Source organism: Pseudovibrio sp. FO-BEG1, assembly GCF_000236645.1.
In the GTDB taxonomy this organism is placed as follows: Bacteria; Pseudomonadota; Alphaproteobacteria; order Rhizobiales; family Stappiaceae; genus Pseudovibrio.
The window spans coordinates 5,362,072-5,418,460 of the sequence record NC_016642.1 but is presented as its reverse complement, the minus strand read 5'-3'; the positions used below and the strand labels follow the sequence as shown (position 1 = coordinate 5,418,460).

Annotated in this window: 55 protein-coding genes and 1 pseudogene (1 of these 56 cut by a window edge); 39 read left to right on the top strand and 17 right to left on the bottom strand. The window is 52.8% G+C overall.

Annotated features, from left to right (window positions below):
* Positions 1-485, top strand: partial view of an ATP-dependent RecD-like DNA helicase gene (locus PSE_RS24425; RefSeq protein ID WP_008552592.1) — the final stretch only. The gene continues 625 nt to the left of window position 1, outside the view; only the last 485 of its 1,110 coding nucleotides appear in the window; the start codon falls outside the window, past its left edge; it ends in the stop codon at positions 483-485.
* A gap of 68 nt (positions 486-553) precedes the next feature.
* On the opposite strand, the gene PSE_RS24420 is transcribed toward PSE_RS24425, so the two are convergent.
* Together PSE_RS24420 and PSE_RS24415 are read right to left on the bottom strand one after the other, a co-directional pair.
* Positions 554-976 (bottom strand): thioesterase family protein, encoded by a 423-nt coding sequence (locus PSE_RS24420; protein ID WP_014287231.1) that lies wholly within the window; start codon positions 974-976, stop codon positions 554-556.
* Between the two features lie 191 nt (positions 977-1,167).
* Positions 1,168-1,506, bottom strand: a complete 339-nt coding sequence (locus PSE_RS24415; protein WP_014287230.1) for a helix-turn-helix domain-containing protein — start codon at positions 1,504-1,506, stop codon at positions 1,168-1,170.
* A gap of 76 nt (positions 1,507-1,582) precedes the next feature.
* Between PSE_RS24415 and PSE_RS24410 the strand changes: the two genes are divergently transcribed.
* Positions 1,583-2,497, top strand: coding sequence for a DMT family transporter (locus PSE_RS24410; protein WP_041768810.1), 915 nt, complete (start codon positions 1,583-1,585; stop codon positions 2,495-2,497).
* Positions 2,494-2,604: pseudogene (locus PSE_RS27110) on the top strand (RpiB/LacA/LacB family sugar-phosphate isomerase); the annotation flags it as partial. The gene PSE_RS24410 and the pseudogene PSE_RS27110, both read left to right, overlap by 4 nt.
* A 57-nt stretch (positions 2,605-2,661) precedes the next feature.
* Here the strand turns inward: PSE_RS27110 and PSE_RS24405 are convergent.
* Positions 2,662-3,345, bottom strand: a complete 684-nt coding sequence (locus PSE_RS24405) for an alpha/beta fold hydrolase (RefSeq protein ID WP_014287227.1) — start codon at positions 3,343-3,345, stop codon at positions 2,662-2,664.
* Positions 3,346-3,370: 25 nt separating this feature from the next.
* On the bottom strand, positions 3,371-3,649 hold the full coding sequence (locus PSE_RS27105; RefSeq protein WP_208998045.1) for a hypothetical protein: 279 nt from the start codon (positions 3,647-3,649) through the stop codon (positions 3,371-3,373).
* A gap of 208 nt (positions 3,650-3,857) precedes the next feature.
* On the opposite strand from PSE_RS27105, the gene PSE_RS24400 reads away from it, so the two are divergent.
* The 6 genes from PSE_RS24400 to PSE_RS24375 all read left to right on the top strand — a co-directional run bounded on the left by PSE_RS24400 (position 3,858) and on the right by PSE_RS24375 (position 11,080).
* A complete protein-coding gene (locus PSE_RS24400; protein ID WP_014287225.1) occupies positions 3,858-6,314 on the top strand; it encodes a Tex family protein in 2,457 nt (818 codons plus the stop codon).
* Between the two features lie 297 nt (positions 6,315-6,611).
* Positions 6,612-7,493 (top strand): hypothetical protein, encoded by an 882-nt coding sequence (locus PSE_RS26810; protein ID WP_148266198.1) that lies wholly within the window; start codon positions 6,612-6,614, stop codon positions 7,491-7,493.
* Positions 7,483-7,860: a CesT family type III secretion system chaperone gene (locus PSE_RS24390; RefSeq protein WP_014287222.1), complete on the top strand. Its 378-nt coding sequence runs from the start codon at positions 7,483-7,485 to the stop codon at positions 7,858-7,860. The genes PSE_RS26810 and PSE_RS24390 overlap by 11 nt, the downstream gene beginning before the upstream one ends.
* Before the next feature lie 136 nt (positions 7,861-7,996).
* Positions 7,997-9,316: an amidase gene (locus PSE_RS24385; RefSeq protein WP_208998044.1), complete on the top strand. Its 1,320-nt coding sequence runs from the start codon at positions 7,997-7,999 to the stop codon at positions 9,314-9,316.
* Positions 9,317-9,387: 71 nt separating this feature from the next.
* The gene (locus PSE_RS24380) at positions 9,388-9,864 is read left to right on the top strand and encodes a YaiI/YqxD family protein (protein ID WP_008552584.1); all 477 of its coding nucleotides are present in this window, start codon (positions 9,388-9,390) and stop codon (positions 9,862-9,864) included.
* A 148-nt stretch (positions 9,865-10,012) separates the two neighbouring features.
* Positions 10,013-11,080: a hypothetical protein gene (locus PSE_RS24375; RefSeq protein ID WP_014287219.1), complete on the top strand. Its 1,068-nt coding sequence runs from the start codon at positions 10,013-10,015 to the stop codon at positions 11,078-11,080.
* An 815-nt stretch (positions 11,081-11,895) separates the two neighbouring features.
* On the opposite strand, the gene PSE_RS24370 is transcribed toward PSE_RS24375, so the two are convergent.
* Positions 11,896-13,719: a DEAD/DEAH box helicase gene (locus PSE_RS24370; protein WP_008552606.1), complete on the bottom strand. Its 1,824-nt coding sequence runs from the start codon at positions 13,717-13,719 to the stop codon at positions 11,896-11,898.
* A gap of 437 nt (positions 13,720-14,156) precedes the next feature.
* Between PSE_RS24370 and PSE_RS24365 the strand changes: the two genes are divergently transcribed.
* On the top strand, positions 14,157-14,372 hold the full coding sequence (locus PSE_RS24365; protein WP_014287218.1) for a hypothetical protein: 216 nt from the start codon (positions 14,157-14,159) through the stop codon (positions 14,370-14,372).
* Between the two features lie 96 nt (positions 14,373-14,468).
* Entirely contained in the window at positions 14,469-14,918 is a 450-nt protein-coding gene (locus tag PSE_RS24360) for a hypothetical protein (RefSeq protein WP_208609285.1), read from the top strand.
* A 55-nt stretch (positions 14,919-14,973) separates the two neighbouring features.
* Here PSE_RS24360 and nqrM read toward each other — a convergent pair whose 3' ends face one another.
* Positions 14,974-15,207 carry a (Na+)-NQR maturation NqrM gene (gene nqrM / locus PSE_RS24355; protein ID WP_008552621.1) on the bottom strand — a complete coding sequence of 78 codons (234 nt, stop codon included), beginning with the start codon at positions 15,205-15,207 and terminating at the stop codon, positions 14,974-14,976.
* 12 nt (positions 15,208-15,219) lie between these two features.
* Positions 15,220-16,248 (bottom strand): FAD:protein FMN transferase, encoded by a 1,029-nt coding sequence (locus PSE_RS24350; protein ID WP_014287216.1) that lies wholly within the window; start codon positions 16,246-16,248, stop codon positions 15,220-15,222.
* 533 nt (positions 16,249-16,781) lie between these two features.
* On the opposite strand from PSE_RS24350, the gene PSE_RS24345 reads away from it, so the two are divergent.
* The 9 genes from PSE_RS24345 (at position 16,782) to PSE_RS24305 (ending at position 24,931) form a co-directional block, all read left to right on the top strand.
* A complete protein-coding gene (locus PSE_RS24345) occupies positions 16,782-18,134 on the top strand; it encodes a Na(+)-translocating NADH-quinone reductase subunit A (RefSeq protein WP_014287215.1) in 1,353 nt (450 codons plus the stop codon).
* 3 nt (positions 18,135-18,137) lie between these two features.
* Positions 18,138-19,346: an NADH:ubiquinone reductase (Na(+)-transporting) subunit B gene (locus PSE_RS24340; protein ID WP_014287214.1), complete on the top strand. Its 1,209-nt coding sequence runs from the start codon at positions 18,138-18,140 to the stop codon at positions 19,344-19,346.
* A complete protein-coding gene (locus PSE_RS24335; protein WP_014287213.1) occupies positions 19,339-20,160 on the top strand; it encodes a Na(+)-translocating NADH-quinone reductase subunit C in 822 nt (273 codons plus the stop codon). The genes PSE_RS24340 and PSE_RS24335 overlap by 8 nt, the downstream gene beginning before the upstream one ends.
* The gene (locus PSE_RS24330) at positions 20,160-20,816 is read left to right on the top strand and encodes an NADH:ubiquinone reductase (Na(+)-transporting) subunit D (RefSeq protein WP_014287212.1); all 657 of its coding nucleotides are present in this window, start codon (positions 20,160-20,162) and stop codon (positions 20,814-20,816) included. Before PSE_RS24335 ends, PSE_RS24330 begins: the two co-directional genes overlap by 1 nt.
* 2 nt (positions 20,817-20,818) lie before the next feature.
* Complete coding sequence (gene nqrE / locus PSE_RS24325; protein WP_008552594.1) at positions 20,819-21,427, top strand: NADH:ubiquinone reductase (Na(+)-transporting) subunit E; 609 nt, start codon at positions 20,819-20,821, stop codon at positions 21,425-21,427.
* 13 nt (positions 21,428-21,440) lie between these two features.
* Positions 21,441-22,664 (top strand): NADH:ubiquinone reductase (Na(+)-transporting) subunit F, encoded by a 1,224-nt coding sequence (nqrF, locus tag PSE_RS24320; protein ID WP_014287211.1) that lies wholly within the window; start codon positions 21,441-21,443, stop codon positions 22,662-22,664.
* Positions 22,665-22,782: 118 nt separating this feature from the next.
* Entirely contained in the window at positions 22,783-23,622 is an 840-nt protein-coding gene (locus PSE_RS26805; protein WP_014287210.1) for a DUF4440 domain-containing protein, read from the top strand.
* Positions 23,623-23,684: 62 nt separating this feature from the next.
* Positions 23,685-24,179: a hypothetical protein gene (locus PSE_RS24310; protein WP_041768809.1), complete on the top strand. Its 495-nt coding sequence runs from the start codon at positions 23,685-23,687 to the stop codon at positions 24,177-24,179.
* 194 nt (positions 24,180-24,373) lie between these two features.
* Entirely contained in the window at positions 24,374-24,931 is a 558-nt protein-coding gene (locus PSE_RS24305) for a cysteine hydrolase family protein (RefSeq protein WP_014287207.1), read from the top strand.
* On the opposite strand, the gene PSE_RS24300 is transcribed toward PSE_RS24305, so the two are convergent.
* A complete protein-coding gene (locus PSE_RS24300; RefSeq protein WP_014287206.1) occupies positions 24,928-25,863 on the bottom strand; it encodes a GlxA family transcriptional regulator in 936 nt (311 codons plus the stop codon). The genes PSE_RS24305 and PSE_RS24300 overlap by 4 nt on opposite strands.
* 98 nt (positions 25,864-25,961) lie before the next feature.
* Here PSE_RS24300 and PSE_RS24295 point away from each other — a divergent pair, with 98 nt between their 5' ends.
* The 4 genes from PSE_RS24295 to PSE_RS24280 all read left to right on the top strand — a co-directional run bounded on the left by PSE_RS24295 (position 25,962) and on the right by PSE_RS24280 (position 28,526).
* On the top strand, positions 25,962-26,510 hold the full coding sequence (locus PSE_RS24295) for a cysteine hydrolase family protein (protein ID WP_041768808.1): 549 nt from the start codon (positions 25,962-25,964) through the stop codon (positions 26,508-26,510).
* 159 nt (positions 26,511-26,669) lie between these two features.
* Positions 26,670-27,230 (top strand): cysteine hydrolase family protein, encoded by a 561-nt coding sequence (locus PSE_RS24290; RefSeq protein WP_008552656.1) that lies wholly within the window; start codon positions 26,670-26,672, stop codon positions 27,228-27,230.
* A 34-nt stretch (positions 27,231-27,264) separates the two neighbouring features.
* Entirely contained in the window at positions 27,265-27,813 is a 549-nt protein-coding gene (locus tag PSE_RS24285) for a cysteine hydrolase family protein (RefSeq protein ID WP_008552628.1), read from the top strand.
* A 152-nt stretch (positions 27,814-27,965) separates the two neighbouring features.
* A complete protein-coding gene (locus tag PSE_RS24280) occupies positions 27,966-28,526 on the top strand; it encodes an isochorismatase family protein (protein ID WP_008552582.1) in 561 nt (186 codons plus the stop codon).
* Between the two features lie 4 nt (positions 28,527-28,530).
* On the opposite strand, the gene PSE_RS24275 is transcribed toward PSE_RS24280, so the two are convergent.
* The 7 genes from PSE_RS24275 to PSE_RS24245 all read right to left on the bottom strand — a co-directional run bounded on the left by PSE_RS24275 (position 28,531) and on the right by PSE_RS24245 (position 37,963).
* On the bottom strand, positions 28,531-29,811 hold the full coding sequence (locus PSE_RS24275) for a TCR/Tet family MFS transporter (protein WP_014287202.1): 1,281 nt from the start codon (positions 29,809-29,811) through the stop codon (positions 28,531-28,533).
* A gap of 108 nt (positions 29,812-29,919) precedes the next feature.
* Positions 29,920-30,705, bottom strand: a complete 786-nt coding sequence (locus tag PSE_RS24270) for a crotonase/enoyl-CoA hydratase family protein (protein ID WP_014287201.1) — start codon at positions 30,703-30,705, stop codon at positions 29,920-29,922.
* Entirely contained in the window at positions 30,702-31,565 is an 864-nt protein-coding gene (locus PSE_RS24265; protein ID WP_014287200.1) for a hydroxymethylglutaryl-CoA lyase, read from the bottom strand. The genes PSE_RS24270 and PSE_RS24265 overlap by 4 nt, the downstream gene beginning before the upstream one ends.
* Before the next feature lie 6 nt (positions 31,566-31,571).
* Positions 31,572-33,203, bottom strand: coding sequence for an acyl-CoA synthetase (locus tag PSE_RS24260; protein WP_014287199.1), 1,632 nt, complete (start codon positions 33,201-33,203; stop codon positions 31,572-31,574).
* A gap of 3 nt (positions 33,204-33,206) precedes the next feature.
* A complete protein-coding gene (locus PSE_RS24255; protein WP_014287198.1) occupies positions 33,207-35,195 on the bottom strand; it encodes an acetyl/propionyl/methylcrotonyl-CoA carboxylase subunit alpha in 1,989 nt (662 codons plus the stop codon).
* Between the two features lie 12 nt (positions 35,196-35,207).
* Positions 35,208-36,815 carry a carboxyl transferase domain-containing protein gene (locus tag PSE_RS24250; protein WP_014287197.1) on the bottom strand — a complete coding sequence of 536 codons (1,608 nt, stop codon included), beginning with the start codon at positions 36,813-36,815 and terminating at the stop codon, positions 35,208-35,210.
* Positions 36,815-37,963, bottom strand: a complete 1,149-nt coding sequence (locus PSE_RS24245; RefSeq protein WP_014287196.1) for an isovaleryl-CoA dehydrogenase — start codon at positions 37,961-37,963, stop codon at positions 36,815-36,817. Before PSE_RS24245 ends, PSE_RS24250 begins: the two co-directional genes overlap by 1 nt.
* A gap of 248 nt (positions 37,964-38,211) precedes the next feature.
* Between PSE_RS24245 and PSE_RS24240 the strand changes: the two genes are divergently transcribed.
* Together PSE_RS24240 and plsY are read left to right on the top strand one after the other, a co-directional pair.
* Entirely contained in the window at positions 38,212-38,802 is a 591-nt protein-coding gene (locus PSE_RS24240) for a TetR/AcrR family transcriptional regulator (protein WP_041769163.1), read from the top strand.
* Positions 38,803-38,813: 11 nt separating this feature from the next.
* Positions 38,814-39,437 (top strand): glycerol-3-phosphate 1-O-acyltransferase PlsY, encoded by a 624-nt coding sequence (plsY, locus tag PSE_RS24235; RefSeq protein WP_014287194.1) that lies wholly within the window; start codon positions 38,814-38,816, stop codon positions 39,435-39,437.
* A gap of 12 nt (positions 39,438-39,449) precedes the next feature.
* Here plsY and PSE_RS24230 read toward each other — a convergent pair whose 3' ends face one another.
* On the bottom strand, positions 39,450-39,905 hold the full coding sequence (locus PSE_RS24230; RefSeq protein WP_008552661.1) for an Lrp/AsnC family transcriptional regulator: 456 nt from the start codon (positions 39,903-39,905) through the stop codon (positions 39,450-39,452).
* Between the two features lie 114 nt (positions 39,906-40,019).
* Between PSE_RS24230 and PSE_RS24225 the strand changes: the two genes are divergently transcribed.
* Together PSE_RS24225 and PSE_RS24220 are read left to right on the top strand one after the other, a co-directional pair.
* Positions 40,020-40,871 (top strand): PhzF family phenazine biosynthesis protein, encoded by an 852-nt coding sequence (locus tag PSE_RS24225; protein WP_014287193.1) that lies wholly within the window; start codon positions 40,020-40,022, stop codon positions 40,869-40,871.
* A 75-nt stretch (positions 40,872-40,946) separates the two neighbouring features.
* Positions 40,947-41,972: an NADP-dependent oxidoreductase gene (locus PSE_RS24220; protein ID WP_014287192.1), complete on the top strand. Its 1,026-nt coding sequence runs from the start codon at positions 40,947-40,949 to the stop codon at positions 41,970-41,972.
* A gap of 15 nt (positions 41,973-41,987) precedes the next feature.
* On the opposite strand, the gene PSE_RS24215 is transcribed toward PSE_RS24220, so the two are convergent.
* Positions 41,988-42,398 carry an OsmC family protein gene (locus PSE_RS24215; RefSeq protein WP_014287191.1) on the bottom strand — a complete coding sequence of 137 codons (411 nt, stop codon included), beginning with the start codon at positions 42,396-42,398 and terminating at the stop codon, positions 41,988-41,990.
* A 222-nt stretch (positions 42,399-42,620) separates the two neighbouring features.
* Here PSE_RS24215 and PSE_RS24210 point away from each other — a divergent pair, with 222 nt between their 5' ends.
* From PSE_RS24210 to PSE_RS24160, 11 genes are all read left to right on the top strand, one after another.
* Positions 42,621-43,325 carry a response regulator transcription factor gene (locus tag PSE_RS24210; RefSeq protein ID WP_014287189.1) on the top strand — a complete coding sequence of 235 codons (705 nt, stop codon included), beginning with the start codon at positions 42,621-42,623 and terminating at the stop codon, positions 43,323-43,325.
* Positions 43,315-44,631 carry a HAMP domain-containing sensor histidine kinase gene (locus tag PSE_RS24205; RefSeq protein ID WP_208998043.1) on the top strand — a complete coding sequence of 439 codons (1,317 nt, stop codon included), beginning with the start codon at positions 43,315-43,317 and terminating at the stop codon, positions 44,629-44,631. The genes PSE_RS24210 and PSE_RS24205 overlap by 11 nt, the downstream gene beginning before the upstream one ends.
* A gap of 223 nt (positions 44,632-44,854) precedes the next feature.
* On the top strand, positions 44,855-45,988 hold the full coding sequence (locus tag PSE_RS24200; RefSeq protein WP_014287187.1) for a helix-turn-helix transcriptional regulator: 1,134 nt from the start codon (positions 44,855-44,857) through the stop codon (positions 45,986-45,988).
* 8 nt (positions 45,989-45,996) lie between these two features.
* The gene (locus PSE_RS24195; protein WP_014287186.1) at positions 45,997-47,127 is read left to right on the top strand and encodes a helix-turn-helix transcriptional regulator; all 1,131 of its coding nucleotides are present in this window, start codon (positions 45,997-45,999) and stop codon (positions 47,125-47,127) included.
* 50 nt (positions 47,128-47,177) lie between these two features.
* Positions 47,178-48,311, top strand: coding sequence for a helix-turn-helix transcriptional regulator (locus tag PSE_RS24190; RefSeq protein WP_041768806.1), 1,134 nt, complete (start codon positions 47,178-47,180; stop codon positions 48,309-48,311).
* 24 nt (positions 48,312-48,335) lie between these two features.
* Entirely contained in the window at positions 48,336-48,872 is a 537-nt protein-coding gene (locus PSE_RS24185; RefSeq protein WP_041768805.1) for an AAA family ATPase, read from the top strand.
* 225 nt (positions 48,873-49,097) lie between these two features.
* On the top strand, positions 49,098-49,481 hold the full coding sequence (locus tag PSE_RS24180) for a hypothetical protein (RefSeq protein WP_041768804.1): 384 nt from the start codon (positions 49,098-49,100) through the stop codon (positions 49,479-49,481).
* Between the two features lie 470 nt (positions 49,482-49,951).
* Positions 49,952-53,176, top strand: a complete 3,225-nt coding sequence (locus PSE_RS24175; RefSeq protein WP_014287181.1) for a 2Fe-2S iron-sulfur cluster-binding protein — start codon at positions 49,952-49,954, stop codon at positions 53,174-53,176.
* A gap of 304 nt (positions 53,177-53,480) precedes the next feature.
* On the top strand, positions 53,481-54,581 hold the full coding sequence (locus PSE_RS24170; protein ID WP_208998042.1) for a serine hydrolase: 1,101 nt from the start codon (positions 53,481-53,483) through the stop codon (positions 54,579-54,581).
* A gap of 105 nt (positions 54,582-54,686) precedes the next feature.
* Positions 54,687-55,544 (top strand): crotonase/enoyl-CoA hydratase family protein, encoded by an 858-nt coding sequence (locus PSE_RS24165; protein ID WP_014287178.1) that lies wholly within the window; start codon positions 54,687-54,689, stop codon positions 55,542-55,544.
* Positions 55,545-55,555: 11 nt separating this feature from the next.
* A complete protein-coding gene (locus PSE_RS24160; protein ID WP_014287177.1) occupies positions 55,556-56,176 on the top strand; it encodes a TetR/AcrR family transcriptional regulator in 621 nt (206 codons plus the stop codon).
* Positions 56,177-56,389 lie beyond the last annotated feature (213 nt).

The window sequence follows — 56,389 nt, the reverse complement described above, 5'->3', positions numbered from 1 at the left end:
TTGCCTCTGATCAGGTGCTGGTTGGGACCAACAAGACACGTCGCCTTTACAATGGCCGTATCCGTGATCTGAAAGGCTTCACCACGCAGATGCCGTCCGTAGGTGATAAGCTGGTGTGCCTGCGTAATGACAAGACTAAGGGCTTGCTGAATGGCGGCCTTTGGGAAGTCTCCCGCTTGCGTCCGCCACGCGGAAACACTCTGCGCTTTGACGTGATTTCAGAGGATGATTTTTCCAAGAAAGCCGTGAAGGTGAAGGTGCTGCCAGCGATGTTTGAAGAAGGCAGCGAGCAGCTCCCTTACGCCATCCGTCGTCGTGCCGATGAATTCGACTACGGCTACGCGCTGACCGTGCATAAATCGCAGGGTTCTCAATGGGATGATGTGGTGCTGTTTGACGAAAGCTGGGCCTTCCGTGAGCACAAAACCCGCTGGCTCTACACCGCTGTGACTCGTGCTGCGAAGAAAATTACAGTGGTGCGGTGAGAGGCAATGCTGCGTCAATGATCGTGGAAGATCCTTCTGGCTGTGTCATCGCCTCATGGTAAGACCCTCTAAAGAAGATAGTTCGACAGTTCCTGACGGATGTCATCGGTGAACTTCTTGGCTTTGTTTGTGGTCAGGTCGATCTGAACCATAGTGGTTTTAGCTGAAGCGGCGATTTCGTTGTTTTGGATGACGAGTTGATGAAGTTCCAGTGAGCTTCCGCCAATTTTGGAAATGCCGGTGTAGATCTGCACTTCTCCGGGCCAGAACACTGGGCGCAGGAAGTCCATGTTGAGGTTCGCCAGAGCGAAGCCGCTGGTTTTGGTGAACAGGTTTAGCTTCTCATGGATGAACAGTTCGGTCCGTCCGGTTTCTAAGAATGTGCTGAACACGGCATTATTGACATGGCCCTGGCTGTCCGCATCGCAATAGCGGAGTTTATCCGTGGTCACTGAAGCGTACTTCTCTAGATCACTCTTAGAAACTGCCATGCTTATGCTCCATTCCGTCTGGGATGCTGTGCTCGTGATTCAACTGCTGCTGATGGTATAGGTGTGCCAGCTGCTCGCCAAGTTCAGAAGCCCATGCAGAAATAGCAATGCTATTTTCTTTGGCTTTTCGTATAGGCCGATAATTTATTGAGATCGTTTCAGAGCTGCTTTTGTGCTGTTGGGTGCGCTCTTTAAATTGTCGGCACCCATTCCATAGCCCAGTCGCCTAAAGGTTCCAATCGGTTATAGAGTTCCCGGCCTGTCTTGGTCAGGGTGTAGCCGTCTGAGGCTTTTTCAATGAGACCGACGCTGCGCAGTTCTTTGAGGCGTGTGTTCAAGACGCTTGGCGAAGCTGAGCCGCAATAGGCCTGAAGCTCGCGAAATGTGCGGTTTTTCTCGCTCAGCCCCCACAGTATGCCCATCGCCCATCGCCTGCTGAGCAGGTCGAAGAGGACCATGATCGGCTGCCCGCTTTGGGAGCCGGGTACTGGTTCGCCATGTTTTGCGACTGGACGGTCTTCTTCACTCATAGTGCATGTTCCTTGCTTCTAAAATCGAAGCGGTGTAATGCTTCTAATATAGTAGCAATTTATCGGATTTCAGAGAATGCACAAGACAACTCTTTTTCATCTTTCCTTATGGCTACTTCTCGCTGCAATGTGGAGCTCGTCTTATGTTGTGATCAAGATTGGCGTTGCTTCCCTTGAGCCCGCATTGCTGGTTTTCGGGCGGATGCTTGTTGGCAGCTTGATAATCTTTAGTGCTTTGAAAATTCGCGGTCTTTCTCTTTCCAAAGATCTTGCTGACTGGGTTTCCTATGCGGTGACAGGGCTTCTGGGCAGTGCACTTCCTTTTCTGCTTATCAGTTATGGAGAGCAGTCGGTCGACAGCGCTTTGACCTCCATTCTCATGGGGACGTCCCCGATGGTGACTTTGTTGCTTGCCGCATGGCTTGTTCCTGAGGAAGCGCTCACGCTTAGAACCATACTTGGTGTATTGGGTGGATTAACCGGCGTTGCAATCCTTGTTGGACCAAGTGCGCTTTCTGGATTGGGTATGCAGGTTACGGGGCAGTTTGCCATCATCGCTGCAACAGCTTCTTACGCAACCTCAACGGTTTACATCAGAAAGTATGTGAAGCGCCCACCTCTGGAGATGGCGGCTGGTTCAATGATTGTGGGGACGGTCACTATCGGGATTTATGCCGTTGCTACAGGCACAGACTTTTCAGCCATTGAGCTGACTGGATCTTCTCTTGGTGCAGTTGTCTATCTAGGCGTGATCTCAACAGCGTGCGCCAATTTGATTTACTTCTATCTGGTCCCCCAAATTGGTGCCAACAGAATGTCTCAGGTCAACTTTGCCGTGCCTGTTGGCGGCGCTATTCTTAGCGTTGTTCTGTTGGGTGAAGCGATGACCCCTCAGCGCTTTATCGCGCTGCTTGTTATCATTGGCTCGGTCTATCTGGGGACGACGAAGGGGAGGGGGAGAGTTGCTGAGCAGACTGGTGAGACGGTGTGATTGGCAAAGGAGTTGCACTCGATATCGTGGATGCGTTCTTATCCGCTCAGTTCGAAGGCGGGCGACATGCAATGCGCGTGGAGATGATTGAGGCGTTGGAAGGGTAGTGTTGTCTGGCTATGGTAGTAACAAATTCAACTATCACAGTCTTCGTGAGTTAAAGTTCAACCCAGACTTCCTATGAACTCCGATATTTTTGTAGCAGTCTCTCCAGCATTTGCTTGCAATAGGAAGTGCGGCCCCTCAATCGTGCAGAATGTAGCTGACGCGCGATTAAAGGGAGCTGACATTCTCTGTGGTACCAATCGGTCGTTTTTTGCCTGCAAATACAATGTAGGCACGCTTATCTCAGTAAGTTGCGAAATCACATCAACTTTAAGAACTTCCGCCAGCCGTTTGGAAAGAGTCGATGCTGGAACCTTATTCAATGCCTGTTTGAATGTGCTCGTAAAATCACGGTTAGACCACTTTCCCATCAAGATTGGCTGTACCATCTGCGCTAGGTAACTAGATTTTATTGGAACAACTTGAAGGATGTACGCGAATGATGCGGGCAGGTTTCGTGGCCTTTGAGCAAAGGTTGCGACGAACACAACACCTTTTAAGAATTTGGGGTGCTTTGCAGCGATCATGGCTGCGAGGGGGCCTGAGAATGACTCAGCTACAATGATGAAATCTTCACTGGGAAGTAACGCATAAAGCCAGTCTAAAAGCTCATTATAATGGGATAGGTTTGGAGGATATGAAATCGTCTCAACTTTGTGATTTGCAGAAAGAGACTCACGGATCTTGCAGGAGAGAACTCCTGTGCCATCTAAACCCGGTAAAATGACGATTTTCATTTCCATGAGATATCCCTCTTAATTCACACACTCAACAAGGCTCGTCATTCATCACGTGTGGGAAATAAAGACGGTCCCAATCGTCGGGGCGAAAAAGTACTTTACCGTTCGACAATAATCGGTCGGATTCTCGATAGGGGATCTCTGATATCTCGCAATCCAACTCAAGTTCCTTAGGTGCAAGATGGAAGTGATCATTCTCTTTGGAGAGAGATTGAAGCAGTTCTACAAGATCATCACGGCCAGCTTCATTGAGAAACATTTCAAAAGAGCCGTCGCTCCTTATTGATAATGTGATCCGTGATTTCATAGCAAAGCTCCATTTGTATGATTTATAGTATCACCATCTACAAATTGTGTTGTCTTGAGAAGACAGAAAATGGAGCTGATCTTCCGGATGATGCTCTTGCAGGTATCACCCCTTTCTTTCCCTGTTCATATTCCCTTCTCGCACCTAGTTTTGCCCGCATTGGGGACCTAGGGTGGGCTTTCAATATTAATAAGCCTATGAGATTTGAATGTCTGATCTGAGCTCTGTTGCTTCCTCTTCCTCTCCTGCCAAAGCTGGTGCATTGCCTGCGGATGTTGCTTTGCGGATTTCTCAGCGGATTGCTGGTGAAATTGGCTGTGCGCCGGGGCAGGTGAATTCTGCGGTGCAGTTGTTGGATGAAGGCTCTACGGTTCCGTTTATTGCACGTTACCGTAAAGAAGCGACGGGCGGGTTGGATGATAGCCAGCTGCGTACGTTGGAAGAGCGCCTGATTTACATGCGTGAGATGGAAGATCGCCGCAAAGCGATTGTGAAATCCATTGATGAGCAGGGCAAGCTCACCGACGAGCTGGCAAAGCAGATTGCGTCGGCGGATAACAAAGCTGCGCTAGAAGATCTCTATTTGCCTTACAAAAAGAAGCGCCGCACCAAAGCGCAGATTGCGCGCGAAGCTGGCATTGAGCCGCTGGCTGATCTGCTGCTGGGTGATCCGAGCAAGATGCCTGAGAGTGAAGCGGGTAGTTTTGTTGATGCGGAGAAGGGCTTTGCGGACACAAAGGCCGTGCTGGATGGGGCACGTCAGATCCTCATGGAGCGGTTTTCCGAGAACGCTCAGCTGGTTGGTAAGCTGCGTAACTATGTGGCGCGTCAAGGTGCTGTGAAGGCGGAAGTTGTTGCGGGCAAAGAGCAGGAAGGCGCGAAGTTCTCTGATTACTTCGGCTACTCCGAGAATTGGAAGAACATTCCAAGTCACCGTGCACTGGCGCTGTTGCGTGGTCGTAACGAAGGCATTCTGGCGCTGGACCTGAAGGTGGATGAGGATGATGTTTCCGCTGTGAAGCCGGTTGAGCAGATGATTGCGGATGCTGCGGGTATCGAAAATAAGGGCCGCCCTGCTGACAAGTGGCTTTCTGATGTGTGTCGCTGGACGTGGAAGGTGAAGATTGGCCTTCATGTTGAGCTGGACCTGATGAGTGAGCTGCGCGACAAGGCGGAAGAAGAAGCGATCAAGGTTTTTGCTCGCAACTTGAAAGACTTGCTGTTGGCAGCTCCTGCTGGTCCGCGTGCGACGCTGGGGCTTGATCCGGGTATTCGTACCGGTGTGAAGGTGGCTGTTGTTGATGCTACGGGCAAGCTGGTAGATACGGCGACCATCTACCCATTCCAGCCACGCAATGACATTCGGGGCTCATTAGCAACGCTGCGGATGCTGGTTGCCAAGCATGGCGTGAGCCTGATTGCGATTGGTAATGGTACTGCGAGCCGTGAGACGGATAAATTGGCTGCAGACTTGCTGAAGGACATTCCTGCCGAGCATCGCCCAACCAAGGTGATGGTGAACGAGGCAGGTGCTTCTGTTTACTCAGCCTCTGCGTTGGCAGCGAAAGAGATGCCGGATGTTGATGTGTCGCTTCGCGGTGCGGCTTCGATCGGTCGTCGTTTGCAAGATCCGCTGGCGGAGCTGGTGAAAATTGAGCCGAAATCCATTGGTGTTGGGCAATATCAGCATGATGTGAACCAGACCAAGCTGGCACGTTCTCTGGACGGTGTTGTTGAGGATGCGGTGAACGCGGTTGGGGTTGATCTCAACACAGCGTCGGCTCCGCTGCTGGCACATATCTCCGGCCTGACTGATAGCCTTGCCAAGGCGGTGGTTGAGTATCGTGACACAGTTGGTGCGTTCAAAAACCGCAAAGAACTGCTGAAGGTGGCTCGTCTTGGGCCGAAAGCGTTTGAGCAGTGTGCGGGCTTCCTGCGGATTGCAGATGGCGATAACCCGCTGGACGCGTCTTCTGTTCACCCGGAAGCTTATCCGGTGGCGCAGAAGATCATCAAAGCGTGTGGTCGGGACATTCGCGAGATCATGGGTTCCAACCTGCTGAGCAATCTGGATCCGAAAGAGTTTACGGATGAGAAGTTCGGCTTGCCGACTGTGAAGGACATCTTCTCAGAGCTGGAAAAGCCGGGCCGTGATCCGCGCCCTGAGTTCAAGACCGCCTCTTTCCAGGATGGTGTTGAGACCATGCAGGATCTGAAGCCGGGTATGATGCTGGAAGGCACTGTCACCAACGTAACCAACTTTGGCGCTTTCGTTGATATCGGTGTGCATCAGGATGGTCTGGTGCATGTGTCTCAGCTGGCTGACCGGTTCGTGGATGATCCGCATACGGTGGTGAAGGCTGGCGACATCGTGAAGGTGCGTGTTGTTGAGGTGGACATTGCCCGCAAACGTATCGGTCTGACCTTGCGCAAAGACAGCGCGGATGCTCGCGAAAATGCACGGGAGCGTCAGGCTGAGCGTGGCGGTGGACGCAATCACGGTGGTGGTCGTCCGGGTGGCGGCAATCGCCCGAATGGTGGCAACCGTGGTGGTGGGCCTCGCGGTGGTGGCCGTGGAGGTAATAAGCCAGCGGATAATGGTGGTGGTGGCAACAACGCCATGGCTGCTGCACTGGCTGCGGCGTTCAATAAGCCGAAGCGCTAAGTTCGCTCTTTAATTGAGTTTCAAAGAGTCCGCCGGTTCTGCTGGCGGGCTTTTTTGATGGCTAAAATGCAGTTGTTTTAAATAAATTTTATTTGTTTTGGATTGGACGGTTGGGATGAAGATCTGGCAAAGCTTATGAAAATCATATGGTTGCATGCTTTATCGAATTTTTGGTTTCTGATCTTCAATTTTATGTAATCGGCTCCTGTGCTGAATCTGACAGTTAGATTTTCTCTCGCTATTACTATCGATTTTGAGAGATTATTTCTAGTTTAGGTTGTGTAATGGGAGGTTCAGGTGCCGACGTTTAGTTCGCTTGTTCATTGTCTTCGTTCGAATACTGCTGAGACACCTGATACTGTTAATTTCACAACAGTGAAGAAAGCACAGAAGTACCTTGGTGAGTTTCAAGGGCAAGAAGTGCGTGTGTCTGCGCAGACTTTTGAGGACTTGAAGACTGCGCAGAAAGTTATCTGGCAGACCAAGCAGTTGTTGCCTCATGGAGCAGGTAACTTGCCGTCAGACGTCTTTGCTTCGCGCGGTGAGAGCTATCTGCGGGCTAATTATGGGCTGGCTAAAGCATCACAAAATGGCGGTTTAGCGGAGAGTTCTTTGCGTGTGCAGGCCGGAAACTGCTCTGGGCATGCGGAGGTGAGTTACAAGCTTCTGGCAGCATCTGAAACGGAGAGTCCGGTGGCTCGCGTTTCCTCTTCGATGGTGGACCATGCGTTTTGCATGATTGGTGATCCCAGAGATCCGACGCAAGAGGCTGTTGTTGTGGATGCATGGCCGACGTTTCCGGGGGCTTTTCGGCTTCAGGACGGGAAGCAAACGATAATGGGTGAGGCGCCGACCGTGGTGTCGTGGACGAAAGCCGGGCCAAAGCCTTCACTGACCTTGGATATTGAGGGGCTGAAGCCAGTTCCTTTTGAGGAGATTCAGGACTTCTTCAAGTCACTGGATGTTCCCAGTGAGCCGGGCAAGAAACTTGAGCGTTTTATTGTCGAGCAAAACTCGAGATCCAAATTTATGTCTTCACACCTGAGCACCATGGAGAACCCAGCAACGACTTATGTGACGGACTGGACTGCGGATACCGTGCAGGCGGATGAGATAACGGGTGCGTATTTCAATGAGAAGTATGCGGGGCTGAAGGCAGGGAAGAAGCATGGTTTCTGAGAATGTGAACTTCCATCACCTGATGAAAGACCTCATGCGGCAGTACCTGATCAACGAGTACGAGGAGAATGAGGTTTATCAGGTGGATGTTGATGGCCAGTTCAGCATGTACTTTGTGGGGAATGAGCCAGATTACATCAAGCTGCTGGTTCGGGTTGAGCGTGAGGCTATTCATGAGAGCCTGAGTGATGGCAATCTGCTGACGCTGAATTTGCCTGATGTTTCTGGACATCCGATCATCGTCGGGCAAGGGGAGGATGGCTCTGTGGTGATGTGGTCTCGCCTAGCGCTGAGCGGGTTGGCTCTGCCGGATCTGTTGGAGAGTGTTGACGCGTTAAGCTCTGCCGCTTCTTCCCTCGCTGCATAAACGCAGTTTGTTGCGCTTCACGTTGGCGGATTAACAGACTGGTATCTCTTTTGTTTGGAGATGATTGAACTTAAGCGCAAAACGAGCGACAACCATTAGACTGCTATAACATGCATGTGTGATGAGTGGAGCTAACTTGTCGACGGATCCTCGTATACACTTCAGAGCGGTAGATGTAGCGCGCCGGTATATTGATCGGGCAATGGACCTGCCTGATGGATATGTGGAGCGTATCTTTCTGGAATTTGACGCTGAGCGGATCATGCGATCAGCTGAGGCTGCTGATCAACGGCAGAAGGATGCGTATGGCACGCTGCCTCTGCATGGCGTTGCGGTCTCTCTTAAGGATCTGTTTGATGAGTTTGGCATTGTCACCAGTGCAGGCTCTTCCTTCCTGCGCAATCGGGCTCCGGCCTGTGAAGATGCAAAGGTGGTTTCTGCGCTGAAAGCCGCTGGTGCTTTCACATGTGGCCGCACCAACATGAGTGAGCTGGCCTTCACCGGGTTAGGGCTTAATCCTCATTTTGGATCTCCCGAGAATATTCTTGATGCACTGCGCATTCCTGGTGGGTCATCCTCCGGTGCGATGGCGAGTGTTGGGCTTGGGCTGTGTGATGCAGCGCTGGCAACGGATACGGGCGGGTCTGTACGTATTCCGGCAGCTCTGAACAGCCTTTATGGGTTCAAGCCGACGCGCGCGGCGATCTCTACCAAGGGCGTTTTCTCGATTTGTCCCTCGTTTGATACGGTCGGCTTTATTGCACGATCGCTGCATATGTGTACCCGATTGCATGCGGTGCTTTCCGGGCAATGTCTTGTACCACGCAAGATCAGCAGCCTCGATGGCTTGCATGTGGGGCTGGTTGCTTCGCCTTTGGCTGAGGGGCTGGATACTCAAGTCAGCGCTGACTTTGATCGCGCGATGCTGGCGATCCGGGATGCTGGAGCTATCATTGCTCCGGTTTCAGAGCCTGCCTTGTGTCACAGCACGACGTGCCTTGGAACGATCTGTAGTTACGAGGCGACTGCGTTGGTTTCCGGATATCTGGAAGGGCTCAAGCAAACCGCAGATCCTTATTTGCTTGAGCGGATTCTCCAGTCTGCTGAAGTGACCAGCAAAGAGATGGAAGAGGCGCGGTCCAAGCGGGTGGAAGCTATTCGGGCCTTTAAAGAGATGGCGGGCAAGTTTGATATTCTGATTGCGCCGACTGTACCAATTATTGCGCCGATGCTGAGTGACATTGACAGCAATCTGGAGAAGATTGGTTCTCAGCTTTCGCAGAATACGCGGGCGGTGAACTGGGTGGATGGCTGTGCTGCGACTATTCCGATGAACACCTATGGCACACCGGGTACGGGTTTGATGCTGTTTGGACGTGCTGGAAGTGACTGGCATGTGCTTGAAATGGCAAGCCTGATTGACAAGGTGATAGCTCCTGCGCGAGTAAAGGCGTGAGTTGAGCGCATTCCTGCCCGAAAATCGGACCCACATTGGAGAGTGCGCTGCATTGCAGGAGATATGCGGCTGTGACCAGCGCGAAAAAGATACTTATTTACATTGATGCTGATGCTTGCCCTGTCAAAGACGAGGTTTACAAAGTCGCGGACCGGTATCGCCTGAAGGTGTTTGTTGTCGCTAACAGCTTCATCAACACGCCGCGCGATATGGATGTTGAGCGGGTGATTGTGCCGGATGGGCCTGATGTGGCAGATGACTGGATTGCTGAGCGCGCTGTGCCGGGTGACATCGTCGTAACCCAGGATATTCCGCTGGCAGACCGTGTTGTGAAAGCTGGTGCGATTGCGCTCTCGCCGAAAGGGAAGGTGTTTGATGAGGCGTCCATCGGCATGGCTCTGGCAACGCGAAACCTGATGGAAGACCTGCGCAGCTTTGGGGAGCAGACAGGTGGGCCAAGGCCGTTCTCTCAGAAAGATCGCTCGCAGTTTTTGCAGAAGATGGATCAGATTGTGCAGCAGTTGAAGCGTCAGGGCTTTGCTGTTTAGGGAAGAGGCTCCCCTCCCTTATGTAAGAGTACGGCGTTGACGCATTAGCTTGGTGTAAGTGGTGTCCGCCGTGCTGTAAGCCTCTTTGTCGACAAAGTTGCGCGGTTTTCTGATGATCTATTTTCGATAGATGTCAGGTTATTCCTCTATGCCAGTTCTTAAGGTGTGCACCTCTGTTGCCATTGGCCTTGTTGCGCTTTTTTCATTCTCCGCCCCATCTGCATTTGCCAAGTGGCAGAACCCTGCTGACCGGTATGCTGAGGCCTACAAGCAGTATCTGGGGGCGTCTTGCCCGATTGCTCAAGATGGCATGAAGCACTTCGTTTATTTTGCCAGAGACCGCGAGGCGATTAAGGATCATCCGTTTCTTGATCATGCACGGTTTGAAGGTGCGCAGATCATGTATCCGTGGCGGGAACTTGAGAAAGGTGAGGGGGACTATGATTTCTCCCAGATCGAAGCTGATCTTGCTTATCTCCAGTCCAAGGGGAAGACGCTTTTTGTCCAGCTTCAGGATGCTTCGTTCAATCCTGACTATGTGCCTGTTCCTGATTATCTTTTAGTGGATGTGTATGCTGGCGGAGCTGTTCAGCAGTTTGATGATGACAATCGCGCAGAAGGCTGGGTTGCGAAGCGTTGGAACAGCAAGGTGCAGGATCGGTTTGCTAAACTGCTTCTGGCGCTTGGAGAGGCCTTTGATGGGCGGGTTGAAGGGATCAACCTGCAAGAGTCCGCTATTGGTGTTTCCAAAGAGCAAGACCAGCAGTTTACGCCAGCCAAGTATGCTGATGGCCTGAAGCACAACATGTCATCTATGAAGGCTGCATTCTCGACCTCGGTGGTAATGCAATATGCCAACTTTATGCCGGGTGAGTGGCTTCCGTTTGAGGACGAGGGCTATCTGAAATCCGTCTATGAACATGGCGAGAGCATCGGCGTTGGTCTGGGTTCACCGGACCTGATGGTCAAGCGCAAGGGACAACTGAACCACCCAATCGCGATGATGCACGAGCGGGACTACACCGCCCCCCTTGGCATCGCTATTCAGGACGGCAACTACACGGGCCGCACCGGAACCACCGAAGTGATTGACAGCAAACAAAACATCGTCCCCCTGCTGCACGCATTTGCGGAGGAATTTTTGAAGGTCGATTACATGTTCTGGGTCAATCAGGAGCCGTATTTCGCGAAGGACGTTCTTGGCTGCTTTGAGTAGTTGCTGAGGAAGCCGTTGGAGAGGCGTTTGTGGTTATGGATCCCGGCTCGGTGGCCGGGATGACACCGAAGAGAGCGCCCCTGCCGTCATGCCGGACGGAGCGAAGTGGAGATCCGGTATCCAGAAGAGAGGTTTTGACTTGGGGCTCTAGGCCCCGCATCGCACTGCGTTTGTGCGGGATGACGAAGGAAGGGGAGCCTCCTGCATTGAATGCTGGTTGGGTGGTCAGGACACAAGGGCTCAAGAAAACTTATCCCCCTCCCACTTAGCGGCTTTATCTTTGTTGTGTGCCCACGCAATCGGGCCGGGGTGGACCGTCCATCTCGCGGCGTGGGCGGGGTTGGGCTTTCGGGAGAAGTAACGCATCTTTCGGTTGTCCGGTGGAACCGATTTTCAGGCGTGACCGCATGGTCTGGGAGGAAGGGCCCAAGTCTGAAGGGCATCAAGCGGTGGCATTTACTGGTCAGAGCGGTGAATGCCAGAGGCAAAGAGCTTTTGCTTTTGGGGAAACCCGTTGCGAGGGCAGCTTTGTCTTTCCAGGAAACTGGCCATCGTGTCTTTCAGGATAAGAGGCGATGTTGTCCATATTAAAAGACCCGAGCGAGGCGACCAGCTGTTGCCGAAGACTCATTTCTAACAAGTAGCGCAGGCTCAGCCTGTTCGTCTTGCTCCACCCGCCTTGCGGGGACTTTCAGCCTCACCACTGCATGGGATGTCATGCGGTGCTGTTCGTGTTTGTGCAGTTTGGTTGGTAAGCTGGCTGCAAAAGAAAACGGGCCTCGAGAGGCCCGTTTGCAAATCTTAAGATGTGAGGCTTATTCGCCGCCGCGGTTGTCGCGGAAGCTTTTGCCACCGCCTGGCTTGTTTTCGCCGCGGCCACGACCACGACCTTCGCCATCACGATCACGACGACCGCGGTAACCGCCGCCTTCGCCACCACGACCACGGCCACGACCTTCGCCGCGTCCGCCTTCGCCACGGTAACCACCGCCGCCACCACCACGGTGGTTGCGACGACCGCCTGGACGACCGCTGCTGCCGCGCTCAGGATTGCCTTCGATACGGGTAATGGTGATTGATTTTTCACCGGTGCCGTTTTCTTTGACGGTTTCCTGGAACTTGTCAGCGAGTTTTGCGTCGAGCTCGAAGCGGCTGTCTGCATCAAAGATGCGGATGGAGCCGATGTCTTTTTTGGTGATGTGACCTGCACGGCAGATCATTGGCAGGAGCCAGCGAGGTTCTGCATTATGCTTGCGGCCAACGTTGAGACGGAACCAAACACCGTTGTCGAAGTCCTTACGTGGCTTACGCTCACGGTCTTCGAAGGAGCTTGCCAGCAGTTCTTCCGGTGCAGGCAGACCCTGATGGATCTGGCGCATGTAAGCGGCTGCGATCTGTTCTGGTGTGAACTTCTCAAGAAGCTCCTGAACCATTGGCAGATCTTCTTCGCTTGGTGCTTCCTGCAGATCGGTAGACGCAAGGATGCGCTCACGGTCTTTGTCGCGAATTTGCTGTGCTGTTGGTGCCGGACCCCATTCTGCTTTCACTTTCGCAAAGCCGAGAAGGCGCGTTGCGGAGCGGCGGCGGGTGTGTGGCACAACCAGCGTACAAACGCCCTTACGGCCTGCACGACCGGTACGACCGGAACGGTGCAGCAGGGTTTCTGCGTTGTTTGGCAGGTCTGCGTGGATCACGAGATCCAGGTTTGGCAAGTCGATGCCGCGTGCTGCGACGTCGGTTGCCACACAAACGCGGGCACGGCCATTACGCATTGCACCAAGCGCATGGTTACGTTCAGCCTGGCTCAGCTCACCGGAGAGAGCCACAACTGCGAAACCACGGTTGCCGAGGCGTGCGGAAAGGTGTTTCACCATCTCGCGGGTGCCGCAGAAGATGATGGTGTTTTGTGCTTCGTAGAAACGCAGGACGTTGATGATTGCGTTTTCGCGGTCGTTGGGAGCGACCTGCATTGCGCGGTATTCAATGTCTGCGTGCTGTTCGCGATTGGTTACAGTAGAGATGCGCTGTGCATCCCGCTGGAAACGCTTCGCGAGGCTTTCGATCTGCGGAGGAACAGTTGCAGAGAACAGCAGAGTGCGGCGTTCTTCTGGTGCTGCATCGAGAATAAACTCAAGGTCTTCGCGGAAACCGAGGTCCAGCATTTCGTCCGCTTCGTCGAGCACAACAGTGCGCAGAGCGGAGGTGTCAAAAGAACCGCGTTCAATATGGTCACGCAGGCGGCCTGGGGTGCCGACTACGATGTGCGCGCCTGCAGAAAGATTGCGGCGTTCACGGCGCATGTCCATGCCACCCACACAGGTGGTGATACGAGCTCCAGCTTCGCCGTAGAGCCATTCCAGTTCTTTGGAGACCTGGATTGCCAGCTCACGGGTTGGCGCAACACACAATGCAAGAGGTTCGTTTGCCCGGCCCATACGCTCTTCGTCACCCAGCAGTTCCGGCGCAATTGCGATGCCGAATGCAACGGTTTTACCAGAGCCAGTCTGAGCAGAAACCAAAAGGTCTTTGCCTTTCAGCTCTTCATCAAGAACGGCGGTCTGGACCGGGGTGAGAGACGTGTATTCGCGCTTTTCTAGTGCGGTAGAAAGCGCCGGGGAAACCCCTTCAGGTATCGTCATTTAGTATTTCTTTCGAGGAGGGTCATTATCTGTAAAGCAAGAGCTTTGTTGCCCTACCCATCGCTTCCGCTCACTCATGAACCGTAACGGGGAGATCATGAGGCGGCAAATGGCAAGCGAGCTCTTTTCTTCGTGGGCCTTGTAGTCTGCCTAGCTGAAAAGGTCAATGAAATATGAAAAATAGATATGAAAGATGCATGTAAGTTGGCTGTATTTGGGCGTTTAGAAGGGCGAGGTAATGGGGAGGTTGATTGCTCTGGTGATGGCCTAACAATGTTTTGCCCATTCAGGAAATGAGGCTTTGGTGTTGGATGTGCTGCTGGGGTAGCTGAGCATTTTGACTTCTGGTTTTGGCAAGGTGGCGGTGTGATTGCTTTGAGCGTTTGCCTTTTTGGAAAGGCAGAACTAAAGAGAGGCAACAACAATGCGGAGGCACAATGGGTCAGCTCTCAAACTTCTTTAGCGACATACCATCCTGGGTCGGCGTGATCCTGCTTGTGGTGTTTGTGCTGAGCGGTCGCTTGTTCCGTGATGCCTGGAAAGGCCAGACTGGTCGCTGGAAGCTTAAGTGTTGGGTGTTTGGTCTGCTGGCGCTTGTCAGCTTCTGCCTGATGGTGTTCGGCGTTTTCGATTTTGGCTGGGCGAACAGATAATCTTCTGATTGCAGAAAACTAGTTTTAAGACCCTTGGTTTATGGTGGTATACTCATGGCATTGGCCAGCCGCATGAACCGATGGGAGCCAGACCTTATGTTTTCTAAACCGTCACTGCTCAGACGAGGGATCACTGCCAAGTTGTTTGGACTGGCGTTTGGGCTTCTGTGTCTCTACCTCATTGCCTGGCTTAATCTGAATGTGTCGTTTGTGGTTCAGTTCGGTCTGATCCTCTGGTGCATTACGCTTGGTGGTCTGGTGGCGCTGATTGGTGTGATCAACTACCACCCGCTGCTCAAGTCGAGCATGCCGAGCTGGTTCTCTGGCGGTTTCATCTGCGGATGGATGAACTTGCTGCTCTGGCTGATTGGTGGAGATAGCCTGACATCAATCGGGCAGGGGATCTTTCCGACTCTGGGAAGCTTGTTCCTCGGCATCGGCTTTGTTGCTATTGGCGTAGGTTTTGGGATCGTGGCCGGTTTCTTTGCCAAGCTGATTGGCGGTGAAGGGCCAGATGCAGCGCGGGATTACACAGCTGACAAATAGCAGGTATGAAAAAGGGGCCGTGTGGCCCCTTCGGATTTGCTGAAACGGAGTGCCGTTAAGCTGCGCTTTGCTCTTCCATCGCCTGTTTGCGTTTGCAAGGCTGCAGCTTTTCACGCAGCGGGCTGTTCGGGTCGATTTCACGCTTACAGACGACGCAATGGTCTGCGCCTTCAATAGCGTTCAAGCCGCCGCAGCTGCCAGTGATTGGCTTGTTTCTGAAAACGGCGCCAATTGCCATTCCTGCTACGATCAGGATCAGCATGACAAACGCGATGATGAAAGTTGCCATTTCGATATTCCGTTATTTCTCTGCAGACTGCTCGAATTTTCTAAACGCGCTGGAAGACCGGGTGATGAAGTGGTCCCCTTCACGAACGATGAAAAATGCGGCAATCCCTTCACGCTCTGCCAGAGCCATGCCGCGCTTGTCTCCCATTGCCAGGAGAGCTGTTGCCAGACCGTCAGCGCGCATCGCATTGTCAGCAATTACAGTTACTGATGCAAGTTTATGCGTTACAGGACGCCCAGATGCAGCATCAATAATGTGTGAGAAGCGCTTGCCGTTGACTTCCTTATATATGCGATAGTCGCCGGAGGTTGCCATGCCTTTATCGCTGATACGAACGATTTGCTGAACTGTTCGCGTTGCGGAATCCGGCTTTTCGATGCCAACGACCCAAGGTTCATTCTTGGCGTTGTTGCCTTTGGTAACCAGATCACCGCCGATTTCGACGAGATATTCGTTGATGCCGTTTTGCTCCAGAACGGAGGCAACTTTGTCGATGCCGAAGCCCTTTGCGATTGCGGAGAGGTTCACGGAGGTGTCCGTGTTGACCTTACGCAGAGCCGGAGGATCGGTCTCGAACTCAAGCATGGTACTCATGCCGACGGACTCGAGTGCCTCGCGGATTTCAAGTGGGCTCGGCTGCGGAGGAGTGTCCTGCTTGGTGCCGAAGCCCCACAACTCGATGAGTGGTGCGAGGGTGACGTCAAAGTAGCCGCCCGTCAGATTATGGATGCGCAGAGCTTCCTGCATCACGATGCTGAAATCGCGAGAGATTGGCGTCCATTCGGTGCTGGTGGAGCGGTTAAAACGGCTGATCTCTGAGTTTTTGTCCCAGTTGGACATGGCCTTGTTGACGCCAACGAGAGCATCATCGACCTGCTTTTGCAACTCCTGCTGGGTTACAGAAGACGACCCTTTGATGGCTTTGACATTAAATGTTGTGCCCATGGTTTTGCCGTGAAGTACGATTTCTTCGCGGCTTTTGTCATTGGGTACACATGCAGTGACAAAGATGAGTACGAGAGCTGTAATGAGGAAGCGCATTTCGGCCTCAGAGTTTTTTCATTTCCCCGCGTAATCGGCTTATTCTGGTTTTCTGTCAAGTTAAATAGGGGGAGGTTACTGCCGCGACTAAGATCAGCATTAGTTGAAGATGAAGAAAGTCGTAGGTGGTACTACGTGCATGTGAAAAGTTCGGGGAAAACTTATTTGAGATAAAATTTTCGCGAAACACCCTTATTGCCGTTGCGTCAATATCACGAATCCCTATTGAAATTTGCGGTATATCAGGGTATTGGCCCGCATAAATCCGTAGGAATAGCTGACCGCGGCACACTTTAATGGTATGCGGGCGGTTACTCCTAACCGGAGCCACGGATGAGTTACGTTCAGCAATGCTCGGGCTTTGTTGCTGAAAATGCGATCTGTGGGGGGATTTATCTCGGTTCGACTTGCCAAAGTCAATAATCCGCATGCGCGGCATTTTGTACGTAGCAGAATGACTTAGCATCACTTACCCGTAGATATCCCGTGAACATCTAGTGGTTTGCCCTATAAGAAGCCTGACAGGGTAAGGGATGAAGATTACAAAAGGATTGGATCTGCCGATCACCGGTGCTCCGAACCAAGAGATCCACAAGGGTCAAGAGGTTCGTCGTGTTGCCGTGAATGGTGGAGATTACAACGGGTTGAAACCGCGTATGCTGGTTGCTGAAGGCGATCGCGTCGTAAAGGGTCAACCACTTTTCATCGACAAACGCTCTCCTGAAATCAACTATGTTGCTCCGGGTGCTGGTGTCGTTGAAGCAGTCAATCGTGGTGCACGTCGCGTTCTGGAAACCATCGTTATCAAATTGGACGATGGCAACGAAGAACAGGTCGCTTTCTCAAAGTTTGAGGCTGGCGCTTTGGCAACTCTGGACGCAACTGTCGTTCGTGAGCAGCTTGCCAAGTCTGGTCTTTGGACAAGCTTCCGCACCCGCCCATACTCCAAGGTTCCGGTTTTTGAAACGCAGCCGCGTTCCATTTTCGTAACTGCGATGGACACCAACCCGCTTGCTGCGGATGCTGGTGTGATCATCAATGCGAATGCTGGCGCGTTTGAAGCAGGGCTTCAGGTTGTCTCTAAACTGACCGATGGCCGCACATTCGTCTGCCACAGCCCTAAGGACAAGCTCCCAGGTGCTGATGTTGCTGATGTGCAGATGGAAAGCTTTGAAGGTAAGCACCCAGCAGGTAATTCGGGTACTCACATTCACTTCCTTGATCCGGTCAACGAGAACAAGACTGTCTGGACCATCGGTTATCAGGATGTCATCGCAATCGGTAACCTGTTCCTGACAGGTGAGCTGGATGTTTCCCGCGTTGTTTCTGTTGCTGGCCCGCTGGCGACCAAGCCACGTCTGGTAACAACTCGCGTTGGTGCTGATCTGACTGAGTTGCTGGCTGGTGAAACTCTACCGGGTGTTCCTGCTCGCGTGGTTTCCGGCTCTATTCTCTCCGGCACGATTGCCGAAGACCAGTTTGCCTTCCTTGGCCGTTACCACACTCAGGTGACGCTGATGGAAGAAGACCGCAAGCAAGACGTTGTTGGCTGGGTTCGCCCATTCATGACCAAGTGGTCTAACCTTAATGTGCATCCTTCCGGTTTCTTCCGCAGCAAGCTGAAGTTCCCGTTTGGTACCAACAAGAACGGCTCCATCCGTGCGATCGTTCCATTGGGTACTTATGAGAAGGTAATGCCGCTCGATGTTCTTCCAACTCAGCTGCTCCGTGCCCTGATGGTGCTGGACACTGACATGGCGCAGAAGCTTGGTGCTCTGGAGTTGGACGAAGAAGATTTGGCGCTATGCACCTTCATCTGCCATTCCAAGAATGAATACGGAGCTGCGCTGCGTGCAAATCTTGATAAAATCGAGAAAGAGGGCTAACCCGTGAGCTTGCGCGATAAGTTTGATCGTATTGCGCCGCTCTTTGAAAAGGGTGGCAAATACGAAAAGTTCTACGCCGTCTACGAGATGGTGGACACTTTCATCTACACTCCAAAAACAGTGACCAGCGTTGCGCCGCACGCTCGTGACCATGCTGACCTTAAGCGTGTCATGACTTACGTTGTGCTGGCGACGATCCCTGCGATCCTGTTTGGTATGTACAACACCGGCATGCAGACCAACTCAGCACTGGCTGCTATGGGCATCACCGAGCCAGCTGGTTGGCGCGCTGCGATCCTGTCTCTGCTGGGTATCGGCTTTAATCCGGACAACATCTTCGCCAACATGGCGCATGGTGCTCTGTACTTCCTGCCAATCTACATCGTAACACTCGGTGTTGGTGGTATCTTCGAAGTGCTGTTCGCCATTGTGCGTGGCCACGAAGTGAACGAAGGCTTCTTCGTTTCTTCCATGCTCTACACGCTGATCCTTCCAGCTTCTACGCCGCTGTGGCAGGTTGGTCTTGGTATCGCATTTGGTGTGGTGATTGGCAAAGAAGTGTTCGGTGGTACCGGCAAAAACTTCCTGAACCCGGCGCTTGTTGGCCGTGCGTTCCTATACTTCGCTTATCCGGCAGCAATGTCCGGTGATGCGGTGTGGACGCCAGTTGACGGCTTCTCTGGTGCGACTGCACTGGGTGTTGCTGCTGCTGACGGCATGCAGGGTCTCGCTGCGAATGGCATCACCTGGACCAGCTCCTTCATCGGTACTATTCAGGGCTCCTTTGGTGAGACCTCCACGATTGCAATTGCGATCGGCGGCGTGTTCCTTGTGACCACTGGTATCGCGAACTACCGTCTGATCGTTGGCTGTCTGGCTGGTATGATCGGCTTCAGCTTACTGCTGAACCTGATTGGTTCTGACAGTAATCCAATGTTTGCAATGCCTTGGTACTGGCACCTTGTCACTGGTGGCTTCATGTTCGGTCTGGTGTTCATGGTAACTGAGCCTGTGACGGCTGCAATGACCAATCCGGGCCGCTACATCTATGCTGCACTGATTGGCGTGATGTGTATCCTGATCCGCGTCATCAACCCGGCCTTCCCTGAAGGTATGATGCTGGCAATTCTGTTCGGTAACATCTTCTCCCCGCTGATCGACTACTTCGTTGTGAAGGCGAACATCACACGGAGGATGAAGCGCCATGCCTAATGCTGAAAACACAACAGCTCCAACAGGTCTGTGGGCGCGCTTCAACGCGATGCCTCTGGACTCTGCACCGCGCACGATTACCGTTGCTGTGGTTCTGTGTCTGATCTGTTCCATGATTGTTTCCGGCGCTGCGGTGATGTTGAAGCCTCAGCAGGAAATCAACAAGACACTGGATAAGAAGACCAACATCCTCAAGGTTGCTGGCCTCTATCAGGACGGCATCGATGTTGAGAAGGCATTTGGTGCATTCGAACCTCGTCTTGTTGATGTTGCGTCCGGAAAGTTTTCTGATGCAGAAGACGCTGCGACCTATGACCAGCGTGTTGCTGCGAAAGATCCAGCTCGTTCTATCGCTCTGGCAAACGATCCGGCATCCATCAAGCGTCAGGCAAAACTGGCTTCCGTTTATCTGCTTCGTGATGATGCAGGTAAAATCGAACGCATCGTTTTGCCGGTTCACGGTTACGGCCTGTGGTCCACGCTTTATGGCTTCATCGCCCTGAATGCTGATGGCAATGAAGTGTACGGCCTGCGTTTCTACGCTCACGGTGAGACACCAGGTCTCGGCGCTGAAGTAGACAATCCAAAATGGATGGCTCAGTGGCCTGGCAAGCTGGTTTATGGCGATAACGGCGCAGTTAACATTGGCGTCGGCAAAGCTGCTCCAGCAGGTATTGATGGCTCCAAACACCACATTGACGCGATTGCAGGTGCAACGCTGACCTCCCGTGGTGTCGACAACCTCGTCAAATTCTGGATGGGCGAGCAGGGCTTCAAGACCTTCCTCGACAATCTGAAAAAAGGAGAGGCGTAATGGCTGGCAAAGACTTCTCCATGCTCAAGGATCCGTTGGTCGATAATAACCCGATCACGCTTCAGGTTCTTGGCATCTGTTCCGCACTGGCGGTAACGTCCTCTCTGAAAGTTGCGTTTGTGATGGCGATTGCGGTGACGCTTGTGACAGCGTTCTCCAACTTCTTCATCTCCATTCTGCGTAACCAGATCCCGTCTTCTATCCGCATTATCGTGCAGATGGTGATTATTGCGTCTCTCGTTATTCTGGTTGACCAGATCCTGAAGGCGTATCTCTATGAGATCTCCAAGACGCTTTCCGTGTTCGTTGGTCTGATCATCACCAACTGTATCGTGATGGGTCGCGCTGAAGCATTTGCAATGAAGAACCCACCAATCCCATCCTTCCTTGATGGTATCGGTAACGGTCTGGGTTATTCCCTGATCCTGCTGCTGGTTGGTGTTGTTCGTGAGCTGTTCGGCTCAGGTTCCCTGTTTGGTGTTCAGATCCTAGAGACTGTCAACAACGGTGGCTGGTACGTGCCAAATGGTCTGCTGCTGCTGCCTCCATCCGCGTTCTTCGTGATTGGCCTGCTGATCTGGGCATTCCGTACCTGGAAGCCTGCGCAGGTTGAGAAGCGCGAATATAAAATCATGGAAACTGAGGGAGCTCACTGATTATGGAAGGGCTTCTTTCCCTCGCCGTAAAGGCGATCTTTATCGAAAACCTTGCGCTCTCCTTCTTCCTTGGAATGTGTACGTTCCTTGCGGTTTCCAAGAAGGTTGAGACTGCGCTGGGTCTGGGTATCTCCGTTGTTGTTGTGCAGGCTCTGACTGTGCCAATCAATAACCTGCTCTACACCACGCTGCTGAACGAAGGCGCGCTGGAGTGGGCTGGTCTTGAAGGTACTGATCTGCGCTTCCTGGGTCTGATCTCTTACATCGGCGTTATCGCTGCTGTGGTGCAGATCCTTGAAATGTTCCTCGATCGCTATGTCCCTGCGCTGTACAATGCGCTGGGTATCTTCCTGCCGCTGATCACTGTGAACTGCGCCATCATGGGTGGTTCTCTGTTCATGGTGGAGCGTGACTACAACCTAGCAGAATCCTCCGTTTACGGTGTTGCTTCCGGTATTGGTTGGGCGCTCGCGATTACTGCAATGGCTGGTGTGCGTGAGAAGCTGAAGTACTCTGACGTTCCTGATGGATTGCAGGGTCTTGGCATCACCTTCATCACCGCTGGTCTGATGGCTATGGGTTTCATGGCTTTCTCAGGCGTGAAGCTGTAAGGGAGACGAGCAGATGCAAGACTTTACCTGGGGCATTACGCTCTTCACTCTGATCGTGCTTGCGCTGGTGATCGTCATTCTCATGGCGCGCAGCAAGCTGGTTGCTTCCGGCGACGTTAACATCGAAATCAACGGTGAGCGCACTGTTTCCGTTCCTGCGGGCGGTAAGCTGCTCAACGTTCTGGCTGATCAGAAGATCTTCGTTCCTTCCGCCTGTGGTGGCGGTGGTACCTGTGCTCAGTGCCGCGTGAAAGTGCACGAGGGCGGTGGTTCCATTCTGGCAACTGAGGAAAGCCACATCACCAAGCGTGAAGCACGCTGTGGTGACCGTCTTTCCTGTCAGGTTGCTGTGAAGCAGGACATGAAGATTGAAGTGCCTGAAGAAGTGTTCGGCGTGAAAAAGTGGGAGTGTACTGTTCGCTCCAACGAAAACGTTGCGACCTTCATTAAAGCGCTGGTTCTGGACCTGCCAGAAGGCGAAGACGTGAACTTCCGTGCAGGTGGTTACATTCAGATTGAAGCGCCTGCGCACAAGCTGAAGTACACCGACTTCGACATCGAAGAGCAGTACCGCGAAGATTGGGACAAGTTCAATCTGTGGCAATATGAGTCCATCGTGGACGAGCCAGTTGAGCGTGCTTATTCCATGGCGAACTACCCGGACGAAAAAGGCATGATCATGCTGAACGTTCGTGTTGCTTCTCCACCTCCTGGCACCACAGGTATTCCGGCTGGTAAGATGTCTTCGTTCATCTTCAACCTGAAGCCAGGTGACAAGGTGACCATCTCCGGTCCGTTCGGTGAGTTCTTCGCTCGCGAAACTGATAAGGAAATGGTGTTCATCGGTGGTGGTGCTGGTATGGCGCCTATGCGCTCGCACATCTTCGATCAGCTGAAGCGTCTTGAGAACCGCGATCGTAAGATCACTTTCTGGTACGGTGCACGTTCTAAGAAAGAGATGTTCTTCGTTGAGGACTTCGATCAGCTGGCGAAAGAGTTCCCGAACTTCACATGGCATGTGGCGCTTTCTGATCCGCAGCCAGATGATGACTGGGACGGTTACACCGGGTTCATTCACAACGTGCTCTACAACGAGTACCTGAAGGACCACGCTGCGCCAGAAGACTGCGAGTACTACATGTGTGGTCCTCCGATCATGAACCAGTCCGTGATCAACATGCTGCTTGATCTGGGCGTGGAACGTGAAGACATCATGCTGGACGACTTCGGCGGCTAACCGCTGAAAGCACTGCGAGAATTAAGAGACCCGGTGTCGAGAGGCGCCGGGTTTTTTATTGCCCTCTGACTAGGGCGAGCTATAATTAGTGCAACTTATAATTGAGGATATTTAAGTAATGATTGTGGGTCGTTCGCAGATTAGTTTGTGGGCGTACGTTGCTCGCTTTATTGCGATTTTCGTGCTGGCTAAAGCAGCTATCTTTATTATTCTGATGATTGACTTTCTTGTGTGGGATGTAGAATTCCCTTTGCAGTACGTCTGGGAGGTCGACTCTCCTTTACAATACTTCGATTGGATGCTTGCTATTGCCTGTGGGGAGAGTGTTGGAGAAACGATCTATAGAAGAAATGGTGTTGGCCTTGAAGGTACATGCTTACTAAAGCTCTCTGGTTTTTGCCTGCTTAGTTTCCTTATTATTGAAGTGATTTTCACGTTAGTTGCGATACTTGTAGATCCGAGTTTAGCGTGGTTTCCGAAAACTACAGTTGAAGGTGTTTTCTCGCTATTTTTTCCTGCCATCTTCATTTTTTGGATGATCTGGTTTGGATTCAAATGGGGATTTCGAACCGGAGAGAAGAAAGCTGCAAAACGCGCTGCGGAAGCAGCTGAGCAGTCATTGACTGAGTTGCTTTTGTCTTTTGAAAAACAGCTCCTGGATCCTGCAGTTCGAAGGGTCCGGAAGAAACTCGAACGGTTGTTGCATGTGGACTTTGTTGAGATTGGTGCGAGCGGTCGAACATATGATCGTCAACAGGTCCTTGATGAACTTCCGGCTGAGGCGCATGGTTATCCGACCAGAACGATTGAAGGTTTTCAGATACGTGAACTTGGTGAGGGGCTTGTTCAGGTTTTTTACGATATTGCGGAGAATGGAACGCGTCGAACATCCATCTGGATGTTCGCAGGCCACCGATGGCGCATGATTTATCATCAAGGAACACCCAGAGGATCCTAGTGTGTTTAGATAGATAAGTTTGCCGAGCTTACAAGAAATGCGTTGGGGAGATGAGATTTGAAATGAAGAAAGTAAGTTTGCAGTGGGTCTTAGGAATGGCCGTATTATACGTTTTGATTGCTTTTGCAATTGAACGATTAACCGGTGAAGTGCTTTCGATTGACCTGTCATTCCGGGAAATTATTACGGTAGGAGCGATAGGATTATTTGCGCCAACTCTTGTTGCTTCTCTTAGCGTTGTTACACTCACGATTAAATGGCGTAACATTGCTCTCTCCCAAAACCAGATGTTTTATCTTGCTGCTTTTAGCGTGATTATTGATCTCTTGTTCTATTGGGCCATCTCGATCCTGCTTTACTCAAATTCAGTAGATTTTTCTGATGTAATAGCACATTGGGGAGTTCGGGAAAGTACTGAAAAATTCGCCCTTTTTGCGATTTTGATGTTCTTTTTTAGTATGTTTGTCTCACTGCTTTTGCGATGGCTGGCACTCCGTATTTCAACTTGGTTGGTGCTCAAGTTTGTTCAGGTGGAAGAAGCCGAGAGTACAAGCTAACCCACTCAGATCTCTAAAATCCGACTGATTGCGTGCGCGTGGCCTAAATGAATTGGGGCCTAGTATGTGGGCTGGTGAATTTTCACTAGGGCCTGACGCGCTCATGAGCAGCTTTCTTCAGGCTCTGACGCTTGTTGCGCGTTTCCTTTGGGATGCTGAACCGTCCTACTGGGATGCGCTGTAGAGGGTTGGGTATGACGCATAACACCGCTTTGCTCATCATTGCATGTCAGAATGACCATTTCCCGGGTGGGAAGTTTGAGTTGCCCAAGCAGATGGAAGCTGCGGGGAATATTGTTGAACTGCTGAAAGATGCGAGGCAGCACCACGAGTTCGTCATTCATATCAAGCATGTCTACAAAGATCCTAATTCTCCTTTCATGGCCGAAGGATCATTTGGGGCTGAGATCAATAAGATGGTCTGGCCCAAACAAGACGAGCCGATTGTCACCAAGTACAGTTTCAATGCATTAGAAGGTACCAATCTCAAGCAGTTGCTGACGGATCACAAGATTGATGATCTGGTGATCTGCGGATCAATGACTCAGTACTGCATTGTTGAAACAGCGCGTGCCACCATGGATCTGGGGTATCCGGTTACTGTAATTTATGATGCCTGTGCAGCGAGTTGCATGGAGTTCCGCGGGCGTGAAGTCTCCGTTGATGATGTGCAGGCTGCGATTATGGCTTCGCTTATCTTCTCGAATGCGTCCGTGGTATCGACGGATGAGTTTCTGACACAGCCTCACTAAGCAGCATGGCTTTGGTAGCCGAACTTCTGACGGTACTGGCCGGGGCTTAGACCTGTGGTTTTGATAAAGACACGGCGACAGGCGGTTGGGTCGTCGTAGCCAACTTCCCACGCGATCTCATTGAAAGAGCGTTTGGTTTGCTCCAGTTGCTGACGGGCTTCAGTGATGCGCAGTTGCTGAAGGTAAGCGTTGGGTGTGTGGCCTGTTGCGGTTTCAAAACGGCGTAGGAATGTTCTGCCGGTGAGGCCGGCTTTCTCTGCCATGTCGGGCACAGTCAGCTTTTGCTTATAAGCCATCTGCAGCCAGTGCTGGGCTTTGAGGATTGCTTGATCGCCATGGGAGAGGTCGGGATAGAAGCGGCGATAGTTTTTTTGCTCCCGTCCAGCCGGGTCTATGAGAAAATGACGGGCGACGTCCAGCATGGTTGCATGGCCTGCGAAGTGATCGATGAGCCTTAATCCGAGATCAGTCCAGGCCATGATGCCGCCGGCGGTGATTACATCGCCTTCGTCCACGATCATCTTGTCTGTGTCGAGTTTCACAAGCGGGAACCGTTCTGCAAAGCTCTCTGTAATCGCCCAATGGGTTGTTGCGGGCCTGCCATCAAGAATGCCTGTTTCAGCAAGTAAGACAGCGCCAACGCAAATGGAGCAGAGGATAGCGCCGTGCTCATGCTGTTGTTTGAGCCATTGGGTTAGACTAGCGGAAACAGTTGGTTGTTGAGCTGCCAGACTGGGAGGAAGGATGACTGCTGAGAACGTGCAGCTCTCCATAGTCGGCAGTTGATCTTGCTGAAGGATTACAGCCTCTATGCACGTTGCTTCTCCCTTGTTTGCGGCGTTGAGCATGTCAACAAGGCCGTAAACAGCTGAAAGCTGGGCACCCGGGTAGGAGATGATGCCGATGCGATGATGCTTATTTGAGTTGCTCATTTGGCGATTATAGCATGTTTTATGTCGTATATGCCAATCGAGTGATTGGCGGATGCGGATTAGGTTGGCTGCATAAGATCAAACCGATGGAGGCATACATGTCTAAGTCAGCACTGGTTATCGTCGATGTGCAGAACGATTACTTCCCGGGCGGTGCCTGGGAACTGAAAGGGCAGGTTGAAGCTGCTCAGAACGTAAAGCGCCTGCTGGAAGACAGCCGCAGCAAGAACACACCAATCATCCATATCCAGCATGTGGTGGAAGCAGGTGATGCCCCGTTCTTCAACAAAGGTACTGAAGGCGTGAAGATCCATGAAACTGTGTTGCCACAGGATGGTGAGCCGCTTGTTGTGAAGCAGTTTGCAAACAGCTTCCTTGAGACCAACCTGAAAGAGGTGCTGGACGAGCAGGGCATTGAGCATCTGGTTGTTGTTGGTTCCATGTCTCATAACTGCATTGATGCGACTGTGCGCGGCGCTGTTGATCTGGGTTACACCGCAACCATCATTGATGATGCCTGTGCAACTTTGGACATGGAGCACAATGGTGAAGTGATCCCTGCAAAGTATGTGCACGGTGCCTTCATGGCGTCTCTGGCATTTGCTTACGGCAAGGTGATTACGACAGACGACTATCTGGCGGGATAAGCGCGCACTTTCAGATGAGTTCAGGAGCCAGCTGTTCAAGCTGGCTTTTGGCGTTGTTAGCTCGGGATTTTATAAAATCTGCTTCTTAAAATCCGGCATGCTTAAACGTGTTGCCCTTATTGTCTGCGCTGAAAAGACCAATAGGACTGAGGTGTGCTTATGCCAAAAAGGGCCCTAATTATTGTCGACTGCCAGAACGATTATTTTCCAGGTGGTGCCTGCCCTTTAGCTGGGCAAGTTGAAGCAGGAAAAAACATTGCCCGTCTTCTGGAGGTGGTTCGCGACAACGATGAGAACGTCATTCATCTCCAGCATATGTATAAAGATAAGTCAGAGCCTTATCTGGTTGAAGGATCTCCCGGGGTAGAGATTAACGAGTGCGCCAAGCCCGTCGATGGGGAGCCGGTTGTCGTTAAAAACTACATGAACGGCTATAAGGACACCAACCTGCAGCAGATCCTTGTTGAGGCAGGTATTGATGAAATCGTGATGTGTGGTTCCATGAGCCAGAATTGCGTGAACGCGACCGCGCGGCAAACTCTGGACCTGGGCTATCCGCTGACGATTATTTATGACGCCTGTGCGACGGAAGACCTTGAGTTCAATGGTGTGAAAGTGCCAGCAGATCACGTTCATACCGCTATGATGGCGTCTCTGCGGTTTGCGCATAGCAACGTGATTTCGACGGATGAGTTTCTGGACACGGTGAATGGAGCGTAAGCGACTTTTTTCATGAACAACCTGTAGAGGGGATATGACCAAAAAGGCCCTTATCATCATTGATTGTCAGAATGACTTCTTCCCGGGTGGGAAGTGTGAGTTGGTGGGGCAGGTCGAATCTGCAGCAAACATTCAGCGCTTGCTCAAAGCGGCGCGCGACAACAAAGATATCGTTGTCCATATTCAGCATTTTTTCAAAGACAAGTATGCACCCTTCCTGGCTGAAGGAACCATTGGAGCTGAGCTACATGACAGCTGCAAGCCGGTGGAAGGGGAGCATGTGGTGGTGAAGTACACGGCGAACAGCTATCTCAACACCAACCTTCAGCAAATCCTTGAGGATGCCGGGGTTGAGGAGATTGTTATCTGCGGGGGGATGTCTCATTTGTGCATTGATGCAGCGGCGCGGGCGACCGTTGATCTGGGGTATCCGATTACCGTTATCTATGATGCTTGTGCAACGTGTGATCTTGAGTTTGAGGGGGAAGTTGTGCCTGCAAAGTATGTGCAAGGGGCAATCATGGCTGCACTTTCCTTCGCCTATGGCAAAGTGATTACCACTGAAGAATATCTGGCTGTCTGAGCCTGGCTGCATGTGCGCTGCCCGCTCTTTATAAGGTCTGGCGCTTACCTCTAGATTTTATGAAAAATGCGGGTTTTTCTGGCTCAGTTCCGTCAATCGATATCTATTAGAGTGTTAGTGAACTGCCTGTGACAGGAGGTGTTGAACGGAAAATGACGAGGACGGCGCTGCTGATAATTGACTGTCAGAACGACTTCTTTCCCGGTGGGAAATGTGAGTTGGAAGGGCAGTTGGAAGCTGCAGGGAACATTCAGATGTTGCTTGCAAATGCACGCGCTCAGGATCAGACCATCGTTCACATTCAGCACCATTTCAAAGAGAAGGATGCGCCGTTTACCGTTGAGGGGACCATCGGGGCGGAAATCCACGATATGGCCAAGCCGTTGCCGCACGAGCCTGTAGTGACCAAGTACACCTCCAACATCTTCCTCAATAACAATCTCAAGCAAATTCTGGATGATGAGAATGTTGAGGAACTGGTGATTTGCGGGTCCATGAGCAAGGACTGTATCGCCGCGGCAGCTCATGCAACGACGGAACTGGGGTATCCGATTACGATTATCTATGATGCTTGTGCGACGCGTGAGCCGGGAGCTAATGACCAGTCGTCGCAACAGGAGTTTGTGCAGGCCGCGATCATGGCTTCGCTGTCGTTTATTTGCAGCAATATCGTCTCAACAACAGAGTATCTGCAACGAAATTCGATAGCCTGAGAAGTTACTCTGCGAGTGTGCTTTCTGGCAGGGCAACGGGCTGTGAGTTGCCGCTGATTTTCTTCAAGCCGATCAGGAATGGACCTATGGCAAGTACCATGAATGTTGCTGCGAGCAGGAACGGTGCACCAGGGTAATAAAGCTCTGCTCCATCAGCTGTGAAGTGGGTGAAGAGCTGGGTCATCATCAACGTAGAGAGCACCAATGTGAGGCCGATGATACTGGTCAGTGCGCCTTGCAGACGGCCCTGTTTGTCCTGAGAGACGTGGTGGCTCATCAGGGCGATCATGGCGGGCGGGATCATGGCACCGAGCGCTGCAGGTGGAAGCAGCAGGATGACAGTGAGTGTGTTGGGCGCGAAGGCGAACCCTAACAAGGCGATAACGGCGAAGAAAAAGCCATAGAGAACCGTTTTGGCTTCCCCTTTGCGAGGGATAATCCAACGGATGAGGCCGCCTTTGACGCTGGAAAAGCCGATACCGACGATGGCGAGAGAGAGGCCAACTTGTGCGGTGGTCCAGTGGAAGGCTTCGATGGTGTAGTAGGGCCAGATGGCCGGGTACACGAAGTTCGCCATTTCAAACAGAAAGAGGGCGATGAACAGCCACATCAGTACAGGCGTTTGGGCGATGTCCAAAGCAGCACCAACCGGATTTGCTCTGCGCCAGCGGATGGCTTTTCTTGCTGCTTTTGGCAGGGTCTCCGGCATGTAGAACAGGCCGTAGACGAAGGTGATGGCGATCAGGATTGCTGAGATATAGAACGGAACGCGGATGCCGAAGAGGGCGAGGGTGCCGCCGATGACAGGGCCGATCACAAAACCGAAGCCGATGGCTGCACCAACCATGCCGAAGCGGGTGGCGCGTTTGCCGTTGTGGGAGATGTCAGAGACGGCTGCATAAGCGGTGGCGTAGGTGGCACTGGCCACTCCGGCGAGTAGCCTGCCGATGAACAAGACCCAGAGTGAGCCTGCGAAGGTCATGATCAGGTAGTCGATTGTCAGGACAGCCAGTGAGATCAACAGCACCGGACGGCGGCCAAAGCGGTCTGAAATTGCACCAACGGCAGGGCCGAAGAGGAACTGCATGGCAGCGTAGCTTGCCGCGATGTAGCCACCCCAGAGGGCTGCGTCTGCGATGGTGGTTTGGCTGAGTTCTGCGACCAGTGCTGGGGTCACCGGAATGATCAAACCAGCACCAATCGCGTTCAGCAAAACAGTCCCTGCAATGAAGACAAGGGTATGAAAATCCTGTTTTGACCTGATAGCTTGCAGTGCCGGCAGCATTCTTTTCTCGTTTTTTCGCTAAATGCTATGTAACAAAGCGCTCCAGCAAGTAAAGAAAAAACTCAGCATTTGTGCATATGCCGCAGGTCAAACAGTCATCATGAAGATTTATTTACGCCAAGGTGGTGTTTCTTTAGCGAAGAAGGCAGCAATTCCGGCTTGCGCTTCAGATGTTTCCCATCTGTCCGCTAGGGCATTTGCTGTGTAGTCAATCTGATCTTCTACTGGCATGCGTGCCAAGTTCTGGCAAAGTGCTTTTGCGTCTGCCACGGCTCCCGGTGCGCAGTTCAGATAAGCTTCTGCTTCTTTCTGCGTTACTGCGTGCAGGTCATCGGCTGATGTCACCAGTGAAACCAGACCCAGATGATGGGCTCTTTCTGCGCCAAATGGGCGGGCGTTCATGAACACCTGACGGGCATGGCCTTCTCCCAGACGGCGTACAACATACGGGCCGATGGTTGCCGGGATCAGGCCGAGGCGGGTTTCTGTGAGGGCGAACTTGGTGTTGTCGGCTGCGACCACCAGATCACACACACTGAGCATGCCAACGCCGCCTCCATAGGCCGGGCCGTGAACGCGGGCGATCAGGGGCTTTTTCATGCTGTCGAGGCGTTTGAGCATGCCTGCCAGACGGTTGGCTTCCTGCATCTTACCGATGCGGTCCTTCTCAGCTTGTGCTTGCATCCATTTGAGGTCGCCGCCAGCGCAGAAGGTTTCGCCATCTGCTGCCAGAATGACGGCGCGGGTTTGCTTGCAGTTGTCCAGCTCTTCGGCTGCTGCTGCAAGTTCGTCTATCATTTCTGCATTCATGGCGTTGTGCTTTTTAGAGCGTGCTAGCCAGAGAGTGGTGATGCCGTTTTCGGCTTTCTCTATGCGAATGTTCTCAAAGGTCATGCGGCGGCTGCCTCTTTAATGGAGAGAATGAACTCTTGCGTTTGTTCCAGCTTTTCGATGTCCAGACCGGTGTCGTAGTCCAGCAGTTTTGCCATTTTGGCGACGGCCAGTGTGCTGACGTTGCCTTTGGCGCCCGGAGCATAAGGGCATCCGCCCAAGCCACCGATTGCGGAATCGAATGTCCGCAGGCCCATCTTGATGCTGGACATGATGTTAGCCAGAGCCAGATCTTTGGTATCGTGGAAGTGGCCGGCAAGCTGTTCAACAGGAACAACCTTCAGCACTGCGTCCAGCATGGCCTCGGTTGTTTCCGGCGTAGCTGCGCCTATGGTGTCGCCGAGGGATACCTCGTAGCAGCCCATCTGCAGCAAGCGTTCGGAGACCATGGCTGTGTTCTCAACTGGTGTCGGGCCATCATAGGGGCACTCGACAACGCAGGAGACGTAACCACGAACCGGAATGCCGTCTGCTTTTGCGGCTTCCACGATTGGAGCGAACCGTTCAAAGCTCTCTTCAATGGAACAGTTGATGTTCTTTTGAGAGAAGCCTTCAGACGCTGATGCGAAGATTGCAACTTCATCTGCACCAGATGCTTTGGCACGCTCGTAGCCTTTGATGTTTGGCGTTAGCGCGGTGTAGCGAATGCCGGGCTTGCGGTTGATGCCTGCAAACACTTCTGCAGCATCTGCCATTTGTGGCACCCACTTAGGAGAAACGAAGCTGGATGTCTCGATCTTCTCAAACCCGCATTCGGAAAGGCGGTTGATCAGTTCGATCTTGTTTGCTGTCGGGATCAGCGTTTTTTCATTCTGAAGGCCATCGCGTGGACCCATTTCAAAAATGTTTAGTTTCTTGCTCATCGCTGATCAAACCTCCTCGTCGATAGCGCGGGCACGAAGTTCTCTGCGGATTACCTTACCGGTTGTTGTCATTGGCAGGGCTTCGACAAATTCCAGTTCTCTTGGATATTCATGAGCAGCCAGACGCTGCTTAACAAACTCAGATAGTTCCTTGGCGAGTTCATCGGAAGGCTCCATACCTTCCTTCAGCACAATGTAGGCTTTGACGATCTCAGTTCGCAGTTTGTCCGGTTTGCCGATCACACCTGCCATGGCAACAGCGTCATGTTTCAGCAGGCAGTCTTCAATCTCACCCGGGCCGATGCGATAGCCGGAAGATGTGATGACATCATCATCGCGGCCAACAAACTGGATCCAGCCGTCCTTGTCCATCACGCCTTTATCGCCCGTGATGAGGAAGTCGCCGGAGAACTTCTTCTTCGTGGCTTCCGGGTTGTTCCAGTATTGCAGGAACATAACAGGGTTTGGAGCGCGAACGCCGATGTTGCCGAGCTGACCGGTTTCCAGAATGGTGCCGTTGTCGTCTACGATCTGTACATCAAAGCCCGGCACGGCTTTGCCGGTGACACCGGGGCGGGTTTCCATCAGCTCTGCGCAGGTGGAAACAACCAGATTGCATTCGGTCTGGCCGTAAAACTCGCTGATTGTCAGGCCAAATGTATCGCGGCCCCATTGGATCAGTTCTGCGCCAAGGGCTTCGCCACCACTGCCGAGAGAGCGGAGAGAATAGTTCCAGCGGTCCTTCGGGTTCTCAACCTGCCGCATCATCTTCAACGCGGTTGGTGGGATGAAGGCATTGCGAATTCTCAGATCCTGCATCAGCTGAAAAGCTGCTTCGCCGCTGAACTTTTTGAAGCGACAGGCGACGACTGTAACACCGTGGTGCAGGCTCGGCAGGAGAACATCAATCAAACCGCCAATCCATGCCCAGTCTGCAGGTGTCCAGAAGCGATCACCTTCCTTCGGGAACATGTTGTGCGGCATCTCCACGCCGGGCAGGTGGCCGAGCAGCGTGCGGTGCGCGTGCAGCGCGCCTTTCGGCTGGCCTGTGGTGCCGGAGGTGTAGATGATGATGGCAGGATCTTCGGCTTTGGTCTTTACCGGGGTGAAGTCTTCGCTCTGCTCTGCCATTTCAGCATGGAGCGAACGGTTGCCGAAGTCAGTGCCCTCGATGTTCAGGATCAGTTCAAGCTCAGGCAGGTTTTCGCGGATCTTTTCAAGCTTTGCAGCACCAGCGTTGTTGGTGATGAGAGCTTTGGCGCCGGAGTTACCTAGTCGGTACTCCAGTGCCTCTTCGCCAAACAGGGAGAAGAGCGGAATGGAGATGCCGCCGAGCTTGTGAATTGCGATATGGGAGAAGGCTGTTTCTGGCGCTTGCGGCAACAGGATGCCAACACGATCACCGCGAGTGATGCCTTGTGAAACGAGCAGGTTGGCCAGCTGATTGCTCAGCTTTTTCAAGTCACCGAACGTGTAGGTGGTTGTTGGCCCTTCTTCTTCAGCGAAGATGAGTGCTTCGCGGGCGGCATCTTTGTCCGCCCACTTGTCACAGATATCTACGCCGATGTTGAAGAACTCCGGGATGTCCCACTGAAACTTTTCTCGGAGCTCCTCATAGGTATTCGCAGATGGCAACAACGGTTATTCCTCCTCCTCAAGCGTGAGGAGTATAACGCCTTCTTCCACCTGGTCACCTGCGTTCGCCATCACTTCTGCCACCACACCATCACGTGGTGCTTTGAGAGAGTGTTCCATCTTCATGGCTTCAGTGACGATCAGGGTATCGCCCTCAGATACCTTATCACCCGGCTTGCAGTTTACTGCACGCACGAGGCCCGGCATTGGAGAGGTGATTGCATTGCCTGATGCTGCACTGTCATCCTGCTCTGCCAGATGATCCGGCAGGTCGAAGCGCCATGTCACACCACCGGAGAACAGTGTGAGGCTGGTGTCTTCGACGAAGAAATCTGCAGAGGTGATCTGACCGGAGAAATCCACACGCATGTGGTTGTTATCTACGGAGAGGATCTGCAGATCGAAGGTCTCACCATCAACCGTCACTGTCAGGCTGCCATCATGATGACGGCTTGCAACAACCTCGGTCACTTCATCACGCCATGAGAGGTGTGCGAACTGTTTTGCAGCTGTCCAGTGACGCCAACCGGTGAGGCTTACCCATGGATCATCGTCGACCACGGCAGTCTCAGTTGCAAAGCCGAGCTCGATGAGAGCAGCCATTGCAAAAGCATACCGGGTTGGGGCTGTTGGTTTGGTGAGAGCTTCCAGCTCACGGTCGATAAGACCGGTATCCATCTCACCTTTCGCAAAGCCCTCGTGATTACACAGGCGATGCAGGAAGGTGATGTTGGTGGTGCAGCCGACAGCGTGGCTCTTTTCCAATGCCAGAGACATCTTGGCCAGAGCAGCTTCACGAGTTTCGCCGTGGCAGATCACCTTCGCGATCATTGGATCGTAGTAAGGGGTGATCGTGTCGCCTTTGCGCACACCACTATCGATGCGGGCAAACAGTTCTGGCAGCTTGAGCTCGTTCAGCGTTCCGGTTGCTGGCAGGAAGCCTGCTTCAGCATCCTCAGCGTAGATACGTGCTTCGAACGCATGTCCAAAGATCGTGAGCTCATCCTGCATCAGAGGCAGAGTGCCACCAGCTGCTACGGAAAGCTGCCAGTTGACCAGATCTTGACCAGTGATGGCCTCTGTCACAGGGTGTTCTACCTGCAAGCGGGTGTTCATTTCCATGAACCAGAAGCGATCAGAACGCAGACCATCAGAGCCATCAACGATGAACTCAACAGTGCCAGCCCCTTCATAGCCAACAGCTTGTGCTGCTTTGACGGCAGCTTCGCCCATGGCGTTGCGCATCTCTTCGGTCATGCCAGGGGCAGGGGCTTCTTCGATCACCTTCTGGTGGCGACGCTGCAAGGAGCAGTCGCGTTCGAACAGGTGAACGGCGTTGCCATGGCCATCACAGAAGACCTGAACCTCGATATGGCGAGGGGACAGGATGTACTTCTCGATGAGCACGCGCGGATCGCCAAAGCTGGACTGGCCTTCTCGCTGAGCACCTTCCAGTGCTTCGATGAAGTTTGCCGGGTCATCAACGCGGCGCATACCTTTACCGCCGCCGCCTGCGCGGGCTTTGATGAGAACCGGATAACCGATCTTTTCAGCTTCCGCTTTCAGGAACTCGCCGTCTTGGTTTTCACCATGATAGCCCGGCACAACAGGAACGCCGGATTCTTCCATCAGCTTCTTTGCAGCGTCTTTCAAGCCCATTGCGCGGATTGCGTCCGCTGGTGGGCCGATGAAGACGAGACCAGCTGCTTCGACTGCTTCCACAAACTCTGGGTTTTCTGAAAGGAAACCGTAGCCCGGATGGATCGCGTCTGCGCCGCTGGTTTTAGCTGCGGCGAGCAGCTCAGGAATGTTGAGGTAGCTTTCTGCCACTGGCGCTGGGCCGAGGCGGTAAGCTTCATCTGCCATTTGCACATGACGGGCATCGCGGTCGGCGTCTGAGTAGACGGCCACAACTTTGATGCCGAGGGCTTTTGCAGACTTTGCAACACGGCAAGCAATTTCACCGCGGTTGGCAATAAGGATTTTCTTGAACATGTCGCGGCCCCCTTACATGCGGAAGATGCCGAATGGCGTGTCTTCGATTGGTGCGTTGAGGGTTGCAGCGATGGACAGAGCCAGCACGTCGCGGGTTTTGCGCGGGTCGACAATGCCATCATCCCAGAGGCGTGCAGATGCGTAGAGTGGGTGCCCTTGCTCTTCAAACTGATCAATGATCGGCTGTTTGAAGGTTGCTTCTTCTTCCGCTGACCATGTGCCGCCTTTACGCTCAATGCCGTCACGACGCACAGTTGCCAGTACGCCAGCAGCCTGCGGGCCACCCATGACGGAGATGCGGGAGCTTGGCCATGTCCAGAGCATGCGCGGTGAGTAGGCGCGGCCACACATGCCGTAGTTGCCAGCCCCGAAGGAGCCGCCGATCAGCATGGTGATCTTTGGAACTTTGGCACATGCCACTGCGGTGACGAGCTTTGCACCGTCTTTTGCGATGCCGCCTGCTTCGTACTTCTGACCGACCATAAAGCCGGTAATGTTTTGCAGGAAGACCAGCGGGATTTTGCGCTGGCAGCACAGCTCGACGAAGTGCGCGCCTTTGAGGGCAGCTTCGGAGAACAGGATGCCGTTGTTGGCGATGATACCGACAGGCATGCCGTGGATGTGCGCAAAACCAGTAACGAGCGTGGTGCCGTAGCGGGCTTTGAACTCGTCGAAGCGGGAGCCATCTACCACACGGGCGATAACTTCGCGCACGTCGTATGGGGTTTTCAGGTCAGCCGGGACAACGCCGAGGATTTCTTCTGGGTCGTAGAGCGGATCTTCCGGCGTTTGCAGCAGAAGCTGATCCGGCTTGCGACGGTTGAGGTTCGAGACTGCCTGACGGGCCAGTGCCAGAGCATGAGCGTCGTCACGGGCCAAGTGGTCTGCCACACCGGAGAGGCGGGTGTGAACATCCCCGCCGCCCAGATCTTCAGCAGAAACCACTTCGCCCGTGGCGGCTTTCACCAGTGGAGGACCGGCGAGGAAGATGGTGCCTTGCTCTTTCACGATAATGGTCTCATCACACATGGCTGGCACGTATGCGCCGCCAGCGGTACAGGAGCCCATGACCACCGCGATTTGCGGAATGCCCTGTGCGGACATGTTGGCTTGATTGTAGAAAATACGGCCGAAGTGTTCTTTATCCGGGAACACTTCATCCTGCTGAGGCAGGTTAGCTCCGCCAGAATCTACCAAGTAAATGCATGTGAGATTGTTCTCCATGGCGATTTCTTGGGCGCGGAGGTGCTTCTTCACCGTCAGCGGATAATAAGTGCCGCCCTTAACCGTGGCATCGTTGGCAACGATCATACATTCGATGCCGTTGACCCGACCGATGCCGGTGACAATGCCAGCCGAAGGGGAGGCGTTGTCGTACATGTTATAGGCAGCAAACTGACCGACTTCCAGAAATGGAGAACCTGGATCGATCAGACGGGCAACGCGCTCGCGCGGGAGGATTTTCCCACGAGACACGTGCCGCTCGCGAGGGCCTTCGCCCCCGCCTAACAGTGCTTGCTGGCTTGCTGCGCGGACCTCATCCATCGCGGCGAGGTGCTGGGTGCGGTTGTTCTTGTAGCTTTCCGAACCCGTTGTAGCCTGAGACTTGATGGCAGCCATTATTTGGTTTCCTGGAAGAGCTCACGGCCAATCAACATGCGGCGGATTTCGGATGTGCCAGCGCCGATTTCATAGAGTTTCGCGTCACGCAGCAGGCGACCGGTTGGGTATTCGTTGATGTAACCATTTCCGCCGAGGGACTGGATTGCTTCCAATGCCAGCTTGGTTGCGTTTTCTGCAGAGTAAAGAATACAGCCAGCGGAATCCTTACGGGTGGTTTCGCCTCGATCACACGCAGCAGCAACCGCGTACACGTAGGTGCGGGAGGCATTCATCAAGGTGTACATGTCTGCGATTTTGCCCTGCATCAGCTGGAACTCACCAATCGCTTTGCCGAACTGCTTACGCTCGTGGATGTAGGGTACAACGACATCCATAGCCGCCGCCATGATGCCCAGAGGGCCACCGGAAAGCACAACACGCTCGTAGTCCAGACCGGACATCAGCACGTTTACGCCCTTGCCTTCTTCACCGAGCACGTTCTCGTAGGGGACTTCGCAGTCTTCAAAAACCAGTTCACAGGTGTTGGAACCGCGCATGCCCAATTTGTCCAGCTTCTGGGCTGTTGAGAAGCCTTTCATGTCTTTTTCGATGATGAATGCTGTCATGCCGCGCGGGCCAGCATCCGGATCGGTCTTCGCGTAAACAACCAGAGTGGAAGCGTCCGGGCCGTTTGTGATCCACATTTTGTTGCCGTTGAGCACGTAGCGGTCGTTGCGCTTTTCAGCGCGCAGTTTCATGGAAACAACGTCAGAGCCAGCGCCAGGCTCAGACATGGCCAGAGAGCCTACATGCTCACCGGAGCAGAGCTTTGGCAGGTACTTTGCTTTTTGCTCAGGCGTGCCGTGCCGATTGATCTGGTTCACGCACAGGTTGGAGTGTGCGCCGTAGGACAGGCCGACGGATGCAGAAGCGCGGGAGATTTCCTCAACTGCAACAACGTGGGCGAGGTAGCCCATGCCGGTGCCGCCGTATTCCGGGTCAGCCGTCATGCCCAGCACGCCGAGTTCGCCCATCTCTGTCCAGAGGTCATTCGGGAACTCGTTGGTCTCGTCGATCTCAGCGGCGCGCGGTGCGAGTTTGTCCTGTGCCCAACGGCGAATGGTTTCGCGCAGAGCATCAATGTCTTCACCAAGACCAAAATTCATTACGGCGTCAAACACGGCGCTTCCTCCTGCTACCGATCCAGTCAATCCACGCTCTTTGTTGAGCTTCCCAGTGGATCGCAAATTAATTAAACGAACGTTCGTTTGATTAATAGCAGGCGCTCAGTTACTATGCAATAACCCTTAGGGCGCATTTCCTGTTGCGTATTCTTTCCCGAAAACTGCTAGGCAACTCTAGGGTACGCGCTGAAACACTGCGTCTCCTATGTTGAATGATAAAGGCTCAGATCGTGGCACGAACCAAAGGCTCCGTTGGCGCAGATACGAAGACTGCAATCTACTCCGCAGCGAAAAAGCTGATTGAAGCCAAGGGCTTTGAGGCGATGACACTTCGTCAGCTCGCGGCTGAGGTGGGCGTGCAACCGGGTTCCGTCTATCGCTATGTGGAGAGTAAGGATGAACTGCTTCAGGCGCTGATGAACCAGCATATGGTGAGCCTGATTGAGAACTGGGAGAAGCTGGAAGGCAAGGGGGATGATCCAATTTCCCGTCTCAAAGCCTTTGTTGCGTTTCACATCCGCTACCACATTGAGCGCCGCGCAGATGTCGTGATTGCGAATCTGGAGCTGCGATCTCTGGGGGAGGATTATCGCGCGGATGTGGTAACCAAACGCAGCCAGTACGAAGCGAACCTGCGTAGCATCCTCTCTGATGGTGTGAAGGCTGGTGCGTTTCCCAAAGTGGATCTGGAAGTTGCTGCTTTTGCCATTATCGCCATGCTGACTGGCGTTTGCTTCTGGTATCGCCCCGACGGACGCCTTAGTATCGATGAGATTATCGAGGTGCATCAGAAACTGGTGCTACAGGGCGTTGTGGGCTAGGGGCTATTCCTGTGATTGATCTGATTAAATTAATTGCAGCTCTTGGAGCGGGTTATCTGCTGGGCAGTATCAGCACGGCTGTGCTGGTTGGGAAAGCCTATGGCAAGGATATCCGTGAGCATGGCAGCAAGTCTGCTGGACTGACCAACACACTTCGTGTTCTGGGAAAACCTGCTGCTTTGGTTGTTCTTTTCGGAGATATCCTGAAAGGCATCGTTGCCTGTTTGGTTGGCCTGTACCTTGGCGTTTATGCAGGTTCTGGTGTTGCGGTGGACAGTGTGAGCATGTTGCTTGCCGGGGCTGGTGCTATTGTTGGTCACAACTGGCCTGTGTTTTTCGGCTTCAGAGGCGGCAAAGGTGTGCTGACGGCTGCCGCTGTGCTGTTCATGCTGGATCCGATTATTGCCGCAAGCTGTCTGGGTTCTTTTGTGCTCATCGTTGCTGCGACCCGCTATGTTTCTCTGGGTTCCATCTGCGCCGCGCTGCTGTTCGTAGCGCTTTCCTTCATCCCGATGTTTGGTCACACAATCTACTTCCAGATCTTCGCACTAGCGATGGCCTCCATGGTGGTTGCCAAGCACCGCGCGAATATCGGCAGATTGCTCTCCGGTACTGAGAATAAGCTGAGCTTCTGAAGCCAGATACGCTCACCGAAGCGGGACCATCCGGTTCTTAATCGGAGAAGCTTTCACAATTGAGGTGTTGGTCATTGCTTTTTCGTGGAGAGGGTCGAGCAGGTCGTCGAGTTCGCTGACGTCTTTTAGGTAGATGCGGGTGACGAAGCAGTCTTCTCCGGTGACTTTATCGCAGGAGGTAAAGCGGGGCTCGTTGAGGATGAGCTGTTCCACCACATGCAGATTGCCCGGGCTTGGTTTGACGCGCACGATTGCTTCCAAAATGTAGCCAAGCGCCTTTGGGTTTATCTCTACCGTAAAGCCTGTGATGATGCCGTCTTGTTCCAGCTTGCGGACGCGCTCTGTTGTGCTGGGGGCGGAGAGGCCGATGCGACTGGCCAGTTCGCTGATGGATATGCGGGCATCACGCTCCAGAATCTCGAGGATTTTGCAGGCAGTTTCGTCTAGCTGTTTAATCTCCTTAGGCACTTTTGTTCTCTCGCTTTAAAATGTGAAGGCATTTCGTGCAATTTGCCTTTCATTCTCTATATAGCAGAAAGCCGTTGCTGGCTATTTTTTCAGTCATGACGATTGGAGGTTCTCATGCAGACAGATCTTTTAGCGCTTCAACACATCTCAGCATTCTCCCATGGAGAGGAGGGTGGCAACCCTGCTGGTGTTCTTGTGGGGGAGGCGATGCTTCCAGATGCGCAGATGCAGTCTATTGCGGCTGATCTCGGTTATTCTGAGACCGTGTTTGCGGTGCCTCTTGCTGATAAAGATGGGTATCGGGTGCGGTATTTTTCGCCAGAAAATGAAGTGCCGTTTTGCGGGCATGCAACGATTGCATTGGGTGCGGTACTGGCTCAGCAACATGGCCGAAAAACGCATCAGCTTGAACTGAATGAAACCGTCATCTCCGTTGAGAGCTGGCAGGAGAATGGGCAGCTGAAAGCCGCTTTGCAATCTCCGCTGACCAAGAGTGCGGGCTTGGAAGATGAGGTAAAAGCTGAGCTACTTGGGCTGCTTGGTTTGAGCGAAAGTGATCTGGACCGTCGGATACCGCCAGCTCGCATTCACGGCGGTGCAAACCATCTGGTGCTCGCTTTGAGTGACAGGGCCAAGCTGGCTGGGATGGCCTATGATCTAGAAGTCATGAAGCAGTTCATGCTTGGGCAGGGCTTGGTGACGATCATGCTGGTTCATGTTCGTGGACCGCAAGAGTTTGATGTGCGCAATGCGTTTGCCTCAGCCGGTGTGTTTGAAGACCCTGCCACGGGGGCAGCTGCTGCGGCGTTTTCCGGTTATCTGCGAGATATTGGCTGGGCTCATGGTGGTGAAATCCACATTGTGCAGGGTGAGGATATGGGATCAAAGTCTCTCATTACTGCTCATATCCCAGCTGAAGCAGGTTCCTCCATTCGCATTTCCGGCAGTGCGCGCCAGATGTGCTGATACTGCCTTTTGATGAGCTGATATTTTGGCCCGAGGCAGATCTGTCTCGGGCTTCTTACTGAAAAGAAGAAGAACATGGTGCTGGTTAAACAGTGGATTTATGAGGTGCGGCCGGAAGCGGATGTATCTCCTGCGAACTATCGGTATGAGGAAGTAGAGCAAGACCTTACGCCTGTGCGGGGTGAGGTTGTGGTTGAAGGAGTGTATTGGTCCGTCGACCCATATATGCGTATTCAGCAAAGCTCCAAAGACACCTGGGAAGCGCCGCATCCAACTGGAGAGGTGCAAGGCGCAGCTGTTGTTGGCCGGGTCACCCGTGTGGGAGAGGGGGTTACGGCTCTCAAAGTGGGTGATTGGGTTGAAACCTATATGGGCTGGAGCAGTGCAGGACTTCGGGCCGTTGCAGACTGCCGCTTGCTGAATGCTGATGAGGTTTCGCCTTCAACAGCGTTGCATGTGCTTGGTATGCCGGGGCGGATTGCTTATTTCGGTTTGCTGGAAGCTGGAAAGCCAAGACCGGGTGAAACTCTGGTAGTGAGCGGTGCTGCGGGTGCGGTTGGTTCCATTGTTGGCCAGATCGGCAAGTTGGCTGGGCTGCGGGTGATTGGTGTGGTTGGCTCTGATGAGAAAGCGCGCTGGATTACCGAAGAACTTGGTTTTGATGCGGCCATCAATTATCGGCAGGTGACTGATGTTGAGGGCATGAAGCAGGCCTTTGCGGAACATGCTCCGGATGGTGTCGATATCTACTACGACAACACGGGCGGCGTTACGACAGACGCCTTCATCGAGAGCATGAACCTGCGGGCGCGTATCATCATTTGCGGTCAGATTAGTCAGTATCAGTCTGGTCTGGAGGTGCCTAATATGGGGCCACGCTTGCTGCATCACTTCCTTTACAAACGCGCGACTATGACTGGAGTTTTGGCACGGGATTACACTGCCCGCATGGATGAAATGCTGAAAGTGATGGGGCCGTGGGTGCGGGACGGCAAGATCAGGTACAACGAGACCGTGATTGATGGCTTTGAGAAATTGCCAGAGGCGCTGTGTGGTCTGTTCACTGGTGCCAATACCGGCAAGATGATTGTGAAAGCCTGAGGCTGGTGTTTCGCGCTAAACGAGTGAGAAGCTGATCTCTGCGTTGAGCGTGTTGGACACTGTGCAAATTTCTTTGGCAGCTTTGAGCATGGCTTCTGCTTTCTCGCGGTCCTCAAACTCCGGGAGAGCAAACTCCAGATGGAAGCTGCCAAAGCGGTGGGGCAATGTGGATGCCTTTTCCGCGTTTACAGTGATGTAGACATTGCCAAGCGCTACCTTTTGCTGCTTGGCTACCATTTCCAAAGAGATTGCCATACACGACCCAAGGGCGGACATGATCAGGTCTGATGGAGCGGAGAACTCATCGGAGTCTCCCAGACCTGCTGAGTACTGATGTCCGAACTCGTTAGTCACCCAGAACTGGCCGTACTCATGAGACGCAACGGTGAGGGGGCCATAGGACTTGGGTTTCATTCTGATTGGCATATCGACTTCTCAGGTACATTTCCGGGTGGTGTGTTGTTTGGCTATGTATATGGCCAGTGGAGGCTCCAGGTAAATATCTGTGGTTGGCAGAAAGTGCGTCGGCGTTCACTCGTTGGTTATTGGCAATGGCCTATTGATGAATGCTGAGAGTGGGATGCATGCTGCCATGGGGTGCTGTGTACCTGAGAGTTTTGTGGTGGTTGAGCACGTTGGGCAAATGAGATGATGGCACAAACCGAAAAAGAGAACCTGCTTGCGCTTCTGATCGAGGATGATCTGGATCTGGCGGGCACGATTTCTGATGTGCTGAAGATGCACGGCATCAGCTGTGATCACGCTTACAACGGCGAGGCGGGGCTCGAGTTTGCTCGGGAAGGATATTTTGACGTCATCATCCTTGATCTGACATTGCCGAAGATGGATGGGCTGACTGTTTGCGAGACCTTGCGCAGTGAAGGGATTGATCGACCGGTGCTGATGCTGACGGCGCGGGATGAGCTTTCCGACAAGCTGGCCGGGTTTGAGGCCGGGACGGATGACTATCTTGTCAAGCCTTTCGCCTTTGAAGAACTTGTGGTGCGGATACGGGCGTTGTCGGGACGGCGAAGTGCGCAGTCGAAGTTGTTTGAGCTTGCGGATCTGCAGGTGGATTTTGCGCGCAACATCGCCAAGCGTGGGGATCGAGTGCTGCGTTTGTCGCCAACGGCCTGGAAGATCCTGAGTGTTCTGGTCAAGCACAGTCCGGCCTCCGTGAGCCGGGAGCAGTTAGAGCGGGCGTTGTGGGGTGATGAACCGCCAGAAAGTAACAGCCTGAATGTGCATCTCTACAAACTCCGCCAGCAACTTCAGCAACCCGATGAGGTTGAGGTGATCTATCGCGATGCCAATGGGGGATACAGTCTTCGGGAGAAAGTGGATGGCGAGTAAGGCAGCCGTTGGGGTGCGCGGACGCAGCATCTTTCGTGAGCTTGGCATCACGTTCTTCATCAGCGTCATTCTGTTGCTGCTGCTTTATACGTTTTTGTTGCCGATATTCTTCATCGCCGGCTCTGATGAGAGCATCATTTACATGATGGATGATCTGGGGCGGTCCTATGAGGAAGCCGCACAGGTTGATCCGAATGCTCCATTGCCTGAGACTTATCTGATCCGAAGTGCATTTTCTTTGGAGACATTACCGCCGGACATGGCGCGGCACTTTAAGGATGAGGTTCTGGAGCCGCTGGAGCTGTATTTTGATGAGGAAGATCAGGAGTGTGATGCGGAGGGCAACTGCAAGTCGACGTATTACCTCTATCTCTACATCTATCCACTTGAAGATGGGCGGAATCTCTACATCACGCTTGAGAGCACGGAGGAGTATGTTGAAGGCTCCGAAGAGGATCAGGTTGTCATCATAGCTTTCGCGATTGTTGGGTTCATCAACCTGCTGGCGACCTTTGTGTGTGCCCGCATTCTTTCCAAGCGCCTGATCAAGCCCATCGCAGCGCTCGAGAACTGGGCGCAGTCTCTGGATAGCGAAAATGCGGGTGAAGCGCCGCCGGACTTCCGGTATCGGGAGCTAAACAATCTTGCTGTGAAGCTCTCCCGTACAGTGGCGCGGATCTCGGAGTTTGTGGAGCGGGAGCAGACGTTCCTGCGTTACGCGAGCCATGAGCTGCGGACGCCGATCACGGTGATTGCCGGCAACATCTCGCTGCTGAAGAGCCGGGAGAGTGATCCGGAGGATGCCGTGCCGGTAGAGCGCATTCAGCGGGCGAACCTTAACATGCGGATCATTGTTGAGACGTTGTTGTGGTTGGGGCGGGAGAGTTCTGCGCCTCCGCTTGTGGAGAAGCTTGTGCCTGCGAAGCTGATCATGGGCTGCATTGAGGAGCTGGATTATCTGAAGGGCAACAAGCCACTGACGGAGCATCTGGATCTGAGTGAGGATGAAGCTGAGCTTCCGAAGGCACCGCTGCTTATTCTGTTTGGCAACCTGATCCGAAATGCGTTCCAGCATGCCCAAAAAGGTGAGATCAAGATCAGCTATCGTGATGGTGTGTTCATGATCGAAAATCCGGTTGCCACCGGCAAGAAAGAAGGAGCTGCCTCGATCTATGAAGAGAGCTTTGGCTTCGGGCTTTCCTTGTGTGAACGCATTGCCCGGCGGATGGGGTGGGAGTTCACTCTGGAAGAGCGGGACAATGCGATTGTGACGCGACTGGTGTTGAAAGAGACGCGCAAGCCTTAAGTGATAATGAGCGGCAGTTGTTCGCTAAGTAGCGTACGTATTTGTTTGTATTCATCATGAATATCTGAGTTTTTTCAGAGGCATTCCTGGAGTGTTATCGGTGCGATTTGCTTTTCGTATCGGTGCCTGAAGAAAATATTATCTCAATTTGTTGCTATCTGGAATTTTTACTATTTAATTTACGTAGAGACAGAAAGGGTGTTTATTCGATTCGGGTGGGCTTATGCAGGGTGTGCATGATGAGATGGTGAGGAAGCTCTACGCCAATATCGCTCTTGGAGAGGATATCGGTCAGGCTTTTGCACCAATGGCATCCTCCTTTCGTGAAACCTTGCTCTGCTACAAGATCGTTTCTCTCAACTCGCTCCAATATCACCACATGGCCTTGCACAATACAGAGGAGGACATGGCGGCGAAGATTGTTGCCGCTGGGCAGAGCAACCCACTTCCGCGCTTTGCCAAGTTCGCGCCTATGAATGGCTTGATCCATACTGAGGACTTCATCAGCCCGGATGAAATCCGTGATACGGATTTCTTTGATCTCGTATTCAGCGACTACGGCACGTTTGACCGTGTTCGAGCCTTTCTGATCCATCGCAATGGTATGGATACGGCCATGGTTTCAGTTGCCGTTCAGTCCGACTTTGACGGTTCTGATGCTATGCAGCTTGATAAGACCCTCGATACGGTACGACCTCATTTCCAAAGTGCATTTTCGGTGGCGTTGCATTTGGAGCAACGGCGGGGGCTGACGGATGCTTATACGTTCTGGCTGGATCGCATTCCCAGCGCTGCCTTTATTCTGGATCAGGGCATGCATGTTGCCTTTGCGAACAAGCAGGCTGAAGTGTTCTTTGGAAGTAACGAAAGCTTTTTCATTGACCGACGTGGTGAGGTTTCCTCCCGCCACAATGGGCATCGCAAGTTGTTTGAGGATGCTGTTACCAAATGCCGGGTGACGAGCAAGCCGTTGGGACCTTTGATTTTGGACGGGGAAGCTGCACCCAATCCATTCTTTGTGGTGATGCCTATCGACGTGTTGGCTGAAACACCCGCTTATCTGGCACCGTTTGTGCGTGGGCTGCAGCCATTACTTTGCATGATTATGGATCCGGGTGATCGACCATTGGCAGAGCTGGAGAACCTCCAACATTACTTTGGCATCTCAAAGCGAGAGGCGGAGTTGCTGCAGCATCTGGTGCACGGCGCTTCTATGGGAGAAACCTCGCATGCGCTGGATATAAGCTACAATACCGCCCGCAATCATATGGCGCGCATTGCCGATAAGGTCTCCGTAAACTCACAAAGTGAGTTGGTGCGCCTTGCGAGCGATCTGGCAGCGAGAGTGCCGCGATAGAGGGTGAGATGAGCGTTGCTGAAGACCTGATCGGGAGAATGTACTCCAGTGTGATACTGGGGCAGGATCTTGGGCAGGCTTTTGAGGGTCTTGCTGCAGCAAACCGTGATGTTTTGTTTGGTGTTCAGGTGCAGTGTTATCTGAACAATGACTACTATTACATGTCCTTTCAAAATGCTGAGGAAGGGATGGCGCAAGACATGGATGAGGCCGGGAGCTGCAATCCGTTTCCGCCGCTGGCTGCGATTATCCCGTTTCAGTCTGTTCTTTACAGCGAGCGCTATATTGCGCCGGAAATGGTCAAACGCTCAGAGTTTTATGAGCGAGTTTTGAGCAAGCGAAACACGTTTGATCGCTCCCGTGGCTTTCTGATGCATCGGAAGGATGGCGATGCGGCGATTGTCGCGTTTACAATGCCGGATGATTTTGTCGGCAAAGAAGACCTGTTCCTTTGCGATACATTGGAGCGCATTCGGCCTCATTTTCAGCGGGCATTCTCTCTGGCTCTTGAGTTGAGGCAGCGAGAGCAGAAGGCTTATCTTGGTGCACATTGGCTTGAACGCATTCCCAGTGCGGCGATGGTTCTTGATCGCGGCTTGCATGTTGCTGTTGCCAATGCTGAGGCTGAACGGATGTTTCGCTCCTCAGATTTGATAGACGTGGATTGCCGTGGTGAGCTTTCCACCCGCTCTCATAGCCAACGTAAATTGCTGGAAGATACGGCGGCAAATGTTCGGCTAAATAAGAGGCCTATAGGGCCTTTGGCCTTGCACGGGGAGTTTATGCCGGGCGCGCTTTTTGCGATGACACCCATTCGGGTGTTGGAGCGCTCGCCTGCTTATCTTGATTGTTTTGTTCCTGCGGATGAGGCGGTGCTTGCGATTGTCATCGATCCGTCCAGTTTGTCCGTTGCACCCGTGACTTATCTGCAGGAGTGTATGGATGTTTCTAAACGAGAAGCGGAGTTGATCCAGAACCTTGTGGTTGGTTTGTCGGTTCGTGAAACAGCCGACAAAATGCAGATCAGCTACAACACCGCCCGCAACCATCTGGCCCGTATTACCGACCGGGTATCCTTAGGCTCGCAAAGTGAACTGGTGCGTTTGGCCAGTGACCTTTCAGCGAGAATACCTCGCTAGAATGACTGTTTTGTTGGCGCAGATCAGCCAGCACTTTCTGGAGAAATCCGTTGCAGAACCTGCAAGATACTCTTGTGAAACGTATGTATGCCTGTGCGGCCCTTGGAGAGGATATCTTCAGTGCGCTTGAACCGATGGCGCACACGTATCCGGAGGTGTTGTTTGGCGTGCAGGCCCAGTGCTTTCGCAAGCTGAAAACGCATCATCTTGCTTTTTGGAACTGCGATGATGGCTTTGAGCTGGACATGCGGGATGGGGAGAGTATGAACCCGTTTCCAGCTCTCATGGATGCTGCTGCTTTTGATGAAGTGATTTACAGCGAGCGCTTCATTAGTCCTGATCAAGTCAAACGCTCTGAGTTCTATGAGCGTGTTCTTTCCAGACAGAACAAGTGTGATCGTTCACGTGGCATTATCCTGCACCGGAATGGAACCGATGGTGCTGTCATCACGGCGACAATGCCAGAGAAGTTTGTGGGGCAGGAGGATGATGAACTTTGCTCGATATTGGAGTTTATCAGGCCGCGCTTTCAGTCCGCTTTTGCCCTTGGGTTGGAGTTGGAGCGGCGGCGGTTTGAGTGTGATGATCAGTTGTTTTGGCTGGAGCGCATACCGAGTGCTGCTTTCGTGCTGGACCATGGCCTGCATGTAGCGCTTGCAAACCAGCGGGGAGAAGCTGTGCTGCGTAAAGGAGAAAGACTGCTTGTTGACCGTAGTGTCTCCCTTTCAAGCAAGTGTCATTCTCATCGTGCGCATATTGAGCGTTCTGTTCACATGGCACGCGCAACACAGATGCCTCAGGTTCCTTGTGTGCTTCAGAGTGAAGAGCGAGCTTCAATGATTTTTGCCGCAGTTCCGCTTGAAACTTTAATGGCGACACAGCCCTATCTTGATTGTTTTCTCGGTGAATATCAGCCAGTCCTTTGCATTCTCATTGATCCGGCAGATCTTCCGGTGACTGACGTTCAGATGCTGCAGAGCTATCTAAGCATTTCACTGCGAGAAGCTGAGTTGGTGCAATGTCTTGTGGGTGGGCTGTCAATGCGCGAGACAGCTGACAAAATGCAGATTAGTTATAACACTGCGCGTAATCATCTGGCACGAATAACTGAGAAGGTTGGCTTTGTCTCGCAAAGTGAACTTGTTCGGTTTGCCAGTGATCTTGCCGCGCGTATCCCTTCCTGATTGCCTTTCCAAAAGGTTTTAGCGATGCACAATCGAATTTATGTTTTCGGGGCTTCCTGCTCCGGGTCAACCACGCTTGGGCGTGGCTTGTCACAAGCCCTTTCCATTCCTCATGCGGATTCAGATGATTACTTCTGGGAGCAAACAGATCCACCGTTTTCCATTAAGCGGCCTGAGGAAGAGCGGGTGAGGCTTATGGCGCCAGTTCTGGGAGACGGTAGCTGGGTGTTGACTGGTGCCTGTGAGAACTGGGCCAGAGATTTTATTGCGGATGCGACCCTGATTGTTTTTCTCAGCTTGCCGCAAGAGTTGCGGTTGCAGCGCCTGAAGCAGCGCGAGCAGGAGCGTTTTGGAGACCGCATTCTGGAAGGTGGTGACATGTTTGAGATCCATGAAGCCTTCTTTAAATGGGCATCTCAATATGAAGATCCCGAGTTCACTGGTAGAAGCCGGCATCGGCATGAGGCGTGGATGAAAAGCTGCGGTAAGCCCGCTTTGCGATTGGATGGACGGCTTACACGAGAGGAACTGGTCACTCAAGTGCTGCGAATATCTGCATGAGCCTTGCACAATCAATGATTTATAAGAATTCGATGTAGAACTAGAGTTAGTGTTCTAAATATTAGCTTGTGTTGTTTTGCTAAAATAGAACCTGACGTAAAGGAGGTGCTTGAAATTAAAGAATAGATCTATCTGTGTGCTCAATATGAATATTACATATGTTTTATTGTGCTTTGTCGATTCTCTAGTTTATATAATTTTGAATTAAATTTTGGGAGAATTGCGATGAAGTATTTTTTAGTCTTCGTGTTTGTGATGTTCTCATTCAGTGTAAATGCGGACATTATTCGGAAGCAGGTTGCAGCCAATCGCACTGCAAAACTCAACGTTTATAGCTATTACGTTCCTGAAACCTGCGGCTCCGCTGAGCTGCCTAAGGTCTCTTTCGTCAAAAAGCCGGAGCATGGTGTTGTACGTTTTGTGCAATCCCGCTCTGCGCTGCCAAGTTCTGCAGGTAAGTGCGCGGGCAAGGTGACGAACGATCTGATCATGTACTACTCGCCGGACAAGGACTTTCGCGGCACAGACAAAGTGGTGACGAAGTTTCGGATGTACACGTCAGGTCGCGTGATCTCCGGCGGAAATACCTATGAGATTGAGATCAAGTAAAAGCTCGCAGGCTCCATCGCATAAGAGGTTTAGCTGAAAATGCTGAGCCTCTTTTTTTATGTGCGGATGACGGCGCTGTCCTTCGTGTCTCTGTGATTTGGCTGAAGCAGATTTGGTGATCATATGCTGTTTGTGGGGTTTGCTGGTGTGCGTCTGGCCGGTTCCGGCAGATGGAATTGAGATTGGGTGGTGTCGGGTTAAAACTGGCAGTATCCCCTCAAATGCAAGGTGATTTGAGTGAAAATCTCAATTGTGGTCGCTTTGCTGGCAATTATATTGTCGCTTGGCTGCGGGTTTCCTTTCACGTCGTCGTGATCTGGGTGCTTATTGTTGACATGAGCTCAGCAATGCCTATGAGTTGATTGTTGAATTTTCGCGGTGGTCCGGTCGGGGAGGGCTGTACTACTGCTGCTGCTTAAAAAACCGGAATAAGAGCATCGCCAAGCTCACACCGGTTGGGGGAGAATATTATGCGTCTGTTTTCATACAAAAACAGAAAGGTTCATCTTGGGCCGTATCCTTCTGAACGACTGAAGCGGACGCACGAGGCTGTTGATCTGGGACGTGTGCCCCGTGTGCAGCCGACGATTTACTCTCAAGCAGAAAATCCCGAGATCCTGAGTAACTCGATGGCGTCGTTCAGCGCGATCATGGATGCGATCCGTGATGGCGCGCACAATGCAAAGCTCTCTGAGATTCCTGATGATCCGCAGGAGCGGGCCAATCATCTGAAGGCCGCGGGTTACTTCTTTGATGCGACCATGATGGGGACCTGTGATCTGGTTCCTGAGCACTTCCTTGATCAGCCATTGCGCAATCCAGATCTGGATAAGCTTGCGAAAGATCTGCAGACATTCCAACCGAAGACACTGGCTGCCGGTATCGACGTGACCATGGCAGATGTGCGTGATAGTGCAGCTGCCACGCCCGGACCTGTCACGCACCATGGATCTGCGCTTGTTGTGTTGATGGAACATCCACGTGCGCCAAGAGCCGATGAACCGGGCGGGGACTGGATCACCGGCACCTGCGAGCAGCGCTCTGCCATTCGGGCAGCGGAAGTGGCCGTGGTGCTGGCCAACTATCTGCGCCTGCTGGGTGTGGAAGCGCGTGCGCACACCACCAGCAGTGCGGATGTGGATCTGAACCGGCTTGCTGTTTCAGCAGGTCTCGTTGAGGTGGTGGAGAAGGATGGGGAGACGGTTGTCTCCAATCCGTATGTTGGCCGCGAGTTCACTCTGGCCTCCGTCACCACGACGCTGGCGCTGACGCCGGACAAGCCGCTTGCACCTCGCAACCTGGCGGATATCTGGAGTTCTCACGGCCCTGCCTGGCAGCTGGGTATGGGGACGTTTAAAAACGCCTTCAACCGTAAGCCTTTTGAAAACCGTGACTATCATATGGGGGCGTTTCCGTTTGAGCGGATCAAGCGGGTTGAAGAGACGACGACTTTTATTGATGAACCGCGCGTGCCTCGCGTTCCCAAGCGCACCGACATGTTCGCGCGTGCGCTGTTTGGCGATATGGGCAAACCGTTGCAGGAGGCTGCCAAAAACGGCGGCTATCTGGCAAAGAACCCGATGGGATACTGCGCTCGCCGCGCCCTTGCCGCGCTGATCCTGCTGCAGGATGGTGATACTGCGCTGGAGGTCTCATCAAGCGCGATGGATCCGGATAAAAATGCAGCCAACGTGAAGTCAGCGCTGTATTTCCTCGGCGCGGATGCCGTTGGTCTGTCCCGCTGCCCGGACTACGCCTATTACTCCCACGACGCGCGCGGCGAGCCGATTACGCCGTATCATAAGAATGCGATCTCCATTCTGGTGGATCAGGGCCATGAGACGATGGAGGGGGCCAGCGGAGATGACTGGATCTCTGGCGCCCAGTCCATGCGCGCCTATCTGCGTACTTCCATCATCGGTGGTATCGTGGCTGAGCAGATCCGCCGTCTTGGTTATCCGGCGCGGTGTCACTCCGTCGTGGACGGTGAAGTGCTCCAACCACCGCTGTTGTTGCTCTCTGGACTTGGTGAAGTGAGCCGCATTGGTGAGGTTATTCTGAACCCGTATCTCGGCCCGCGTCTCAAGTCCGGCGTCGTGACCACCGATATGCCGTTTACCTACGACAAGCCCATCGACTTCGGTCTGCAGCGGTTCTGCGAAAGCTGTAACAAGTGCGCCCGCGAGTGTCCATCAGGCGCAATCACTGCCGGGCCGAAACGTATGTTCAACGGTTATGAGATCTGGAAGTCAGACTCCGAGAAATGCGCCCGCTACCGTGTGTCTCAGCCTGCTGGCTCCTTGTGTGGCCGCTGCATGAAAACCTGCCCTTGGAACCTTGAGGGGCTGTTTAGCGAAGCCCCGTTCCGCTGGACGGCTATGAAGATGCCTTCTTCGGCCAGGATGCTGGCCAAACTTGATGACAAGCTGGGGAACGGTTCCATCAATCCCGTCAAGAAATGGTGGTGGGATCTGGTTGCCAGCGGTGAAGGGAACTACGTGATCGCGGAGGAGACCAACGCGCGTGAGTTGCAGCTTGACCTCGATCTGAAGTACGAAGACCAGACCCTCGCTGTGTACCCGGCCAACCTCGCGCCGCATCCGTGGCCGTTCCCGTTCATGATGGACCGTGAAGCGGGCATCAAGGCTTATCAGGGCATGATTTCTGCGGAAGAGTACAGGGCTCGTCTCGCTTCCGGGTCTAACGATCTTGCTCCTGTGTACGAGGTGAGTGCAAGCTCCTCGCCTGTTCTGGCTGTGCGCCTATCCAAAGTGAATGCGGAAGCTGAAGGCGTGTCGCGTTACGAGTTCACATTGGATGATGGTTCTCCGCTTCCTGTATTTGAGGCGGGTGCCCATATTGATGTGGTTGTTGCACCTGAGTTCCTGCGCCAATACTCGCTGGCGGGTGATCCGGCAGACAACAGCAAGTATGTTATTGGCGTTTTGGAAGAAAAAGAAGGGCGCGGTGGTTCTGCACTGATGCACCGGATCTTCCACGAAGGGCGCCGCGTCTTCATTTCCAAGCCGATCAACCATTTCCCTTTGCATGAAGATGCCAAGAAGACGCTCTTGTTTGGTGGTGGGATCGGGGTGACGCCGATGATCGCCATGGCGCACCGGCTACATGCGCTTGGCAAACCTTTTGAGCTGCATTACTGCTTCCGTCATCGCCACAAAGCGGGTTTCATCGAAGAAATCCAGAATACGCAGTGGGCAGATAAAGCCTTCATTCATTGTTCCAGCGAAGGCACGCGGGCTGATCTGAAGTCTATTCTTGCCGGCTATGAGGATGGCTATCATGTCTATACGTGTGGCCCTGATGTCTTCATGGATGGTGTGTTGGATACAGCTGCTGCTAATGGCTGGTCAGAAGAAAGCCTGCACAAAGAGTACTTCTCCGTTCCGGATCAGGGCGACTATGTGAACACCAGCTTCTTTGTGAAACTGGCCTCAACGGGTGAACGCATTGAGATCCCGGAGGACAAAAGCGCAGCGGATGTGCTGAATGAGAAGGGTATCTCTGTTCCAACCAAGTGCTCAGACGGTATCTGTGGCGTCTGCACCGCAAAATACAAAGGTGCCGATGTTGAGCACCGTGACTTTGTACTGAGCGGAAAAGAGAAAGAAGACACGCTGGTTCTATGCTGCTCACGTGCAAAAGATGCAGGCGCAGAGCTTCTGCTTGAGCTTTAAGTGAAAAATACGCAGTGTTTTCTTTTCAGTTTCAGGGCGGAGATACCAGTTTCCGCCTTGATGGAGTTGGAAGTAGTTTCTATCTTAAATCTGGATCTTGCGTTTTCTGCGCAGGGCGACACTCTGGCGTGCCTTCAATGATCTTTCCAAAATCTTCGATTTTTCCGTTTTGGAACCACAATAAATACTACTAGAATTTTGCCAGTTGGCTTTTCTGCCGGGATTACTCTCAACCTTCTCAGGCTTTTTCCTCACGCGTTTTGCGAGCAAGGGGACATCTCGGCACTGGAATAGGATCATCAGAATGACAATGAACAGACGGAGTGTGCTGAAAATGGCGGTTGGAAGCTTAACCTTCGCTGCTGGTGCTGGAGCGGTGCAGGCTCAGTTCAAAACAGCGCATGATCTTTCTGAGAAACTGGAACTTGGCGTGAAGTCGGGACTTTTGACCGATTTGCATGGTGTGATGATTGCCCATGGCGACAAGGTTGTGTTTGAGCACTTTTTTGAAGGGCGGGATTTTGCCTGGGCAGATGATCTGGGCACTGTGAAGTTTGAGCGTGACACGCTGCATGATCTGCGCTCTGTAACCAAAAGCATCACCAGCTTGCTCTATGGCATTGCCTTGGGGATGGGCAAGGTGCCATCGCCAGATACGCCTTTGCTCGACGCTTTTCCAGACTATGTGGATCTGAAAGAAGACCCGCAGCGTGCGGCCTGGACCATCAGCAATGCGCTGAACATGACGATGGGTACTGAGTGGAACGAAGATTTGCCGTACTCTGACCCACGCAACAGTGAGATCATGATGGAGAATGCTCCAGATAGATATCGCTTTATTCTGGATCGCCCGATCATCGAGCAGCCGGGCGTGCGTTGGCATTATAATGGTGGTTGCACTGCTTTGTTGGGGCAATTGATTTCTACGGGAACAGGGCAGGATCTTGAAGAGTTTGCCAAAGAGCAGCTGTTCGCACCTCTCGGCATTTCGCAGTTCCAATGGATGCGTGGCTCGGATGGGGTTCCTTCTCCAGCTTCCGGCCTAAGATTGACGGCAGAAGGATTGACCCGCATTGGTCAGATGGTTGCTGCTGGTGGGCGATGGAATGAGCGACAGATTGTTCCTCAAGAATGGCTTGAGACTTATATGGCGCCGCAGGTGAGAACTGCGTTTGGTTCGCACTACAGCAATTCCTGGTATTGGCAGGAGCATTTCGTACCAGCGGCCAATCGTGCTTTTCCTGTCATCTCAGGTGCTGGGAATGGTGGGCAACGACTTTTTGTGGTGCCGGCTCTTGATATTGTCGTCACTGTTTTTTGTGGGGCGTACAATCGCCCAGATCAGTGGATCACGCCGCTTCTCGTCCTTGATCGTATGGCGCTTCCCAATCTGGAAAAGCTCTAGCTCTCTAAAACCCGGTAACTGATGGTGTTGCCGGGTTCTTCTTTTGGCCAATTCCTCTCGATATAACACTGTTATATTTTAATTGAGTCGTTATGGGAGAGGATCATGGCAAAGGTACTTTATGAGAAAGACGGTCGGATTGCGCGCATTACATTAAACCGACCTGATGTGATGAATGCCATTGATATGGATATTCCGCATGAGTTGGCTGCCTGTGTGACACGAGCCAATGCAGATGACGGTGTTCATGTGATCGTGCTGGGAGGAAACGGCCCGGCGTTTTGTGCAGGTTATGATCTGACGGCTTATGCCGAAACCGAAGGCTGCAACCCGGGTGTTCAAGAAATGCCATGGGATCCGATGAAGGACTATGCCTTCATGAAGCAGAACACGGACCTGTTCATGTCATTATGGCGCAGTTACCGGCCTGTTATTGCTAAGGTGCATGGCCATGCCGTTGCTGGCGGTTCAGATATTGCTCTTTGCTCAGATATGATTGTGATGTCGGAAGATGCTCACATCGGCTACATGCCCGTGCGTGTTTGGGGCTGTCCAACGACTGCAATGTGGGTATACCGGCTTGGTGCTGAACGTGCGAAGCGTATGCTGCTAACAGGTGACAAGATTGATGGCCGTGAGGCTGAGCGCATTGGACTGGTTCAAAAGGCAGTGCCAGCTGATCAGCTTGATGCGGAAGTTGAAAGACTGGCCGAGCGTATGGCAGGCATTCCAGTAAACCAGTTGATGATGCAAAAACTCATGATCAATCAGGCGATCGAGTCCATGGGGCTTTACCAGACACAAATGATTGCCACGCTGTTTGATGGTATTACTCGACATAGCCCGGAAGGGATGAACTTCAAGAAACGAGCTGAAGATGTCTCCTGGAAGCAGGCTGTTCGTGAGCGTGATCAAGGTACTTTTGACTGGACCGCAAACAGACCGATAAATGCTCCTCTATAATGTAAGTGACTATGGCCAACTTAAATCATCAGGAAGATGCAGAAGCTGAGGCACGGCAGAAGCGGGCTGAGCATTTGCGTGAAGCTCGCCGTTCCCTCATTGTCGAAGCTGCCCGCGACGTGTTTTCACAAGACGGGCTTGATGGAGCATCAATGCGGTCCATCGCCCGCGCTGCGGGTTGTACGACAGGAGCCATCTATCCTTACTTTCACGGCAAAGAAGAGCTCTATTGTGCTGTCCTGCAAGAAACACTTGAACAGCTTCATCATGCGGTAACCGAAGCAATCGAGGGTGCTGCCTCTTCGGCGCAGTCTGCCTCTGCCGGAGTACTTGCGTTCTTTGACTTTTATGACAGTCGCCCAGATGACCTTGCGCTTGGCCTATATCTGTTCAACGGTCTCAAGCCGGTTGGTCTGGGCCGTGAGCTTGATGCTGTGCTCAATCGCCAGGTCGGTGCAACCGTTCGTGTGATTGAATGCAGTGCGGCGGCTGAGTTTGGTGATCGAGCAAAGGAATGGACTGCAGGCTCTATTGCTCATTGTATGGGCCTGCTGGTTATGGGACATACAGGACGCCTGTCGCATTGGCAGTTTGAGGGGCGTTACCTCTTGGAGCAGTTTCTGCGTAAGTGATGATGTTAGCTTTCGGTATTCTTCCTTTCGTAGTTTTAGCTGCTGACAGTCATTTGCCGTTTCTTTTAGATGCATGATCCCTCGTTGGCTTGGCCTTGGCATCAGGGATCTGCCTGCATTGCATACCTCTCCCACTTCGTGGTGAGATGGTGCTTTTCTTTCTTCAATTATCAAAGAACCCGGACTTGTCCGTCTGCGGTGTTGCATGGTTAG

What these genes read in the sequence shown, in the direction of transcription:
- PSE_RS24420 (WP_014287231.1), bottom strand. Translation starts at nt 976, where the DNA reads ATGGCAGTTTCTAAGAGTGATCTAGAGAAGTACGCTTCAGTGACCACG.
- PSE_RS24400 (WP_014287225.1), top strand. Translation starts at nt 3,858, where the DNA reads ATGTCTGATCTGAGCTCTGTTGCTTCCTCTTCCTCTCCTGCCAAAGCT.
- PSE_RS24245 (WP_014287196.1), bottom strand. Translation starts at nt 37,963, where the DNA reads ATGAATTTTGGTCTTGGTGAAGACATTGATGCTCTGCGCGAAACCATT.
- PSE_RS24205 (WP_208998043.1), top strand. Translation starts at nt 43,315, where the DNA reads ATGGCGAGTAAGGCAGCCGTTGGGGTGCGCGGACGCAGCATCTTTCGT.
- PSE_RS26805 (WP_014287210.1), top strand. Translation starts at nt 22,783, where the DNA reads ATGATTGTGGGTCGTTCGCAGATTAGTTTGTGGGCGTACGTTGCTCGC.
- PSE_RS24335 (WP_014287213.1), top strand. Translation starts at nt 19,339, where the DNA reads ATGCCTAATGCTGAAAACACAACAGCTCCAACAGGTCTGTGGGCGCGC.
- PSE_RS24415 (WP_014287230.1), bottom strand. Translation starts at nt 1,506, where the DNA reads ATGAGTGAAGAAGACCGTCCAGTCGCAAAACATGGCGAACCAGTACCC.
- PSE_RS24255 (WP_014287198.1), bottom strand. Translation starts at nt 35,195, where the DNA reads ATGTTCAAGAAAATCCTTATTGCCAACCGCGGTGAAATTGCTTGCCGT.
- PSE_RS24370 (WP_008552606.1), bottom strand. Translation starts at nt 13,719, where the DNA reads ATGACGATACCTGAAGGGGTTTCCCCGGCGCTTTCTACCGCACTAGAA.
- PSE_RS24250 (WP_014287197.1), bottom strand. Translation starts at nt 36,815, where the DNA reads ATGGCTGCCATCAAGTCTCAGGCTACAACGGGTTCGGAAAGCTACAAG.
- PSE_RS24200 (WP_014287187.1), top strand. Translation starts at nt 44,855, where the DNA reads ATGCAGGGTGTGCATGATGAGATGGTGAGGAAGCTCTACGCCAATATC.
- PSE_RS24185 (WP_041768805.1), top strand. Translation starts at nt 48,336, where the DNA reads ATGCACAATCGAATTTATGTTTTCGGGGCTTCCTGCTCCGGGTCAACC.
- PSE_RS24160 (WP_014287177.1), top strand. Translation starts at nt 55,556, where the DNA reads ATGGCCAACTTAAATCATCAGGAAGATGCAGAAGCTGAGGCACGGCAG.
- nqrM (WP_008552621.1), bottom strand. Translation starts at nt 15,207, where the DNA reads ATGGCAACTTTCATCATCGCGTTTGTCATGCTGATCCTGATCGTAGCA.
- PSE_RS24300 (WP_014287206.1), bottom strand. Translation starts at nt 25,863, where the DNA reads ATGAGCAACTCAAATAAGCATCATCGCATCGGCATCATCTCCTACCCG.
- PSE_RS24290 (WP_008552656.1), top strand. Translation starts at nt 26,670, where the DNA reads ATGCCAAAAAGGGCCCTAATTATTGTCGACTGCCAGAACGATTATTTT.
- PSE_RS24215 (WP_014287191.1), bottom strand. Translation starts at nt 42,398, where the DNA reads ATGCCAATCAGAATGAAACCCAAGTCCTATGGCCCCCTCACCGTTGCG.
- PSE_RS24225 (WP_014287193.1), top strand. Translation starts at nt 40,020, where the DNA reads ATGCAGACAGATCTTTTAGCGCTTCAACACATCTCAGCATTCTCCCAT.
- PSE_RS24360 (WP_208609285.1), top strand. Translation starts at nt 14,469, where the DNA reads ATGTTTTCTAAACCGTCACTGCTCAGACGAGGGATCACTGCCAAGTTG.
- nqrF (WP_014287211.1), top strand. Translation starts at nt 21,441, where the DNA reads ATGCAAGACTTTACCTGGGGCATTACGCTCTTCACTCTGATCGTGCTT.
- PSE_RS24390 (WP_014287222.1), top strand. Translation starts at nt 7,483, where the DNA reads ATGGTTTCTGAGAATGTGAACTTCCATCACCTGATGAAAGACCTCATG.
- PSE_RS24405 (WP_014287227.1), bottom strand. Translation starts at nt 3,345, where the DNA reads ATGGAAATGAAAATCGTCATTTTACCGGGTTTAGATGGCACAGGAGTT.
- PSE_RS24345 (WP_014287215.1), top strand. Translation starts at nt 16,782, where the DNA reads ATGAAGATTACAAAAGGATTGGATCTGCCGATCACCGGTGCTCCGAAC.
- PSE_RS24180 (WP_041768804.1), top strand. Translation starts at nt 49,098, where the DNA reads ATGAAGTATTTTTTAGTCTTCGTGTTTGTGATGTTCTCATTCAGTGTA.
- PSE_RS24275 (WP_014287202.1), bottom strand. Translation starts at nt 29,811, where the DNA reads ATGCTGCCGGCACTGCAAGCTATCAGGTCAAAACAGGATTTTCATACC.
- PSE_RS24375 (WP_014287219.1), top strand. Translation starts at nt 10,013, where the DNA reads ATGCCAGTTCTTAAGGTGTGCACCTCTGTTGCCATTGGCCTTGTTGCG.
- PSE_RS24365 (WP_014287218.1), top strand. Translation starts at nt 14,157, where the DNA reads ATGGGTCAGCTCTCAAACTTCTTTAGCGACATACCATCCTGGGTCGGC.
- PSE_RS24195 (WP_014287186.1), top strand. Translation starts at nt 45,997, where the DNA reads ATGAGCGTTGCTGAAGACCTGATCGGGAGAATGTACTCCAGTGTGATA.
- PSE_RS24270 (WP_014287201.1), bottom strand. Translation starts at nt 30,705, where the DNA reads ATGACCTTTGAGAACATTCGCATAGAGAAAGCCGAAAACGGCATCACC.
- PSE_RS27105 (WP_208998045.1), bottom strand. Translation starts at nt 3,649, where the DNA reads ATGAAATCACGGATCACATTATCAATAAGGAGCGACGGCTCTTTTGAA.
- PSE_RS24295 (WP_041768808.1), top strand. Translation starts at nt 25,962, where the DNA reads ATGTCTAAGTCAGCACTGGTTATCGTCGATGTGCAGAACGATTACTTC.
- PSE_RS24410 (WP_041768810.1), top strand. Translation starts at nt 1,583, where the DNA reads ATGCACAAGACAACTCTTTTTCATCTTTCCTTATGGCTACTTCTCGCT.
- PSE_RS24280 (WP_008552582.1), top strand. Translation starts at nt 27,966, where the DNA reads ATGACGAGGACGGCGCTGCTGATAATTGACTGTCAGAACGACTTCTTT.
- PSE_RS24210 (WP_014287189.1), top strand. Translation starts at nt 42,621, where the DNA reads ATGATGGCACAAACCGAAAAAGAGAACCTGCTTGCGCTTCTGATCGAG.
- PSE_RS24330 (WP_014287212.1), top strand. Translation starts at nt 20,160, where the DNA reads ATGGCTGGCAAAGACTTCTCCATGCTCAAGGATCCGTTGGTCGATAAT.
- PSE_RS24165 (WP_014287178.1), top strand. Translation starts at nt 54,687, where the DNA reads ATGGCAAAGGTACTTTATGAGAAAGACGGTCGGATTGCGCGCATTACA.
- PSE_RS24285 (WP_008552628.1), top strand. Translation starts at nt 27,265, where the DNA reads ATGACCAAAAAGGCCCTTATCATCATTGATTGTCAGAATGACTTCTTC.
- PSE_RS24220 (WP_014287192.1), top strand. Translation starts at nt 40,947, where the DNA reads ATGGTGCTGGTTAAACAGTGGATTTATGAGGTGCGGCCGGAAGCGGAT.
- PSE_RS24170 (WP_208998042.1), top strand. Translation starts at nt 53,481, where the DNA reads ATGACAATGAACAGACGGAGTGTGCTGAAAATGGCGGTTGGAAGCTTA.
- PSE_RS24310 (WP_041768809.1), top strand. Translation starts at nt 23,685, where the DNA reads ATGAAGAAAGTAAGTTTGCAGTGGGTCTTAGGAATGGCCGTATTATAC.
- PSE_RS24175 (WP_014287181.1), top strand. Translation starts at nt 49,952, where the DNA reads ATGCGTCTGTTTTCATACAAAAACAGAAAGGTTCATCTTGGGCCGTAT.
- nqrE (WP_008552594.1), top strand. Translation starts at nt 20,819, where the DNA reads ATGGAAGGGCTTCTTTCCCTCGCCGTAAAGGCGATCTTTATCGAAAAC.
- PSE_RS24265 (WP_014287200.1), bottom strand. Translation starts at nt 31,565, where the DNA reads ATGAGCAAGAAACTAAACATTTTTGAAATGGGTCCACGCGATGGCCTT.
- PSE_RS24305 (WP_014287207.1), top strand. Translation starts at nt 24,374, where the DNA reads ATGACGCATAACACCGCTTTGCTCATCATTGCATGTCAGAATGACCAT.
- PSE_RS24350 (WP_014287216.1), bottom strand. Translation starts at nt 16,248, where the DNA reads ATGCGCTTCCTCATTACAGCTCTCGTACTCATCTTTGTCACTGCATGT.